The sequence below is a fragment of the Pimelobacter sp. 30-1 genome, from assembly GCF_018831735.1.
Taxonomy (GTDB): domain Bacteria; phylum Actinomycetota; class Actinomycetes; order Propionibacteriales; family Nocardioidaceae; genus Nocardioides.
The window spans coordinates 843,613-899,200 of the sequence record NZ_NHTS01000001.1 but is presented as its reverse complement, the minus strand read 5'-3'; the positions used below and the strand labels follow the sequence as shown (position 1 = coordinate 899,200).

The following is a 55,588-nucleotide window of genomic DNA, read 5'->3' as shown; positions in this document are numbered from 1 at the left end:
CCCCTGGCGATCTCGGCCGGCTGCGGCGTCGTCGTCGCGCTGCTCGGCGCGTGGGCGGCGTCCCGCCGGGCCGCCAAGGTGGCGCCGGCCCAGGCCCTGCGCGAGGCCACCGACACGGGCCGCCGGGTCGGCGTGGTCCGCGGCATCGTCGGCACGCTCTGCCTCGTGGGCGCCGCCGCCATGCTCGTCGGGATCCGCGCGGGCGACCCGCTGCTGGCGCTGATGCTGTCGATCTTCGTGCCCGAGCTGGTCGTGGTCGGGCTGGTCTGCTGGGGCCCGGTGCTGCTCCCGCTGCTGGTGCGCGTGCTGACGCTGCCCTTCCGGGAGCACCCGGTGCTCGGGCTGGCCCGCGAGAACGTCGGCAACCAGGCCCGTCGTACGACCTCGCTGGCGGCGCCGGTGCTGGCGATCTCCGCGATCGCGGGCTCCCTGATCCTCAGCCTCAGCTTCGCCGCCGACTGGGACCAGGGCATCACCCGCCAGCAGCTCGCCGCCCCCGTCGTCGTCACCGACACCCAGCGCGCCCCCCGCGCACCCGAGGCGGGTGTCGTCGACGGCCGCAACGCCGTCGCCCTCGCGACCGGGGGCGAGGCGGCGAGCGACTGGACCGCCGAGGGCATCGACCCCGGGACCGCCGTCGCCACCCGCGGCCTGCGCACCCACGAGGGCGACCTCGACCGGCTGACCGGCCGGACGATGGCGATCAGCCGCTCCGCGGTCTTCGACGCCGGCTTCGGGCTCGGCTCGCAGGTGCGGGTGCGCTTCCCCGACGGCGCGCGGATGCGGCTGCGCGTGGTCGCGATCGTCGAGGACGCGGCGACCCTGCACGAGGACGTCCTGCTCCCCCGCCGGCTCGCCCGCGCCCACGGCGCGAAGCCGACCGGCACCTGGTTCGTGCTGCCCGCGCCGGGCGTCGACGCCGCCGGGCTGCGCACGGCGCTCCGGGACCGGGGCACCGGCGACGTGCTCACCGCCGAGCAGTGGATCGCCCGCGTGGACCGGGCCCAGCGCGACCAGAACCAGGTCGGCCTCATCGCGATCCTCGGTCCCACCGGGCTCTACGCCGGCATCGCGATCGCCAACACCCTGCTCATGGGCACCCTGCAGCGCCGCCGGGAGTTCTCGGTGACCCGGCTCGTCGGCGCGACCGCGGCCCAGGTACGCCGGATGGTGCTCGCCGAGTCCGCGATGGTCGCCGGCGCCGCGCTCCTGCTCGGCTCGGCGGTCACGGTGACCGTCGCCGCACTGCTCCGGGCGCCGATGACGGCCGGGCTGGACGACGTACCGCTGACGGTGCCGTGGGGCAGCCTGCTCGCCATCGCCGTCGCCTGCGCGGTGGTGACGGTCGTGGCCGCGGTGCTGCCCGTATCGTGGCTGCGTGGCCACCCCTCCGCTGTTGCTGATCACCAACGGTGACGCCGGGACGGCGGACCAGGAGGCGGTCGAGGCCGCGCTCGCCGTGCTCCGCGCACCGGCCGGCGCCGACGTCGAGGTGCGGGCCACGTCCAGCCCCGACGAGCTCGCCGACGTGCTGGCCGAGGCGGGCGAGCGCCGGGTCGTCGTGGCCGGCGGCGACGGCAGCATCCACGCCGTCGTCCAGGCGCTCCACACCCGCGGCGACCTCACCGGCCGCACGCTCGGGCTGATCCCGCTCGGCACCGGCAACGACTTCGCCCGCACCCTCGGCCTCCCCCTCGACCCGGCCGAGGCGGCCGCGGTCGTCGTCGCCGGGACCACCCGGCCGACCGACCTCGTCGTCGACGAGGACGAGGCCGTCACCGTCAACAGCGTCCACCTCGGCGCCGGCGCCGAGGCCGGCAAGCGCGGCGCCCGCTGGAAGGAGCGGCTCGGCAAGGTCGGCTACCCGATCGGCGCCGTGCAGACCGCACTCAACCCGCCGAGCCTGCGCCTGCGGGTCGAGGTCGACGACACCGTCGTGGTGGACGTCGACCGCCCGGTGCTCATGGTCGCGGTCGGCAACGGCGCCTCGGTCGGCGGCGGCACCGAGCTCACCCCGGAAGCGGACCCCCACGACGGCCTGGTCGACGTCCTCGTCGCGACCCCCGTCTCCCCCTTGGCCCGGCTCGGCTACGTGCTGCGGCTGCCGTTCGGCCGCCACGCGGAGCACTCCGACGCGGCGATCGTCCGCGGCCGGACCGTCCGGGTCAGCGGCGCGGCCTTCGACTGCAACAGCGACGGCGAGATCGACGGGCCGGTACGGTCCCGGACCTGGCGGGTGCTGCCGGCGGCGTACTCGATGGTGGTGCCGGGCAGGTAGAACCCTAGGCTTGGGCCCGTGGCACGAGGACAGCGCAACCAGCAGGGCGACCAGCAGCAGGCCCCCAGCGACTGGGTGACCCGGACCGCCGACCTGGCGCTCCGGCACGCCGAGTCCGTCAACGGCGGGACGCTGCCCGAGCTCGTCACGTGCGCGTCCGGCATCAGCCCCTCGGGCCCGATCCACCTCGGCAACCTGCGTGAGTTCCTCACCGTGCACTTCGTCGCCGAGGAGATCCGCCGCCGCGGCATCAACGTCCGGCACCTGCACAGCTGGGACGACTACGACCGGTTCCGCAAGGTCCCCGCCGGCGTCGACCCGTCGTGGAGCGAGCACATCGGCCGCCCGCTGTCCGCCGTCCCCGACCCGACCGGCGAGTTCGCGAGCTGGGGCGAGCGCTACAAGGCGCCGCTGCGGGCCGCGCTCGTCGAGATGGGCTGCGAGATGGTCGAGGTGGACCAGACCGAGATGTACACCTCGGGCGCCTACCGCGACCAGGTGCTCACCGCCATCCGCAAGCGCGGCGAGATCGAGTCGGTCATGGCGCAGTTCCGTACCAAGAAGACCGACGACGCGCCCGCCGACGACGAGGGCTCCACCGAGGGCGACCTCGCCCGGTTCCCCTACAAGCCCTACTGCCGCGGCTGCGGTCGCGACACCGTCACCCTCACGTCGTACGACGACGAGACGACCGACCTGGCCTACACCTGCGACGTGTGCGGCGACTCCTACGTCACCAACGTGGCGACCCAGAACGAGGGCAAGCTCGTCTGGAAGGTCGACTGGCCGATGCGCTGGACCTACGAGGGCGTGCACTTCGAGCCCGGCGGCGTCGACCACGCGAGCCCCGGGTCGTCCTACACCGTCGGCAAGGCGATCGTCGCCCCCGTCTTCGGCGGCTCCGCGCCGTCGTTCGTCGGCTACTCGTTCGTCGGCGTGGCCGGCATGCCCAAGATGTCCTCGTCCAAGGGCGGGGTGCCCACCGCGGCCGAGGCGCTGCGCATCCTCGAGGCGCCGATCCTGCGCTGGCTCTACGTGCGCCGCCAGCCCAAGCAGGCCTTCAACGTCGACTTCGGCCAGGAGGTGCTGCGCCTGTACGACGAGTGGGACGCGCTGACCAAGAAGGCCGCGATCCCCGAGAAGCGCGACGCCGCGGTGCTCGCCTGGGAGCGGGCGTCCGCGACCTCGACCGCGGGCACGCTGCCGACGCCGGCGGTCGTCGTACCGTTCCGGATGCTGTCGTCGGTCGCCGACGTCACCGCCGGGTCCCGCGAGATCACCGCCGCCACCGTCGGCGCGACCGAGGCCGACCTGGCCCCGCGGCTCGAGAAGGCCGCCACCTGGATCACCGACTACGTCGACCCCGAGGACCGTACGACGGTCCGCGAGGCCCCCGACACCGCCCGCCTCGCCGCGCTCGACGAGGCCGAGGCGCGCTGGCTGGGCCTGCTGCTCGACGGCCTCCCGGAGTCCTTCGACACCGAGGCGCTGACCACGCTGATCTACGGCGTCCCCAAGGTCGCCCGCGGGCTCGCCGCCGAGGACGCGCCGACCGACGAGGTCAAGGCCGACCAGAAGGCGTTCTTCAAGTTGCTCTACGAGCTCCTCGTCGCCGCCGAGCGCGGCCCGCGGCTGCCCACGCTGTTCGCGGCGCTGGGGGTCGACGACGTGCGCAGGCTGCTGACGCCCCCGGCATAGAGCCGGCACCCCGGGGTAGGGGCAGCCCATGATCGACGACTTCCTCGTCCCGGTCACCGCGGCCGGCCTGATCGACGTGATCGAGCAGATGTCCGGCCTGCCGTGGCCCGAGAACGGCGGCACCTGGATCCCCTGGGAGATCGACGGGTGCGAGGGCGAGACCGGCGATATCGCGCACGTCCTCGGGATCGGCGCGACCGCCGACCCCGCGCGGCTGCGCGAGCTGACCGCGCCGCTGGTCCGGCTGGCCGACCAGCACTGGATCGTCCGCTACCGCTTCGACGCGAGGCTCTACACCGACCGGGAGGCGAGCGACCCCCGGATCGCCCCGGCCGCCGCCCTCCGGTCGATGGGGGTCGACACCGCCCCCTGGTGGAAGCACGGCGACGACGCGGTGCTGCTGGTCGACAACGGCGCCGCGGCCGTCGTCCTCGTGCTGCCGGCGCAGTGGCTCGAGGGGCCGAGCCCGGCGGAGCAGGAGGTGATCGACTCCCCGCTCGTCGCCGACCTCCTCTCCCGCGAGGAGCGCCGGGTGCTGAGCGCGGTGTGGGAGGTCCTGCGGACCCGTGACCCCGACGTGCTCCGGCCGCTGGCGGCGGCACGCGTCCGCATCGACAGCGCCACCGAGGACCTCGGGCTCGGCGGCGCGCTGGTGAGCAACGACAGCCACCTCGCCCACGCCCTCGACCGGATCCGGCTCTTCGAGGAGGGGCGCTGCCTGTGCGCGGCCTATCCCGGGCACTCCTTCTACCAACCGGCCAAGGAAGAGGCCGCCGGGCACGTCCGCATCGAGGAGGTCGTCCCGGTCCTCGTCAACGGACGGCCCGACCGGCCGCGGCACCTCTGCGCGTGCACCGGCTGCGGGCAGCGGTGGGACGTCGAGGAGGGCGAGTACCACTACCCGTGGTGGAAGTGGACCGCGCTGGAGGCCTAGCCGCTAGCTGCCGAGCAGCTCGTCGTACGCCGTCGGGCTGGAGTCGCGCAGGAACGACGAGCAGCGCTCCCACTCGTCGGTCTCGCCGATCGCGCGCGCGGCGATGGCCAGCAGGCCGAGGGCGCGCAGGAAGCCGCGGTTGGGCTCGTGCTCCCACGGGACCAGGCCGTGGCCCTTCCAGCCGTTGCGGCGCAGCGTGTCGAGCGAGCGGTGGTAGCCGACGCGCGCGTAGGCGTAGACCGTCACGTCGTCGGCACCGCCGTCGCGGGCCTGCTCGGCGAGGGTCGCCCAGGCCAGCGGCGAGGCCGGCAGCCGCCGTACGACGGCCGCGGGGGTCTCGCCGGCCGCGAGCAGCTCGGCAGCGGGGTCGACGGGGAGGTGGGTGGGCGGAGGGCCGGCCATCAGGTCGGCACCGGGGGTGAGGCTCATGTGTTCATTCTGGCCCGCACCCGAAGCGGTGTCGGCGGGCGGGTGTTCACTGGACTCGTGACTCGGAGCGCTCCCACCACGCCTGCCTCGACCCCGACAGGTCAGGTCGCCAACCCCTGGCCCGCGCTGTGGGCGCTCGTCATCGGCTTCTTCATGATCCTGGTCGACCTGACCATCGTCACCGTCGCGACGCCGACGATCATCGAAGAGCTCGACGCCTCGGTCAACGACGTCGTCTGGGTCTCCAGCGCCTACATGCTGGCGTACGCCGTCCCGGTGCTCATCACCGGACGCCTCGGCGACCGGTTCGGCGCGAAGTACCTCTACCTGGGCGGCCTCACGGTCTTCACGCTCGCCTCCCTGTGGTGCGGCCTGACCACGACCGTCGAGGGACTCATCGTGGCGCGCGTCGTCCAGGGCCTCGGCGCCTCGATGATGACGCCCCAGACGATGGCGATCATCACCCGGATCTTCCCTGCCGCCGAGCGCGGCCGGGCGATGGCGGTGTGGGGCGCGACGGCCGGCGTCGCGCTCGTCGTCGGGCCGATCCTCGGCGGGGTGCTGACCGACGGGCTCGGCTGGGAGTGGATCTTCTTCGTCAACATCCCCGTCGGCGTCCTCGCCTTCGCCCTCGCGCTGCGCTACGTCCCCGCGCTGCCCACCCACCAGCACCACTTCGACTGGATCGGCGTCGTGCTCTCGGGCGGGGCGATGTTCCTGCTCTGCTTCGGCATCCAGGAGGGCCACCAGAAGGACTGGGCGGGCTGGATCATCGCGATGATCGCCGGCGGCGTCGTGCTGCTCGTGCTGTTCCTCGTCTGGCAGCGGCTCAACCGCACCGAGCCCCTGGTCCCCCTCAGCCTGTTCGCCGACCGCAACTTCGCCGTCTCCAACGTCGCGATCACCTGCATGGGCGCGATCGCCGCGTCGTTCGGCTTCCCGCTGATGCTCTACGCCCAGGCCGTGCGCGGCTACTCCCCCACCCAGGCCGCGCTGCTCATGCTGCCGATGGCCGTCATGTCGATCTTCCTGGCCCGCCTGGTCGGCTCGCTCTCCGACCGGCTGCACCCGCGCAAGGTCCTCGGCTTCGGCTTCGGCGTCAGCCTGGTCGGCTTCCTGCTCCTCATCTGGCGCCTGGCCCCGGGCGTCGCCGTCTGGGAGCTCGCGATCCCGATGGCCCTGATCGGCGTCGGCAACGCCTTCATCTGGGCGCCGACCGCGACCACCGCCAACCGCAACCTCCCGATACGCCTGGCCGGAGCCGGAGCCGGCATCTACAACGCCACCCGCCAGGTCGGCTCGGTGCTCGGCGCGGCCGCGATCGCCGTACTGATGGACGGGCGGCTGGCCCACTACCTCCCCGGCGCCGCCGCCCACGGCGACGCCGGCGCGGCCCAGATCGCCGACCCGCACGCCGCGGACCTGTTCAGCAAGGCCATGCAGCAGTCGATGTGGCTGCCCGCGGCGATGTACGCCGTCGGGCTGGTCGCCGTGATGTTCTACGAGCGGCCGCAGCACGCGGGCTTCGGCGAGCGGAGCGCGGCCGGGACCTGACAGGATCCAGCGCGTGCCGCCGCCTCCCCAGCACGACCAGCCTCCCCCGACGACCAGCCACCGATGGTCGGCCCGGATCGTGGGGGCCGTCGTCATCGTCGTGCTCACCTTCCTGATGACCGTCGTGCTCGCGGACGAAGCCGGGGTGACGCGGTGGCTGTGGCCGCTGCAGCTCTCCGCGACCATCGTCGGCGGCGGCCTCGCGTGGCTGAGCTCGCGCCGCGAGTCCTGGAACGTGGCATCCCGGCACGGCACGTGGGTCGCCACGGCAGGCGCCGGCGTGTTCGTCCTGCTGATCAAGGTGGCCCAGGCGCGGGGCGACTTCTACTTCGCGCTGGCGGGGTTCACCGGCGGTGTTGCGATGCTGGTGCTGTTCTTGCACCAGGCGAACGTCGAGGCGGGCGACGACGACCCCGAGGACTCCTAGGACAGCACGAACCCGAACAGCGGGCTGTCCGGCGGCACGATCTCGACCCGCAGCCGCGAGTCCGCCATCCGGGCGAGCAGCCAGTCGAGGTCGCCGCGCGACTGCATCTCGATGCCGACCAGCGCCGGACCGGTCTCGCGGTTGTTGCGCTTGGTGTACTCGAACAGCGTGATGTCGTCGTCGGGCCCGAGGACGTCGTCGAGGAAGCGGCGCAGCGCGCCGGGCTCCTGCGGGAACTCGATGAGGAAGTAGTGCTTGAGCCCCTCGTGGACGAGCGCGCGCTCGACGATGTCGGCATAGCGCGAGACGTCGTTGTTGCCGCCGGAGACCACGACGACGACGCGGCTGCCGGGGGCCAGGTCGGCGAGGCCGGGCAGGCCGCCGTCGACGCGCAGGGCGGCCGGGGCTAGGGCGCCGGCAGGCTCGGCGATGATGCCGTCGACCTGGTAGAGGTCGAGCATCTCGACGCAGATCAGGCCCTCGGGGACGGCGGCGACGGTCAGGTCGACGGACGCGCGGGCGGCCGCGACGGCCGCATAGGTCAGGTCGCCGACCCGGCGGACGGCGGCGCCGTCGACGAAGGGGTCGACGCCGTCGAGCTCGACGGGGCCGCCGGCGTCGAGGGCGGCCGCGAGGGAGGCGGCGCCGGAGGGCTCGGCGGCGACGACGCGGACGCCGGGGAGCCGCTCGGCGAGGACGGTGAGGCAGCCGGCGACGAGGCCGGCCCCGCCGACCGGGAGGACGAGGGCGTCGGGCTGCCAGCCGAGCTCGGCCGACTGGGCGAGGATCTCGGCGGCGACGGTGCCCTGGCCGGCGACGATGCCCGGGTGGTCGAACGCCGGTACGACGCTCGCCCCCGAGGCCGCGGCGAAGTCGGCCGCGGCGACGGCCGCGTCGTCGTACGCCTCGCCGGCGATGACGACCTCGACCTGGTCGCCGCCGAGCGCGGCGACGCGGTCGCGCTTCTGCCGGGGCGTGGTGCGGGGCAGGAAGATCGTGGCGTGGACGCCGGCCCGGGCGCAGGCGAAGGCGACGCCCTGGGCGTGGTTGCCGGCGCTGGCGCAGGTCACCCCGCGCGAGCGCTCGTCCGCGGAGAGCCCGGCGAGGACCGTGTAGGCGCCGCGGGCCTTGTAGGACCGCACCGGGGTGAGGTCCTCACGCTTGAGCCAGATGTCGAGCCCGGTCAGCGCGGAGAGCCGGTCGGCTCTCCGCAGCGGGGTCGGCGGGATCACCGAGCCCAGCAGCGCCGCCGCCCGGTCGACGTCCGCGGCGGTGGGAAGCGACGCGGACACCGTCAGCCGACGGTCTTGCCGGCCGAGCGCAGGTTCTCGCTGGCCTCGACGATGCGGGCGGCCATGCCGGCCTCGGCGGCCTTGCCCCAGGCGCGCGGGTCGTAGGCCTTCTTGTCGCCGACCTCGCCGTCGATCTTGAGCACGCCGTCGTAGTTGCGGAACATGTGGTCCGCGGCGGGCCGGGTGAAGGCGTACTGGGTGTCGGTGTCGACGTTCATCTTCACGACGCCGAAGTCGACGGCCGCCGCGATCTCCTCGGCCGACGAGCCGGAGCCGCCGTGGAAGACCAGGTCGAACGGCTTGGAGCCGGCCGGCAGGCCGAGCTCGGCGACGACGGCCGCCTGGGCGTCGCGCAGGATCTCGGGACGGAGCTTGACGTTGCCCGGCTTGTAGACGCCGTGCACGTTGCCGAAGGTCAGCGCGGTCAGGTAGCGGCCCTTGTCCCCGATGCCGAGTGCGCGCACGGTGGCCAGCGCGTCCTCGGGGGTGGTGTAGAGCTTCTCGTCGATGGCGCCGACGATGCCGTCCTCCTCGCCGCCGACCACGCCGACCTCGATCTCGAGGATGATCTTGGCCGCGGCCGCCTTGGCGAGCAGCTCCTCGGCGATCTGGAGGTTCTCGTCGAGCGGCACGGCCGAGCCGTCCCACATGTGCGACTGGAACAGCGGCGCCTCACCCCGGGCGACGCGCTCGGCGGAGATCGCCAGCAGCGGCCGGACGAAGCCGTCGAGCTTGTCCTTGGGGCAGTGGTCGGTGTGCAGCGCGATGTTGACGGGGTAGCTCTTGGCGACCTCGGCGGCATAGGCGGCGAAGGCGACCGAGCCGGTCACCATGTCCTTGACGGACGGACCGGAGAGGTACTCCGCACCGCCGGTCGACACCTGGACGATGCCGTCGGAGCCGGCGTCGGCGAAGCCCTTGAGCGCCGCGTTGAGGGTCTGCGAGGACGTCACGTTGATGGCCGGGAAGGCGAACGAACCCGCCTTGGCGGCGTCGAGCATCTCGGCGTACTTCTCAGGGGTGGCGATGGGCATGCTGGCTGGCTCCTGCGCGGGGTCCGGTTACGACCACATCAACCTACCGTGACAACCGATCGCTGTCGGCCTGCGTATCCCTGGTTGAGTGAGTCGAGGTCGTCCGGACGGAGGCCGCCGTCGCGAGCGTCGCGAGGCGCGCGCAGCAGGCGGCCTCCGTCCGGACGACCGATACATCCCCCTGGAGGAACCATGCAGGACATCAAGGACGTGCTGGACGCCGAGCTGCACACACCGCCGGCGCCCACCTTCGACGTCGCCACCACCCTCGGCGCCGGCCGTCGCGCCGTACGACGCCGCCGGCTCGCCGCGGGCGGTGCGGCCCTGGCGCTGGCGCTGGTCGTGGGCGGCGCGGGCGTGGCGGTGACCTCGCAGTTCACCGGTGGGCAGGGCACCGACCCGGTCCAGGTCGCGGCGGGGGTCTCCGACGAGGGGCTCGCGTCGACGGACCGGTTGGTCGACGAGTCGCCGGCGGGCTACGACCCCCAGGACGACGACGTGATCCTGGTCCGCAGCGGGTGGGAGGTCGTCGAGCGGGTCGAGGACCCGGTGACCGGGATGAGCCCCGCCGCCGGCGGCGGGACGATCGCCGACTCGACGGGGTTGGCGCTGCGCAAGGGCGCGACGACCACGTGGGTCGTGCTGTGGCGCTCCGCCGAGAAGGGCGAGAAGCCGACCTCGCAGGGCGGCGGCGGGGCGGCCGAGACGGAGGCGAAGTCCGGCTACGACACCCTCACCGGCTGGCTCGACCACCAGAAGACCCTGGCGTTCACCGGGACCGCCCGGTGAGGCGCGCCGAGCGCGAGGCGGCGTACGTCGAGTTCGCCACCACCCGCCGCGACCAGCTGCGCCGGATCGCCTACAGCATGTGCGGCGACTGGCACCGCGCCGACGACCTGGTGCAGACCGCCCTCGTCCGCCTGTACGTCGCCTGGCCGCGCGTCGCGCGCAGCGGCACCGAGGAGGCCTACGTCCGCAAGATCCTGCTCAACGCGGCGATCGACGAGTCCCGCCGCGCCGTACGCCGGGAGCGGCCGACCGACGAGCTGCCCGAGGTCGCGGCGCCGGCCGGGGTGAGCGTCGAGGACCGCTCGTCGCTGGTCGCCGCGCTCCAGGAGCTGCCGGTGCAGCAGCGGGCGACGGTCCTGCTGCGACACTGGCTGGGGCTGTCGGTGGCCGAGACGGCGGCCGAGCTCGGCATCTCCGAGGGCACGGTCAAGAGCCACACCTCGCGGGGGCTGACCGCGCTGCGCGGCTACCTGGAGGAGCCCTCCGAGTTCGAGAGCGCCTGACACCTCCGGTCGCGGTGCCGGCCCTCGCCCGGCTCCTGGCGTCAGCCCGGACGTACGTCCGGGTTCTTCGGTCTGGCAACTGACTCGAGTAGACAGGTCTTGTGCCGAGGTTCATCGTGCTGAGGCAGGAGGCCTCGGCGGAGCGGACCGCAAGGGCCGCAATCGCTCGCTGAGGAGCAAGCTCATGAGGCTCATTCGCATCAAGTGGGGAAGGGTCGCGGCAACCATGGCGGCGACGTTGATTGCTCTCGTCGCGCTGTTGGTGGCCACCATCTCGCCGACGTGGGCGTGGGTGACCACCGCGCCTGCGGGTGCGCCGGTCAACTTCGTCGGCACAGGGATCACCTTCACCGACATCCCGACCGCCCAGACCATCAGTTGTACGACGTTCACCCGGGCTGGTGCCGTCAGTGTGCCGGCGGGCACCAACGCCGCCTACGGGGCGAGTGTGGCGAACCTGACCACCGCAAGCATCTCGGGATGTACCAACCCGATCATCGGCTCCTGCACCATCACGGCCACGACGACCTGGGGATTCGCTTTGACGGCCGCCCCGACCGGGGGCGTGTGGCCGGCACGGTTCACCAACGTCAAGCTCGTCGTGTCGTGCACAGGATGTGTCTTCACCATGGAAGGCGTCATCAACGGCAAGTTCGACCGCAACAGCGCCTCGCCGACCTATCAGCGCTTCACGCCGGTGACCGGGCCGTCGGGGCTGGTGGTCTCCGGAAGCCCGGCGCCGAGCGGCCCGAACTGTGTCATCTTCGATGTCCTTCCGGGAGACGACGTCGAGGTCGGTGGCTACTGGACCAACACCGGGACGCCGATCTGACCCGACCCCGGCGGCGCAGCGCCTAGCCCCGCCAGGCCGCGTCGCTGCTCAGGTCCGCGTGCTGGCGCACCCAGGCGTGCATCGCGATGGCGGCCGCGGCGGAGGCGTTGATCGAGCGGGTGGAGCCGAACTGGGCGATCGAGAAGGTCCCGTCGCACGTCGCGCGGGCGGCCTCCGAGAGCCCCGGCCCCTCCTGCCCGAAGAGGAAGCAGACCCGCGCGGGGAGGTCCATCGTCTCGAGGTGGGCCGACCCGGGCAGGTTGTCGATGCCGAGCAGCGGGACGCCCTGCTCGGCCAGGTAGGCGTGGAGCTCGGCGACGGTCGGGTGGTGCCGGACGTGCTGGTAGCGGTCGGTGACCATGGCTCCGCGCCGGTTCCAGCGGCGGTTGCCCACGATGTGCACCTCCGCGGCGAGGAAGGCGTTGGCCGAGCGGACGATGGTCCCGATGTTGAAGTCGTGCTGCCAGTTCTCGATGGCCACGTGGAAGCCGTGCCGACGCCGGTCGAGGTCGGCGACGATCGCCTCGACGCTCCAGTACCGGTACCGGTCGACCACGTTGCGCCGGTCGCCCTCGCGCAGCAGCTGCTCGTCGTACACCTCGCTGCCGGGGCCCTCGGGCCAGGCGCCGGGCCACGGTCCGAGGCCCACCTCGGGGGGTCCGTGGGGCATCGGGTCGTACGGCGCGCGCTCCTCCCGATCCACGAACCGCACCCTATCCGTCACACCGTTGGGCCGCGGCCGGTAGCGTGGCGTCGTGAACTCGCTGGTGGCGACCCCTCTCGTGGTGCCGATGCTGCTGGGCATCAAGTGGCTCGATCCTTCGTGGCTGCAGTCCGAATACGGCACCACCTTCATCTGGATCGCGATCGCCATCGTGTTCGTGGAGTGCGGGCTGTTCTTCCCGTTCCTCCCCGGTGACACCCTGCTGTTCGCGCTCGGGCTGTTCATCGCCGGCAGCAACAAGACCGGCTACAGCGTCGTGGGCATCTCCAACGAGCCGGTCGAGCTGATCATCGCGATGGCGCTGCTCGTCGTGGCCGCCTTCGCCGGCAATGTCGCGGGCTACGAGATCGGGCGCAAGCTCGGTCCGCCGCTCTACGAGCGCGAGGGCCGGATCCTCAAGAAGAAGTACTTCGACAACACCTCGGCCTTCTTCGACAAGCACGGCAACAAGGCACTGGTGATCGGCCGGTTCGTGCCCTTCGTGCGGACCTACATCACCGTCGTCGCCGGCGTCACCCTGATGGACCGCCGCCGCTTCTTCACCTGGAGCGCGATCGGCGCCGTCCTGTGGGTCGTCTCGATCACCCTGCTCGGCTACTTCCTCGGCGCCGCGATCCCGGCGCTGGGCGAGAACATCGACTACGTCACGCTCGCCATCCTCGCCTTCTCCGCGATCCCGCTGGCGTGGGAGTGGTGGCGTCACAAGCGGCCCGCCGCCAAGCAGCGCAAGACGCTCGCCGACGGCGTCGAGAACACCCCCGAGAATTCCGTCGCCGAGGAGCGATGAGTTCATCCTGAGGTGACAGTCTTTCCCGGCATCGAGTCCACCACGACCCACCGGGAGCAACCATGACGATCAACCTCAACCCCTACATCAACTGGCGCGGCCAGGCCCGCGAGGCGATGGAGTTCTACCGCTCCGTCCTCGGCGGCGAGCTCCAGGTGATGACCTTCGCCGACATGGGCGGTACCGCGATGGGCGTCGCCGAGGCGGAGGTCGACTGGGTCATGCACGCGGCCCTGTCCGTCTCCGACTCGGTGCTCCTCATGGGCGCCGACCACCCCCAGCACGTCCCCGGTGAGCCCCAGCAGCAGCAGGTCAGCATCAGCGGACCGGCCGAGGACGAGGCCACCCTCCGCGCCTGGTGGGACGGCCTGTCCGAGGGCGCGACGATCCACCAGCCGCTCGAGAAGGCGCCCTGGGGCGACAGCTTCGGGATGCTCGAGGACCGCTACGGCGTCCAGTGGCTGGTCAACATCGCGGGCGCCCCGCAGGGCTGACCCGCCCGGCAGGACGACCCGGCCCGCCGGGCCCGTCCAGGCCTCAGGCCTGGGCGGCCGCCCGGGCCGCGTCCAGCTCGGCCTTGGTCAGCACCGCGCGGACCTCGAGCGCGACGTCGGCCAGCGGGTTCGCCTCGCCCGGGCTGCGGTCGATCGCGCAGACCACGGTCTCGACGATCGCGCCGCCCTCGCGCAGCGCGCTCGTGGCGTCGCGCACCGCGCCGCCGGTCGTGATGACGTCCTCGATGAGCACGACCCGCTTGCCGTCGTACGACGGGCCCTCGGCGAGCTTGGCGGTGCCGTACTCCTTGGCCTTCTTGCGCACGAACACCACCGGCAGCCCGACCAGCTGGCTCACCGCCGTCGCGATCGGGATCCCGCCCATCTCGAGCCCGCCGAGCAGGTCGGCGTCCCCGGGCAGCAGCTGCGCCACCTCGCGCGCGACGCGCGCCAGCAGGAGCGGGTCGGCCTCGAAGAGGTACTTGTCGAAGTACTCGTTGCTGACCTGGCCCGAGCGGAGCGTGAACTCGCCCGTCAGGCGGCAGGTGGCGTCGATGTCGGCGGCGAGGGAGGTGTCGGTGGTCGTCACGCTCCTGAGGATAGGAGAGGACGCTGCCGCCCGCTGATCCCGGATAGGGTCGCGACGTGCCTCCGCCCGTCGAGCCCACCCCTGCCCGCGTCGCCGCCCGGGTCGCCGGCACCGGCCAGACGATCTTCGCCGAGATGTCCGCGCTGGCCGTGCGCACCGGCGCGGTCAACCTCGGTCAGGGCTTCCCCGACACCGACGGTCCGCCCGAGCTCCTCGACGCGGCGGCCACGGCGCTGCACAGCGGCGCCAACCAGTACGCGCCGGGCATCGGCGTCCCCGCGCTGCGTCAGGCGATCGCCCGGCACCAGGAGCGGCGCTACGGGCTCGTGCTCGACCCCGACACCCAGGTCGCGGTGACGACCGGCTGTACCGAGGCGATCGCCGGGGCGCTGCTGGGTCTGGTCGACCCGGGCGACGAGGTCGTGGTGCTGGAGCCGTACTACGACTCCTACACGGCGATGATCGACTACGCCGGCGGCGTACGACGCCCGGTGACCCTGCGCGCCCCCGACTTCCGGCTCGACCCCGACGAGCTCGCCGCCGCGGTCACCGACCGCACCAGGCTGATCCTGCTCAACACCCCGCACAACCCGACGGGCCGGGTGCTCGACGCGACCGAGCTGGCCGCCGTGGCGCGGGTCGCCGGGGAGCACGACCTCGTCGTGGTGACCGACGAGGTCTACGAGCACCTGACCTTCGACGGGCGCCGGCACGTGCCGCTCGCGACGCTGCCGGGGATGGCCGAGCGGACGCTGACCCTCTCCAGCGCCGGCAAGTCCTGGTCGGTCACCGGCTGGAAGGTGGGCTGGGCGACCGGTCCGGCCGACCTGGTGGCGGCGGTGGTCGGCGCGAAGCAGTGGCTGACCTACACCTCGGGCGCGCCGCTGCAGCCGGCGGTCGCGGCGGCGCTCGACGCGGGCGACGCCTTCCCGACCGCGCTGGCCGGCGACCTGGAGGCCCAGCGCGACCAGCTGGTCGCCGGGCTGCGCGCGGCCGGGCTGACCACCTACGTGCCCGAGGGGACCTACTTCGCGACCACCGACGTGAGCGCGCTCGGCTGGGCCAGCGGTGGCGACTTCTGCCGTGCGCTGCCCGAGCGGGCGGGCGTCGTGGCGATCCCCTCCGAGGTCTTCTACGACGACCCGGACGCGCCCGGCAGCGGGCGGCACCTCGTGCGGTGGGCGTTCTGCAAGCGGCCCGAGGTCATCGCCGAGGCCGTACGACGCCTGGCCGGCGCCGACCTGCGCGCCTGAGCACCCCGCGGCTCAGGGCAGGAACCAGCGCCCGACCTCGGGCCGGGTGAGCAGCCAGGTCGCGGCGCCGAGCATCCCGACGAGGACCACCAGCGGCCACAGCGCGAGCGCGAAGAACAGCGCCACCGCGGCGGCGCTCGCACCCGAGACGGCCAGGACGATGCGCGCCCAGTTGTGACCCACGTAGGCCAGGCCGGCGAGCACGGTCGCGCCGACCGCCCACAGCGCACCGCCCACGAAGAGCAGGTAGAGCGTGGCGACCAGCTCGGACTCGGTCAGCTGGTAGGCCTCGAGCATCTTGGGCTGCTGCTGCGTCATCTGCCGGAACATCTCCTCGCCCAGGCGCTGGGCGAAGGTCGCGCCGAAGCCGAGGCCCACGATCGCCAGCGCCGAGCTGGCCCAGGTGAGCACGCAGGCCAGGCGCAGGGCCGGCGGGCGGGGGCCGCGCTCGGCGGCGGTACGGCGACGCTGGCCCGGGAGGCGCGGCGGGATCGGCGCGGGTCCGGTGAGCGGGCGCGGTGCCGGCGCGGACGTGGAGTCCGGGCCCGCACCGGGTGCCGGCACCGACGCCGGCGCCGAGGGGGCCGGCGGCCGGAGCGTGCCGAGCCGCGCCGCGCGGCGCTCCTCGTAGCGCTTGACCCAGGGGCGTCCGGCGTACCAGTCGCGGGTCGGCTGGAGCCAGAGCAGCGCGACGCCGACGAGCACCATCGGCGTCAGGAAGGCGTCGGAGACCAGGCCGCCGATGAACACGAACGGGGCCAGGCCGGTGAGCACGACGCGCGCGCTGGCCGAGCGCTTGTAGACCTGGAAGCCGAGGATGGCCGAGGCCGTCGCGGCGGCCGCACCGATGATGCAGAGCACGCGCACGGCCATCGAGAAGTCGTCCGCGCTCCAGCCCATCCCGGTGAAGAGCGGGTCCTGCACGACCTTCTCGAAGCTCTCCTGGACCGTGAGGGTGCGCAGGGTCGCGATCCGCTGCCAGGCAGCGAGCACGAGGATGACCGAGCCACCGATGATCAGCGCTCCCGCGAGGGTCGCCTGTCCTGGCCGGGGCTCCTCCTTGGTCATGGGCCCATTCCACCAGACGGCTCCAGGGCCGCCCGCGGCAGCACCCGGCCCTCAGCCCCCGCCCGGCGCGAACCGGTAGCCCATGCCCGGCTCGGTGACGAAGAGCGTCGGGTGCGCGGGGTCGCGCTCGAGCTTGCGGCGGATGCTGGCGAGGTGGACGCGCAGGTAGTTCGTCTGCCGGTCGTACGCCGGCCCCCACACCGCGTGGAGCAGCTCGGTCTGCCGGACCAGCTTGCCGCGGCGCTTGGCCAGCACCTCGACGATCGCCCACTCGGTCGGCGTCAGGTGCACCACGGTGCCGTCGCGGGTGGCCCGCGAGTCGCCGAGGTCGAGGACGAGCCCGTCGACGTCGAGCCGCAGCGCGGGCTCCTCGACGCCCACCCGGCGGGTGGTGGCGCGGATCCGGGCGAGGAGCTCCTCGATCACGAACGGCTTGGTGACGAAGTCGTCGGCGCCGAGGTCGAGCGCCTCGACCTTGTCGTCCGAGCCGGTCCGCGCCGAGACCACGATCACCGGGACCTGGGTGAAGGTGCGCAGCCGGCGCAGCACGGCCACCCCGTCGAGGTCGGGCAGGCCGAGGTCGAGCAGGATCACGTCGGGCATCCGCTCGTCGACGGCCTGGAGCGCCGAGCGCCCGTCGCCGGCGGTCTCGACGTCGTAGTCGCGGGCGCGCAGGTTGATCGCGAGGGTACGGCGGATCGCCGGGTCGTCGTCGACCACGAGGACGATCGTCATGCGGGGGTCTCCTCGGGGCGCGGGACGTCGGGCAGCGGGGCGGCGGGGAGCTCCAGCACGAACGTCAGCCCGCCGCCGGGGGTCTCCTCGGTGGCGATGGTGCCACCCATCGCCTCGGTCAGCCCGGCCGCCACGGCGAGCCCGAGCCCGACGCCCTCCTGGTCGGGTACGTCGCCGAGCCGCTGAAAGGGCACGAACAGCCGGGCGTGCTCGGCGACCGCGACCCCCGGTCCGGTGTCGGCGATGCGGAGCGTGACCTGGTCGCCGTCGGTGACCGCGTCGATCCGGATGCGGGCGCTGGCGGGGGTGTACTTGAGCGCGTTCTCGCAGATGTTGGCGAGCACCCGGTCGAGCAGGCCGGGGTCGGCGAGCACCTCGGTCTCGGGGTCGACGGCGACCTCGATCCGCTCGCTGCCGGCCAGCGGCGCGACCGCCTGGTCGACGGCCCGGGTCAGCCCGGTCTCGGTGAGCGCGACCCGGACCGAGCCGGTGTGGATCCGGCTCATGTCGAGCAGGTTGGTGACGAGCGCGGTGAGCCGGTCGGTGGCCTCCTCGATCGTCTCCAGCAGGTCGGCCTCGTCCTGGGCCGACCACTGGACGTCGGTGCTGCGCAGGCTCGACACGGCGGCCTTGACCGCGGCCAGCGGCGAGCGCAGGTCGTGGGAGACGGCGGCGAGCAGGGCGGTCCGGGTCCGGTCGGCCTCGGCCAGCCGCAGCCGCTCGACCTCGGCCCGGGTGGCCCGGCGCCGCTCGGCCATGACGCCGGCATAGGCGGCGTAGGCGTTGAGCAGGCCGCGCTCGGAGGCGGGCAGCCGCGAGCCGGCGAGGACCAGGACGGTCTGCTCGTCGATGTCGGCGCTCATGTCGGCGGCCTCGACGCTCGCGGGCGGCGTACCGCAGGAGCCGACGACCTCCTCGCCCCCGCCGGTACGACGGATCACCGCGGCACCGCGGGCGCTGAAGAGCTCGGAGGCCGACGAGAGCAGTCCGGCCAGGTCGTCGCTGGCGTTGAGCAGGCTGTGCGAGAGCACGGTGAGCGCGTCGGCCTCGGCGCGCGCCTTGGCCGCCTGGGCGGTACGGCGGGCCGCGATGTCGACGACCGTGGACACCGAGATGCCCACCACGACGAAGAGCAGGATCGCGATCGCGTTCTCGGGCTCGTCGATGGTCAGCGTGTAGAGCGGCGGCGTGAAGAGCAGGTTGAGCAGCACCCCGCTGAGCAGCGCGGCGAGCACGGCCGGGAGCAGGCCGCCGATCAGCGCGGTCACCACGACGACGACCATGAGCGTCATCGCCTCGGTGGGCAGGCCGTGCAGGTCGTTGCTCGCCCAGAGCAGCAGGCTGAAGCCGATCGGGCCGAGGACCGCGAAGACGAGTCCCCCGATGCGGCGACCGCGGCCGAGGGTGGCGGGCGGGCGCAGCGGGTTCGGACCGCCGCGGCGGGCGTGCTCGTGGGTGACGATGTGGACGTCGATGTCGCCGGAGGCCGCGACCACCCGCTCCCCCACGCCCGGGCGCAGCAGTGCGGAGACCCGGCCGCGGCGGCTGGCCCCGATGAGCACCTGGCTGGCGTTCTCGGCGCGGGCGAAGTCGAGGATGCCCTCGGCCGGGTCGTCGCCGACGACGGTGTGGAAGGTGCCGCCCAGGCCCTCGGCCTTGGCCCGGAGCTGGGTGAGCCGGTCGGGGGCGATGCCGCTGAGCCCGTCGCGCCGGGTGACGTAGAGCGCCTGCCACTCGCCGCCGGCGCTGCGGCTGGCGATCCGGGCCGCGCGGCGCATCAGGGTGAGCGACTCGGGCCCGCCGGAGACGGGGACGATCACCCGCTCGCGGGTGGCCCAGGTGGAGTCGATCTCGTGCTGGGCGCGGTAGCGCTCCAGTCCCTCGTCGACCCGGTCGGCCAGCCAGAGCAGGGCGAGCTCGCGCAGCGCGGTGAGGTTGCCCTCGCGGAAGTAGCGCGAGAGCGCGGCGTCGATCTTGTCGGCGGCGTAGATGTTGCCGTGCGCCATCCGCCGGCGCAGCGCCTGCGGGCTCATGTCGACCAGCTCGATCTGGTCGGCGGAGCGGACGACGTGGTCCGGCACGGTCTCGCGCTGGCGCACCCCGGTGATCGCCTCGGTCACGTCGTTGAGCGACTCCAGGTGCTGGATGTTGACGGTGGTGACCACCTCGATGCCGGCCTCGAGCAGCGCCTCGACGTCCTGCCAGCGCTTCTCGTGGGTGCTGCCGGGGACGTTGGTGTGGGCGAGCTCGTCGACCAGGACCACCGCGGGCCGCCGGTCGAGGACGGCCTGGAGGTCCATCTCCTCCAGCACCGCGCCCTTGTAGTCGAGGCGGCGCCGCGGGACCTGCTCGAGGTCCCGCAGCGCCACCTCGGTCTTGGGGCGGCCGTGCGTCTCGACGTACCCGATGACGACGTCGGTCCCGCGCTCCGCGCGCCGGAAGCCCTCGTCGAGCATCGCGTAGGTCTTGCCCACCCCCGGCGCGGCGCCGAGGTAGACGCGCAGCTTGCCTCGGTCCATGGGCTCAGTCTGCCCGCTGCACCGCGAGGTTGAGCTCGAGGACGTTGACCCCGGGCTCGCCCAGGAAGCCGAGGGACCGCCCGGTCGTGTGCTCCGCCACGAGCCGGCGGACCACGGCCTCGCTGAGCCCGTTGGCCGCCGCGACGCGCTCGACCTGGAGCGCGGCGTACGCCTGGGAGATGTGCGGGTCCAGGCCGGAGCCCGAGGCGGTCAGCGCGTCCGGCGGTACGGCGGCCGGGTCGACGCCCTCGGTCTGCGCGACCTGCGCCCGGCGCTCGGCGATCAGGGCGAGCAGGTCCGGGTTGCTGGGCCCGAGGTTGCTGGGTGCCGAGGCCAGCGAGTCGTAGTCGTTGGCCGAGGGACGGCTGTGGAACCACTGCGCGCCCTCGAACTGCTGCCCGAGCAGCCGGGAGCCGACCACCTGGCCGTTGCTCTCGATCGGCTGGCCGTCGGCGCGGTCGCCGAACGCCTGGCCCGCGGCCCACACGGCGAGCGGGTAGCCGACGCCGAGCAGGACGGTCATCACGAGGAGGAGCCGGAGTCCCGCGAGGGACTGGCGGGTGAGGTCAGTGAGCATGGTGATCAGCCGATTCCGGGGATGGTCGAGACGAGCAGGTCGATGAGCTTGATGCCGGCGAACGGGACGACGATGCCGCCCAGCCCGAAGACGAGGATGTTGCGCCGCAGCACCGCCGTCGCCGACGCGGCCCGGAAGCGCACGCCCCGCAGCGCGAGCGGGATCAGGCCCACGATGACGAGGGCGTTGAAGATGACGGCCGACAGGATCGCGGACTGCGGCGTGGCCAGGCCCATCACGTTGAGCCGGTCGAGCGAGGGGTACGCCGCGACGAACATCGCCGGGATGATCGCGAAGTACTTCGCGACGTCATTGGCGATCGAGAAGGTCGTCAGCGCCCCGCGCGTGATGAGCAGCTGCTTGCCGATCTCGACGATGTCGATGAGCTTCGTCGGGTCGGAGTCGAGGTCGACCATGTTGCCGGCCTCCTTGGCGGCCGCGGTGCCGCTGTTCATCGCGACGCCGACGTCGGCCGCGGCGAGCGCCGGGGCGTCGTTGGTGCCGTCGCCGGTCATCGCGACGAGCCGGCCGCCCTCCTGCTCCTTGCGGATGTACGCCATCTTGTCCTCGGGCGTCGCCTCGGCGAGGAAGTCGTCGACTCCCGCCTCGTCGGCGATCGCCCGCGCGGTGAGGGCGTTGTCGCCGGTGATCATCACCGTGCGGATGCCCATCGAGCGCAGCTCGTCGAAGCGCTCGCGCATGCCCTGCTTGACGACGTCCTTGAGGTGGACGACTCCCAGCACGCGCCCTTCGGTGGCGCCCGCGTCGATGCAGCCGATCACGAGCGGCGTACCGCCGGAGCGGGCGATCTCGTCGACCACGTCGGTGACCTCGGGCGACGGGTTCGCCCCGAGCCAGGCGGCGACGGCGGAGCCGGCGCCCTTGCGGACCTGGGTGCCGTCGGCGAGGTCGACGCCCGACATGCGGGTCTGCGCGGTGAACTCGACGAAGGCCGCCCCGGCCGGAAGGTCGCGGTCGTCGGCACCCTGCGTGAGGGCGAGCTCGACGATCGAGCGACCTTCCGGCGTCTGGTCGGCGAGGCTCGACAGCCGCGCGACGTCGCGCAGCCGCTCCTCGCTCACCCCGGGAGCAGGGACGAACCGGGCCGCCTGGCGGTTGCCGTAGGTGATCGTGCCGGTCTTGTCGAGGAGCAGCGTGCTGACGTCGCCCGCGGCCTCGACGGCGCGGCCGGACATGGCGAGCACGTTGACCCGCACCAGGCGGTCCATGCCGGCGATGCCGATCGCCGAGAGCAGCGCGCCGATCGTGGTCGGGATCAGGCAGACCAGCAGGGCGACCAGGACGACGAGGTCCTGCGGGGCGCCGGCGTAGTCGGCCATCGGCGGCAGCGTGGCCACCGCGGTGAGGAAGACCAGCGTCAGGCTGACCAGCAGGATCGACAGCGCGATCTCGTTGGGGGTCTTCTTGCGCGAGGTGCCCTCGACGAGCGCGATCATCCGGTCCAGGAAGGTCTCGCCCGCGGCGGCGGTGATCTTGACGACGATCCGGTCCGAGAGGACCCGGGTGCCGCCGGTCACCGCGCTGCGGTCGCCGCCGGCCTCGCGGATCACCGGCGCGGACTCGCCGGTGATCGCGGACTCGTCGACCGACGCGATGCCCTCGACGACGTCGCCGTCGCCGGGGATCACCTCGCCCGCCTCGACGACGACGAGGTCGCCGACCTTGAGCCGGGTGCCCGCGACCGGGGTCTCCGTGCCGTCGTCCCCGAGGAGCCGCGCGACCGTGTCGGTCCGGGTGGCCCGCAGCGAGGCGGCCTGCGCCTTGCCGCGGCCCTCGGCGACCGCCTCGGCGAGGTTTCCGAAGACGACGGTCAGCCAGAGCCAGATCGCGACCGAGATCGTGAACAGGCTGGGGTCGGCGACCGCGGCGACGGTCGTCGCGACCGAGCCGAGCCAGACCAGGAACATCACCGGGGAGCGCCACAGGTGGCGCGGATCCAGCTTGCGGAGCGCCTCCGGGAGCTGCGCGAGCGCCTGGGCTCCGAGCAGGCGCAGGGAGGTGCGGGGGACGGCGTGGGTGGTCATGCGAGGGCCTCTGCGATCGGTCCGAGAGCGAGCGCCGGGAAGTACGTGAGGCCGGTCATGATGAGGATGACGCCGACCAGCATCCCGACGAAGAGGGGCTTGTGGGTGGGCAGGGTGCCGGCGGTCTCGGGGACCTTGCCCTGCTGGGCGAGCGAGCCGGCCAGCAGCAGGACGAGGACGATCGGGATCAGCCGGCCGAGCAGCATCGCGAGGCCGATGGTGACCTGGAAGAAGGTCGAGGTGACCGTGATCCCGCCGAACGCGCTGCCGTTGTTGTTGGCGCCGGACGTGTAGGCGTAGAGCACCTCGCTGAAGCCGTGCCCGCCCGGATTGCCCATCGCGTCGGGGGTCGCGCCGAGCGCCATCGCGACACCGGTGCCGATGAGCACGAGGGCCGGGGTGGTCAGCGTGTAGAGCGCGACGAAGGTCATCTGGCGCGCGCCGATCTTCTTGCCCAGCAGCTCGGGCGTGCGCCCGACCATGAGGCCGGCCACGAAGACCGTGAGGATCGCCATCACGAGGATGCCGTAGATGCCCGATCCCACGCCGCCGGGCGTGATCTCGCCGAGCATCATGTTGACCAGGACGCCGCCTCCGCCGGCCGGGGTGAACGAGTCGTGCGCGGAGTTGACCGCGCCGGTCGACGTACCGGTGGTGGCCATGCCGAACAGCGCCGAGGCCCACTCGCCGAACCGGGTCTCCTTGCCCTCCATCGCGGCACCCGCGGCCTGGGCGGTGACCGAGTGCCCGCCGACCTCGGCCGCGGTGACCACGGTCAGCGAGACCGCCATCAGGAAGAGCATCGCGCCGAGCACGGCCAGGCCCTGGCGGCGCTTGCCGAGCAGGGTGCCGAGCGTGCGGGTCAGCGCGATCGGGATGACGAGGATCAGGAAGATCTCGAGCAGGTTCGTGAAGCCGCTGGGGTTCTCGAACGGGTGCGCCGAGTTGGCGTTGAAGAAGCCGCCGCCGTTGGTGCCGAGCTCCTTGATCGCCTCCTGGCTGGCGACCGGTCCCCCGGTGAGCACCTGGTCGGCGCCCGAGAGCGTGTGCATCGTCGAGTCCGAGAACGACTGGATGACACCGCCCGCGATGAGCAGCAGGGCGCCCACGAAGGCGATCGGCAGCAGGATCCGCAGGGTGCCCCGGGTCAGGTCGACCCAGAAGTTGCCCAGCGTGCCGTCCTTGACCCGCACGAAGCCGCGGACCAGCGCGATCGCGACCGCCATGCCGACCGCCGCGGACAGGAAGTTCTGCACCGCCAGTCCGGCCATCTGGGCCGTGAAGCCGAGGGTGGACTCACCGGCGTACGACTGCCAGTTGGTGTTGGCCACGAAGGACGCCGCGGTGTTGAAGGACATCCAGAACGGCATCCCGGGCAGGTCCCGGTTCATCGGCAGGTGGGACTGCCCGATCAGGATGGCCATGAGCACCACGACGCCGACGAGCGAGAAGCCCACGACGCTGAGCGCGTAGGCCTTCGGGCTCTGCTCGACGTCGGGGCGCACCCCGCTGAGGCGGTAGACCAGGCGCTCCACGCGCAGGTGACGGGACGAGGTGTAGACGCGCGCCATGTAGTCGCCGAGGGGGACGTACACGGCCGCGAGGAGGAGGGCCAGGACTGCGACGCTCAGCAGCCCGGCAAGCGTGTCGGACATGTCTAGAAGCGCTCCGGGAGGACCAGGGCCACGAGGAGGTAGATCGCCACGGCGATCACCCCCGCGATCAGCAGGCCGCTTTCAATACTCATGAGGCCGAGCCTGGCCCGGCTCCCGCCCGGAACCCCGCGTCTTGATGCGTTCTTAGCGCCCGTTGACGCGGTCTTGCCGCCGCTGTGGCCCGGCGCACCACCCGGAGCCGCCGAGGGCTCCCCGGACCGTGGTCCGGGGAGCCCTCGGGTGCTGCCGGCCGGGCGTGCTCAGGCGGTGAGCACGAGCCCGTCGTCGCCGCGGTCGACCGTGACCGAGCCGCCGTCGGCGACCTCGCCGCCGATGAGCATCCGCGCGAGCGGGTCGCCGATCGCGGTCTGCACCAGGCGGCGCAGCGGCCGGGCGCCGTAGGCCGGGTCGTAGCCGGCGTCGGCGAGCCAGGCCCGCGCCTCCGGCGTCACCGCAAGGGTGATCCGCCGGCCGGCGAGCCGGGCCTCCAGCGAGCGCAGCTGGAGCTCGACGATGTGCGCGAGGTCGTCGCGGGTCAGCGCGTCGAACGTGACGATCTCGTCGAGCCGGTTGAGGAACTCGGGCTTGAACGCCTGGCGCACGACGCCCAGGACCGCCTCCTTCTGCGCCGCGGGGTCCATCGTCAGGTCGACGAGGTACTGCGAGCCCAGGTTGGAGGTGAGGATCAGGAGCGTGTTGCGGAAGTCGACCGTGCGGCCCTGGCCGTCGGTCAGCCGGCCGTCGTCGAGCACCTGCAGCAGGATGTCGAAGACCTCGGGGTGGGCCTTCTCGACCTCGTCGAGCAGGACGACCGAGTAGGGACGCCGGCGCACCGCCTCGGTGAGCTGACCGCCCTCGTCGTAGCCGACGTAGCCCGGAGGGGCACCGACGAGACGCGCGACGGAGTGCTTCTCGGCGTACTCGCTCATGTCGATGCGGACGATCGCCCGGTCGTCGTCGAACAGGAAGTCGGCCAGCGACTTGGCGAGCTCGGTCTTGCCGACACCGGTGGGACCGAGGAACAGGAACGAGCCGGTCGGGCGGTCGGGGTCGGAGATCCCGGCCCGCGCCCGTCGTACGGCGTCGCTGACGGCGCGCACCGCGTCGGCCTGACCGATCAGGCGGGCGCCGATGGCCTGCTCCATGTCGAGCAGCTTGGCGGTCTCGCCCTGGAGCAGGCGGCCCGTGGGGATGCCGGTCCAGGCCTCGACGACCTCGGCGACCTGGGCCGCGCCGACCTCCTCGCCGACGAGCTTCTCGGCCACCGGCTCGGCGTCCTCGACCGCCTCGACGGCCTTGATCTGCTGCTCCAGGGCAGGGATCTGGCCGTAGAGGACCTCGCTGGCGCCGGCCAGGTTGCCCTCGCGGGTCAGCTTGTCGGCCTCGACGCGCAGCTGGTCGAGCTGGCGGCGCAGCGCGCCCTCGCCCTCGAGCTCGGACTTCTCCCGCTCCCAGCGGGCCTCGAGCCCGCGCAGCTCCTCCTCCTTGTCGGCGAGGTCCTGGCGCAGGACGTCGAGCCGCTCGCGCGAGGCGTCGTCGGACTCCTTGGCGAGCGCGAACTCCTCCATCTTGAGCCGGTCGACCTGGCGGCGGAGCTGGTCGATCTCCTCGGGACTGCTCTCGATCTCCATGCGCAGCCGGGACGCGGCCTCGTCGACGAGGTCGATCGCCTTGTCGGGAAGCTGGCGGCCGGTGATGTAGCGGTCGGAGAGGGTCGCGGCGGCCACGAGCGCGGCGTCGGTGATCCGGACGCCGTGGTGGGCCTCGTACTTCTCCAGGATGCCGCGCAGGATCTGGATGGTGTCCTCGACCGAGGGCTCCCCCACGAACACCTGCTGGAAGCGGCGCTCCAGGGCGGGGTCCTTCTCGATCGATTCGCGGTACTCGTCGAGCGTGGTGGCACCGATCATGTGCAGCTCACCGCGCGCGAGCATCGGCTTGAGCATGTTGCCGGCGTCCATCTGGCTGTCGCCGCCGGCGCCCGCGCCGACGACCGTGTGCAGCTCGTCGATGAACGTGATGACCTTGCCCTCGGCCTGCTTGATCTCGTCGAGGACGGCCTTGAGCCGCTCCTCGAACTCGCCGCGGTACTTGGCGCCCGCGACCATGCCCATCAGGTCGAGGCTCAGCACCCGCTTGCCCTTGAGGCTGTCGGGGACGTCGCCCGCGACCACGCGCTGGGCGAGGCCTTCGACGACGGCGGTCTTGCCGACGCCGGGCTCGCCGATGAGCACGGGGTTGTTCTTGGTCCGCCGGCTCAGCACCTGGATCACCCGGCGGATCTCCTGGTCCCGGCCGATGACCGGGTCGAGCTTGCCGTCCTCGGCCGCGGAGGTGAGGTCGACGGAGTACTTCTCCAGCGCCTCGTAGGTGTCCTCGGCGTCCTGGCTGGTCACCCGCCGGTCGCCGCGCACGGCCGCGAGGGAGGCGCGCAGCCCCTCCTCGGTCAGCCCGGCGTCGGTCAGCACGGTGCGCGCGCTCGACTCGACCGTCGCCAGCGCGATGAGCAGGTGCTCCGAGGCGACGTAGTCGTCCTTCATCGACCGCGCCAGGTCGAGCGCCGAGGCCAGCACGCGGGTGAGCGCGGCCGAGCCCGAGGGCTGCTGGACGGTCGCGCCGCTGGCCCGCGGCAGGGCGTCGCGCGCCGCGGACGCCGCGTGGACGAGCTGAGGTACGTCGACGCCCGCCTTCGCGACCAGGCTGGCCGCGGTCCCGTCGTTCTGCAGCAGCAGCGCGACGAGCAGGTGGATGGGCTCGACGGTCGTGTTGCCCGCCGTGGTCGCGGCAAGCTGGGCGGCCTCGATCGCCTCGCGGCTACGGGTGGTGAACTTGTCGGCCCCGAACTGGCTCATGTGCAGAGTCTCTCCTGTGTCGTTGGGATGATCGACTTGACCACCTCAACGTCAGCAAAGTTGAGTCCATTCCACTCAACTCTGAGAAATCTGCGAGCCCGTCATCCGTGCCGCACGACCACGTCCACGAACCGGTTCCGCGGCGCACCACCCTTCCGCGTGTCGGTGTTGCCGACGCCGACCACCCGCACCCGGGTGCGGACGTGGACGCCGCGCTTGACCAGGTACGCACAGGCCGCCTCGGCCCGGCGTACCGACAGGTCGTGGGCGATCCGGTTGCCGACCCGGTTGCCGGTCCGGGCGGTGTGGCCGACGCAGGTCAGCATCGACACCTGCTCGGCCTGCCGGGCGATCCCGTCGAGGAACCTCTTGCCCGCCGCGGTCAGCCGCGCCCCGTCCGGGCGGAACATCGCGCTCGCCCCGCGCCGGGTCTGCTTCGGCGCGAACAGCAGCGACGCGCGCTGCGCCTGCCGGGTCAGCCCGTTGTCGAGGACGCCCGTCGCGAGGAGCGTGACCGCGACCCCGCCGAGGGCCGGACGGGTCAGGCGCCGGCCCTCCGCGGTGAGCCGGACCTGCACCACCGCGTCCGCCGAGCCGGTCGCGGCCGGGGCCGCACCCCGCGCCAGGACCACGGTCCGCCCGCCGCTGCGGGCGGTCACGGTCGCCGAGCAGCTGCGCAGCGTGCCTTCCGTCGCGTGGCAGCGCACGGTGAACCGGTCGGCCGTCACGATCACCGGGTGGGCGTCCACCGTCAGGTCGCCCTCCGGCGCCCAGTGCGCGTAGAGCGTGAGCGGCGCGGTCACCAGCGTCTCGAAGGCGTACGGCGTGCTGCCGTCCGCGCTCGTGTACCACCCGGTGAAGCTGTAGCCGGACCGCGTCGGGTCGGCCGGCCGGGCGACCGGCTGACCGTGCTCGACGCTCTGCCCCGCCACCGCGCTGCCGCCCTGGGCGTCGAAGGTGACCGCGACCGGTCCGCGCACCGTCAGCGTCGCCGGGTCGGAGATGACGAGGTCGCCCGTGCTGTTGCTGAACCGGACGCGGTAGCGGCGCCCGTCCAGCCCGGCCGCCACGGCCGGCAGGGTGAGCGTCGTCGGCTGACCGGACTCGGTGGCGACCTCGCCGCCCTGGGTGGACCAGTGGTCGCCGCCGTCGGTGCTGACCTCCCAGCGCGCGACGGGGTCCGGGACGCCGGTGGCGGTCGCGGTGAAGGTGGCGTCCTGGCCCGCGTTGACGGTCACGTCGTCGGGCTGGTCGGTGATGACGGTGCCGACATCGGTCAGCGTCCAGTGGGCGGTGAGGGTGAGGTCGGCACGCAGCAGCGTGCCGAAGTCGTACGCCGTGCCGCCCGCGTACCAGCCCTCGAAGGTGTGCCCGGCCCGCGTCGGTGCGGCCGGCTCGTCGACCGCCGCGCCGTAGCCGACCTCCGCCGGGTCGATCGCGGAGCCACCGGCGCTGTCGAACGTCACCGTGACCGGACCGCCCTGCTCGAACGCGCCGACGTCGCAGGTCGGGCCCTGCAGGCGGTCCGCACCCGTCTGGTCGCGCAGCGTGCCGGTGTCGGCCGGGCAGCCGTCGGTGCCGGCCGGGATGCGGTTGATCGCCGGGCTCTCGGGGCCGGGCCGGAAGGTGCGGGTCGGCCCCCCGTGGTCACCGAGCTCGCCGAGGTCGAGGCCGGTCACGTTGCTCTGGCTGGTGCCGAAGAAGTTGCAGGGGCCGTCGACCTCGCTCGACAGGTTGTAGCCGCCGGTGGCGACGATGAAGCCCGAGCCGCAGACCGCGATGCCGGGACGCGAGTACAACGAGCCGGCCGTGAAGATGAAGCCGCCGCTCGCGACCAGCAGGTACTCGCTGGCATCGACCAGGGTGCTGCCCTGGACGTAGACGATGCTGCCGGCCTCCGCGACCACGGCGCGGGTGACGTCGGTGATGGTGCTGTCGCGCACGTGCACCGTGCCGCCGCAGCCTCGTACGCCGTACCAGGCCTTGGCGTTGGTCACCAGCACCCGCTCGAGCGTGGTCGTGCCGGAGCAGACCTGCACCGCGGCGATCGTCAGGTCGCGCAGGGTGACCGTCGGGGTGCCGCTCCAGACGTAGGCGCCGTAGCCGATCTCGGTCCCCTCGGGCGACCCGACGACGGTGATGTCGCGACCCGCGCCGGCGAGGCTGGCCCCCTCGGGGAACTCCCCCGGGCCCATGTGCACGGTGACCGTGGCGGCCCCCTGCGCCTCGGCGTAGTCGATCGTCGCGCACGCGCTCGCCCAGGTCGCGCAGTCGCCGGTGTCGGTGCCGTCGACCGTGACGTAGACGTCGGCCGGCTTCGGGGCCGGGATGTTGATGGTGACGGTGGCCGGCGCCGAGCAGGCGTGGCCGGACGCCTTCTCGCAGACCCGGAACGTGAAGCTGTCGGTGCCGGTCGCGCCGCCGCCCGCCCGGTAGATGGCGGTGCCGTTCGCGTTGAGGACGAGCGAGCCGCGGGTCGGGCCGCCGACGAGGACGAACGCCAGCGCGTCGCCCTCGGCGTCGCTGCCCGTGACGGTGAACGTGAGCGGCGCCGAGCCGTCCGTGGTCACCGTGCGGTCGTCGGCGACCGGGGCCGTGTTGCCCCGCTCGACGGAGCCGGCGTCGCAGCCGGTGCCGTAGCGCCGCGGGCTGCCGGTCTGGTCGGTGGCCGGGCCGGTGCACAGCGCGTGGCCGGCCGGGATCAGGTCGATCGCGGGGCTCGCCGGCTCCGGCCGGTAGGTCGGCGTCGGGCCGCCGTGGTCGCCCAGCGCGCCGAGCCGCAGGTCGGCGAGGTCGACGGTCCGGCTGCCGGTGCCGAGCGCGCCGCAGCTGGTGCCGACGATGAGGTTGTAGCCCTCGTCGGTGAACGCCGCGCCGTGGCTGCACGCCGAGCCCGTCGCCGCCGGAGCGACGATCGATCCCGCGACGGAGACGCTGGTACCGCTGCTGCTCGCGTTGAAGCCGTAGTAGTAGCCGCCGACGAGCGTGCTGTTGCGGACCGTCACGGTCCCCTGGGTGATGCCGACGCTCCAGGCCCGCCCCGAGAGGGTGCTGCTGCGGACCGTCAGGGCGCCGCTCTCCACGGTCACGGCCCACTGGCTGGCCCCGTCGTCCAGCGGTCCGGCCACCGTCACCCGGTCGAGGGTCGTCGCTCCGGCGGCGACCAGGACCCGGCCCGGCAGGTCCATGTCGCGCACCGTGATCGTGCCGTCGGTCCGCACCAGGCTGGTGATCGTCGTGGGCGCTCCGGCCGCCGTGCTCCCGGCGAAGGTGACGTCGCGGGCCGGGTCGGTGAAGGAGCCGCCGGCGAAGCTGCCGGGGCCGACGTGGACGGTGGCGGTCGGCGCCGCCTGGCCGTAGGCGTAGAGCAGCGTGGCGCAGGCGGTGGCCGCGGTGCGGCAGTTGCCGGTGTCGCTGCCGCCGTCGGCGGGCGTGGCGACGTACACGTCGTCAGGCAGGCGCTGCTGCTCGACGGAGCCGCTGTCGCAGGACCCACCCTGGAGCCGGTCGGCCCCGGCCTGGTCCGTGCTCGCGCCCGCGGCGCCGGGGCAGCCGGACACCCCCGGCGGGATGCGGTCGATCACGTCGCTGGTGGCGGCCGGCCGGTACGTCGGGGTGAGGGCGGTGCCCGGGTGGTAGCCGAGCTCGCCGAGCGCGAGGTTGCCGGAGGCGTTGCCCGTGCTGCAGGAGCCGTTGGTGTCGATATTGCGACCGCCGTCGGTCACGTTGAAGCAGGTGTGCAGGGACGCGGGGGCCGAGGCCCGGCGGGAGACGACGGATCCGCTCAGGGTGATCGAGCCGCCGGTGGTGCGGAACACGTTGTAGGACCACGAGTCGGCGATCGTGCTGTTGCGGACCACGGCGGTGCCGCCGTCGCCCTGGATGTTCACCCCGTGCCCGGACAGCGTGCTGTTGTCGATGGTCACGCTGCCGCCGCGGACCCAGACCCCCCGGTTGTCGACCTGGCCGCTCGCGTCGGCGACGACGGTCGACCGCTCGATCGTCGTCGTCCCGGAGACGGACTCGAGCCCCGGTACGCCGACGAGCGTCACGTCGCGCAGCGCCAGCGTCGGCGAGCCGGCGGCCGTCGCGACGGTGCCGATCCGGGCGCCCTGCTCCGCGCCGACGATGGTGATGTCCCGGGCGCCGCTGACCGTGAGCCCCGCGAAGGTCCCGGCGCCGACGTGGATCGTGCCGGCGTCGGCCAGCCGGCCGTAGGCGTAGGTCAGGGTCGCGCACGCCGTGGCGGCGCTGGCGCAGTCGCCCGTGTCGGTGCCACCGGCGGTGACGTACCCGTGCGTGGGCGGGGCCGCGGCGCTCGCCGGGGCGACGTACGAGACGGCGGCGCCGACGAGGAGGCCGAGCACGAGGGAGCAGGACAGGCGTGGACGACGGGAGCCGAGCATCGAGGGAGCCTCTCGAGGGGGCGTACGGGGAGCGGCCTCATTGTCGGGCCGCGTCCTCCGGCTCCGGGCCGGAAAAGTCCCGAACTCGCGGATGTCGCCCGCCGGTTCACCCGGTGGGCGGTGCGTCACGGTCGGCCCGGGCTGTCCTCCTGGTCCCCGGAGAAGGCCACGACCCCACACCGTGCTGGCCACAGGGCCGACCGCGCCTGTCCACGGTGGCACGACGGGCGACCTCCGCGGCGATTGTTTCGGTCCCGACCGGTGCTGAAACGCGGCAGGAGCGACGTCGCCGGGGCACCATGTCCTGGTGGCTCGGCACACCGATGAGATCGACGACCCCTCCCCGCTGGCGGGCGCCCGGATCGACGTGTCCGCGCGGATCGGCTGGCTGCTGCGGACGACGCGCGCCGCGGCCGGCGTACCGCTGCGGGAGCTGGCCCGGCGGGCCGGCGAGGAGAGCGCGCTGTCCCCGGCGACGTTGTCGCGGGTCGAGACGGCGGGACGGCGCAGCGGGCGGGTGATCGCGGCCTACGAGCGGTCCCTCGGGCTGCCCTACGGTCACCTGCGGGCACCGGTCGACGTCCTGGCGCGCACGTTCTCGTACGCCCCGGCCGACACCGAGCCCTATCTCCCCGAGCCGACGCTCGCCGGCTTCAGCACCGCCTGCGACGCCGTCGCGGTCGACGAGGTCGCCGGCCACGACTGGCTGCGGTTCGCGGAGTACCACACGCTGACGCCCTTCGGCCTGCCCACCGCGACGGTCCGCCCGCTGGTCGCGCGGCTGGTCGGCGAGGTCGGGCGCTCGGCGGGCGCGGCCTACCAGCTGCGCTACGAGGCGCTGAGCAAGCTCCGCTGCAGCCCGTACGGCGACGTGGTCGCCGAGGAGATCCGCCAGGCGCTCGAGGTCCCCGGCATCCAGCGCTCCGGCGACCTGCTCAGCGCGGTCACCGAGCGGCCCACCCCCGAGCTCGTCACCTGGTGCGGCGAGCTGCTCGGGCACGAGTCCTGGCTGGTCGCCCGCTCCGGCTGCCTCGGCATCCAGAACATGCGCAGCGTCGGCGGCCTGCGCCGCTCCGACTGGCTGCCGCTGGTGCCGGTGTTCGCCGCCGCCTGCGACGCGGCGGCCGGCGACCCGCTGCGCCAGCCGATCCTCAGCGGCACGCTCGCGTGCTGCCCACCCGAGTTCCGCGCGGCCGTCCGGGCGCTGCTCACCCGGGAGCTGGTCGAGCCGCGCCGGGCCGCCGCCTGGAACCGCAGCCGGCGCAACCGCCACTTCGCCCACGCCTCCGCGCTCGCCGGCCAGATCACCGGGTCGAGCCAGGGCGAGACGATGCTGGCGCGGCTGCTCTTCGAGGTGCTCTACGACTTCCGCGCCACCCACGTGACGACGTCCTGCTTCCTGCTCGCCGCCTCACCGTTCGCCGACGCGGTCCGCGAGCGGCTGTGCGTCACGGCGCTCGACGGGCCGGACGAGACGACCCGGCACGGGGCGGCGTACGCGTTCTCGACCCTGATGATCCCCTTCGAGACCGCCGATCCGGTGCCGTGGCTGGCCTCCCCCGACCCGGTCGTGCGCGGCGCCGGGCTGAGCATCTGCGGCTGGGCCGGCGTCCCACTGCCCGGCGACCTGCTCCGCAGCCTGGTCACCGCGGACGACGAGGTGGCCCGCGACGCGCTGTTCGCCGCGGGCATGTCCGAGCAGCCCGAGCTCGGCGCGCTCGCCGCGGCCCGGCGGCTGCCGGCACCGGTCCGCGCCGGCGCCCGCTGGTGGGCGGCGACGGGCGGCCGGATCGTCCGCTAGGGCTAGGGGCCGTTGTCGATCTCGGGCGGCGCCTCGTGCTCGGGCAGGTCGCCGCTCGCGGTCTCCTCGTCGACCAGGGCGAGCCGGCAGAACTCGTCGCCGAAGGGCGTGAGGTGGATGCTGCGCCGGACCACCTTGGCGAACTTCACCGAGTGCATCGCGCCCAGCACGTCGGGCTGCGCCTCGAGCACCTGGTACTCCAGGTGGTCGCGCACCGGCTCGCGCGAGAGCCAGATCAGCCCGAGCCGGAACAGGTTGTTGATGTACGACGGCACCTGGTCCAGGTAGCGCAGCCCGGCCCGCGGCCCCAGCATGTTGAGCCCCGGCGCGATCAGCTGGCTGTTGACCATCCCGATCGGACCGCCCGTGCGGACGTCGACCGACGGCTGCGGCCCGTCGCGCAGCAGCATCACCAGGATCCGCGCCTCGTCGGGCGCGAGCTCGTCGAGGATCCGGTCGAAGGCGGGGTGCCGGTCGTCCTGGCTCCACACGTCGCGCGAGCGCGCGAGCAGCTCGTTGCCGCGGTCGCGCAGGGTCTGGGGGCGCGAGCCGACGACCTGGCCGTCGACCACGGGCGCGGGCGCGAACTCGCGGCGCTCGGGCGCGGCGGTGCCACCGCCCAGCGACTCACCGGCCCGCAGCAGCGCGGTCGCCACGGGGACCCCTCCGGAGACCTGCCGGGCGACCTCGCTCAGCGCGCCCACGTACGAGCCGACGTCGCGGATCAGCGAGGCGGCCTCGTCGCGGCTGGTGACCGCCTTGCCGACGCGCAGCCAGTTGCGGGTCGTCGTACGCACGCCCCAGCCGGCGGTGTGCAGCGCGGCCGACCCGGCGACGCGCGCCAGTCCGGGCAACGACTCGGCGACCGCGGGCCCGGTGAGCGCAGGCAGCCGCGGCAGTCCGTCGTTGTCGAGGTCGTCGGTCATGGCCGCCCTTTCGGTGGTCACAGTGGTCACGGCGGGAAGCCGGGGATCCAGCCCCAGTTGAAGATGCCGAGGTGGAGGAACCCGCCCGCCGCGCCCATGATGGCGCCGTGGGCGTAGAGCATCCACTCGTCCTCCTTGATCGCCGAGCGCATCATCTCGACGAAGTCCTTGGGCGGCAGCTCCTTGGTACGCCGCGCGATCAGCACCCGGATCTTCTCCGACTGCTGGCGGCTGAACTCGGCGTCCCGGAACGGCGTGATGGTGCGCCCCACGGCCTCCTGGGCGAAGGAGTCCTTGATGCTGTCGTAGCGGCGCCCGCCCATCGCGACGTTGACCGCGCCGCGCAGCGGTCCGGCGGCCTTGTCGATCGCGGGGCGCATCGCGGTGGCGATCATCTGGCGGGTGCGGTCACCGCGCGGGCCGTCCATGAGGAAGTCGCCGATGCGCTCCAGCGTGATCACGTCGTCGGCGATGATCCGCGCATAGACCTCGGCGCACTCGTCCTGGCGGCGCAGGAAGAGGCCCTGCACCTTGATGCCCAGGATCCGCTTCTCCTCCGGCGGGTCGAAGATCAGCCACATGCCGAGCAGGTTGGTGGTCCAGCCGACGAAGACGCCCAGCAGCGGCAGCAGCCACCAGATGTGCCAGGTCTGGTCGACGATCGCGACCGGTACGCCGAGCAGGAAGCCGAAGATGAAGCCGAAGGCGACCATCAGGTTGAGCTCGCGCTGACCGACGTCCTTGAAGACCTTGACGACCAGCTCGGGGTTCTTGCGGAAGTGGTCGATGACCATGATCTTCGGGTCGAGCAGCTGGTCGATGTGGACGCCGATCTCGTCGGTGATCGTCTTGACCACGCCCGGCAGCTGCGCCTGCACCCGGTCGATGACCGCCTGCCGCACCGGCCGTGGCAGGTCGCGCCACAGCCGCGGGTGCTCGCGCATCATCACCTCGTCGACCAGCTCGGGCAGGTCGGGGCGGAAGACGGCGACGATGTGCTCGGCGATCTGGTCGGGCTCGAGCTGGGAGTAGAACTCCGCCGGCGTACCGAGCTTGGCGATGACCTTGTCGACCGCGATGCTGCCCATCTTGGCGGCGCGCGCCGGGACGATGCCCTGCCAGCCGACACCGCCCTCCATCAGGCCGGGGATCTCCTGGAGCTTGCGCGGCAGCACGGCGGCCACCTCGCGCAGCCCGGGCACCCGGTAGCCGTGGAAGGTGATCGGCTTGAACAGCATCCACAGGCCCGACCAGTTGATCAGCCAGCCGATGATGCCGGTGAAGAAGGGGATCGAGATGAAGGCGAACCAGTCGACGTGGTCGACCCAGTCCTCCAGCCACCTCAGCACCGCGTCCACGCGCACCCCCTGATCCCGCGAGCCCCGCCGCACCCCATGGCACGCGACGGTCCCGACGGGTGGAGGTTAACGCGTGTTGTGGCGGACGGCACAGGGATCTCAGGTCACGGTGTCGCAGCAACCTCGACCAGCCGGGCGTCGTTCGGGACCGGCCCCAGCTCGCCCAGCGGCTGCAGCCGGTAGACGATCCGGGCTCGCACCTGCCCCGCGGTCACGAACCCGAACGTGCGCGAGTCGTCCGAACCACCCCAGTTGTCGCCGATCACCCAGTAGCCGCCGTCGGGCACCGTCGCCCACGCCGGACGGACGTCCGGTCTCAGCGAGGTGCCGTCGTCGGCGCAGCAGGGCGCGACCTTGTCGCCCGTCCGGCCGGGCCAGGTCGGGTTCGCCACCACGTACGTCGTCCGCGCGCCCGCCGGGCGGACCTCGACCACCGGCGGCCCGGCCTTCTCCAGCCGCACCCGGACCTGGTCGCCCGGGAGCCCGATCACCCGCTTCACGACCGGGATCTCGCGATCACCGAGGGTGCTCTCGATGATGTCGAAGCGAGCGATCTCGCCGGTGCCGAACGGGTCGACGAGCAGCCGGTCCCCGGTCGAGAGCGTGGGCTCCATGCTGCTGCCGGAGACCTTGACCGAGAACGCCAGCGCCGCGATCACGGCGAGCATCACGACGAAGAAGACGACCAGTGCGCCGACGCCCAGGACGCGGCGTACCCAGGGGCGACGGGACTCCGCACGGTGGCTCACGACGCGCAACGGTAGGTCATCGCGACGGCCCTCGGCAGGGGGCTCGGGCACCTGAGAAGAAAACGCGACAGGGTGTCGCGCTTTCCGTGCGATGTGTGTCACACTCCGTCACGCGTAGGCCAAGGGCATGGGGATGCGGCCTCGCTCCACCGCCGGTTCGGGAGGGATCGGCGGATGCCCTTTGGGAGGAAAGTTGAACAAGGTAGAAGGAATGGGCCGTACCCGTCTGGGTCGGTTCGCAGCCGTGACGGTTCCGGCCACCCTGCTCACCGCAGGGCTCGGCGTCGCCATGCTGCAGGGAATGGTCGGCGCCGTGCTGTCGTCGGCCGACGGGTTCACGCTCACCAGCGATCGGATCACCAGCGACGGCCTCAAGGCGCGCACCGGCGCGGCCAACGTCGCCGGGGGCAACCAGGCCACGATCTACGCCGAGACCGGGGCGAACACCAACGCCAGCGGCATCAAGGTGATCACGCCGAACGTGACCATCCCGCTGATCAACCTGCCGGCGCACCTCGAGGTGAGCTCGACCGACACCACGATCGGGCTCGGAGCGGTGGGGCTCAACGCCAAGACGCTCGACACGCCCGACGGCGCCACGCTCGGCACCACCACCATCGGTGTCGCGCAGTCCCAGGCCGGGTTCACCAACACGGCCACCGACAGCGGGTACGTCGCCGACGGGTTCGCCCTGACGAGCTCCTCGGCCGACCTGCCGAACGTCCACGCCACCGCGTACGCGATCACGCTCGAGAGCCTCGCCCTCGACAACCTGTCGCTCAAGGTCGCGCTCGGCAACTGACGCCGGCCCGTCTCAGCACCCCACCTCGTGGGGCGTGCGGCCGCGCGCCCCACGAGGCACCCGCCTTCTCGTAGGGACCTCGCATGACTGACATCGTCACCACCCCGGCGGCCGAGGCCGCCCCCGTCACCACCGTCCGGGCCAGCCGGCCCGTCGCGCTCTGGCGGGGCTTCGCCCGCTTCCGCCGGACCCGGCCGTTCTGGGGCGCGGTGATCCTCGCCCTGGGCGCCTACTTCATCGCCCGCCCGCTGCTGGGCGGGACCTTCGAGTTCTACACGACCGTCGGGGTCCGCAGCATCACGCCGCTGCTGATCGCCGGCGGCATGGCCGCGGCCGCGGGGATCGCGGTCGTCGTCCCGGCCCAGCGGCACTTCCCGGCGATCGTCGCGCTGATGCTCGCCGTCGCCTCACTGCCCTTGGCCAACCTGGGGGGTTGGCTGATCGGCATGGTGCTCGGCATCCTCGGCGCCGGACTCGTGTTCTCGTGGACGCCGTACTCCGAGAAGCAGCTCGAGCGCTTCGCCGCCAAGGACGCCGCCCGCGCCGAGCGGCGCGCGCAGAAGCGGACCCGACGATGACCGACGCCCGGATGGGCACCCGCCGGCGGGCGCTGGTGCCGCTCGCCGGCGGGCTCGCCGCGCTGGTCGCGATGTTCCAGCTGGTGAGCAGCAACGTGCTGGCGGTGAACTTCACGACGGCGAACCAGGAGTTCGAGCTCTACTCGAACTACCTCCAGGGCGCCCAGGCCGCGGGCTTCCTCGCCACCAACGACACCGCGACCGGCCAGGACGGCGGGGTCGCCGAGCTCGGCATCCGCTCGGCCAAGCTGGCCGGGCTCTGCGCGATCGCGCACGAGAGCATCCCGGTCGTGGGCGAGGTGACGCTGATGATCCTGGCCGGCGTCCCGGTGCGGAGCTCGTTCGCCAACGGCACCAACACCACCACCGACGGCGCCGGCAACACGCTCACCTTCGACGCCAACGGACTGCTCACCGGCGGCAACCACATCACCGCGAGCAACCTGTTCGTGAACTCCCGCTCGCTCAGCGGCTTCGGCAACCTGATCAGCGGCATGAACCTCGGCCAGAGCGCCGACACCGTCGACGCCACCGCGGGGATCCAGTGGCCGGCCGGCCAGAGCAGGCCGAGCGCCGGCAACTTCGGGCTCTCCGTCGATCGCCTCAACGTGGGCGGGCTCGGCGGCGACACCTACGGCATCAACCTGCAGGGGGCGATCACGTTGCCGAACCTCAAGATCAAGGTGCTGCCCGGGCGCAAGACCCAGGCCGACTGCCCGACCCAGGCGGCGGGCTGATGGCCGCCGCGGCGCAGGCGCTGCGCGTGCTCGGCGCGGGACGACGGGGCTTCCGCACGTTCCGCCGTACCCGGCCGTTCTGGGGCGGCCTGTGGTGCGTGCTCGCCGGCGCCTGGCTGGTCCGGTCGATGTACTTCTCGTTCGTGCTCGCGGTCAGCGGCGGGTGGAGCTACTCGGCCGGCTACATCCTCGGCGGTGCGCTCGTGCTGTTCGGCCTCGTCGCCTGGTTCGCGCCGCACTACCGCGGGCTGGTGGGCATCCTGGCCGTCCTGCTCGCGCTCGGCGCCTTCGTCTCGGTCAACCTCGGCGGCTACCTGGTCGGCTCGGTGCTCGGCATCCTCGGCGGCTCGATGATCTGGGCCTGGGGCGAGAAGCGGCCGCGCCGGGTCCGCGGCGGGCGCCGCCGGGCGACCACCACGACCACCCCGACGGCCTCGACGACCCCGGTGTCCGCGTGACCCTGTCGGTACGCCGCCAGCGGCTGCTGGTCGTCCTCGCGGCGCTGGCCGTGGTGACGGCCGCGGTCCTGGTCCCGCGGGTCGGCGACGACGCGCGCGGCCAGGCCCAGAGCGGCGCCTACCAGCCGTTCGCCTGCGACCAGCCGGGCAGCGCGAACCCCCAGCAGCGGCGCCAGGAGGTCCAGCTCGACAACGGCTCGGGCGACTTCAACGCCGCCGGGCGGACCTATCCCTGCCTCGCGGGCGTCCGCTGGCACCTGCAGTCGGGCAATGTCGCCACGTCCAACCCGGACGCCGCGATCGGCCAGATCCGCACGGCGTACGGCCGCAAGCTCCCCGGCACCGTCTACTACGCCGCGGCCGGCTCGCGCACCGACCTCTACCAGGTGGCGTTCAGCGGGCTGCAGTTCTGCACGTCCAAGACCAACCCGGTCTCCACCTGCCCGGCGGCGGGCACCACCGACATCCAGCTGTACGCCGACAGCGGCGACGCGCCCGCCCCCAAGTCCGCCACGCCCTACCGGCTGACGATCAAGCCCGACCAGGCGATCACCATCGGCGGCACCGGCGTCTGGACCGAGGTGCTCGCCACGGCCTCCAGCTCGTTCACCGTGCCGGTCGCCCAGCTGCCGACCGCGACCCACCTGGCGTGCGGGATCGTCGGCGGCACCGCGCGCGGTGGCTTCCTCGGCATCGGCGGCACCTGCGAGCTCAGCGCCGAGGACTTCGCGGGCGGCCTCGCCCAGTGGCTCGGCGGCGGCTCGAACTACACGCTGCTCGGGGTCAACCTCGACTTCTTCTACCTCGTCACCCACCGGCAGAACCCGACCGATCCCTACACCCAGGTCCCGGTCGACGGCTCCGGCAACCCGCTCAACTCCGTCCAGCTGCCCCACACCACGATCTCGGTCGGCTGATGGACACCACGCCCCGCCACGGGACCCGCTGGCGCCGTACGGCGGGCGCGCTCGCGGTCTCGTTCGCCGCCCTGGCCGGCCTGGGCACCGCGACCTGGCACGAGGCGTTCGGGTTCGACGCGCGGATCATCGTCCAGGACGGCAACGCCACCTTCTCGTCCTCGCGGATCACCGCCGACGACGCCGCCTTCGGCATGGCCCCCGTCCGGCTCGGCAACGGCACCTGGAAGAACCTGCTGCGCGCCGGCTTCGCCCGCGCCTCGCTCGACGGCCTGTGCGTGTCCAAGACCGAGTCGCTCGGTCCGATCAAGGTCACCCTCAAGCTGACCGCCGGCGACGGCACCAGCGCCGCCGAGATCACCGCGGCCGACGCCGCGCTCGACGTGACCAGCCTGCGCGGGGCCGGGATCAACCTCCAGGGCAGCACCCAGATCGGGCAGGCCACGACCGACCTGACCACGGCGCCGGGCGCGCCGCCGTACACGGCGAACCCGTTCGGGGTCCCCGCGACGTACGACGGCGGGTTCTACCGCCCCGACGGCACCGGGCCGCAGGCCTACTCGGGCACCGGCAACGGCGGGCACGTCAACGGCCAGGGCTTCACCGGCATCGACGCGACGCGGGGTGCCCTGACCCAGGTCTACGGCCAGCTCTGGCAGGCCCAGGTCACCGGCGACATCACGCTGCCGAACCTGGTGATCAAGGTGCTGCCGTTCAAGGACGACATCGGCTTCAACGCCAACGGCACGACCAACGCGACCCCCGACGGGATCGACGACCGGTCGTGCTGGACCGAGGCCCGGCTCGGGACCTACCCGCGCTAGGGCAGCGGCTCAGGAGTGCCGGCGCCAGACCACGACGGACTGGCCGACCGGCGCCTCGGGCAGCGCGGGGAGGTTGCTGCGCGGCACCGGCCGGGCGGCCAGCGCCTGGCGCAGCGCCTCGTGCGCGGCGTCGAGATCGGCGACCAGCTCGGCGTTGCGCGCTCGCAGGGCCACGACGGCGTTCTCGAGGTCGAGGATCCGGCGCACCCCCTCGATGCCGATGCCGGACGCCGTGAGGTCGGCGATCTCGCGCAGCCGCTCGATGTCGCGGTAGGAGTAGCGCCGTCCGCCGCCGCCCGTGCGGCCGGGCGTGATCAGCCCGACGCGCTCGTAGGTGCGCAGGGTCTGCGGGTGCAGACCGCTGAGCTGCGCGGCCACGCTGATGACGTAGACGGCATCCTCCGCACCGGGAGGGCCCTGGGGCGGACGGACGGCGCTCATCAGCGCGCCTCGTCGTAGAGACCCGCGCGCAGCGGGGTGTCGGCGGTCGCGGCGGCATAGGCCTCGAGCGCCTCCTTGGCCTCCGCGCCGAGGTTGCTCGGGACCTGGACCTCGACCGTGGCGAGCAGGTCGCCACGGGACTCGCCCTTGACCGCGCCCTTGCCGCGGATCCGGAAGGTGCGCCCGTTGGGGGTGCCGGCCGGGACCTTGAGGGTCACCGGCGCGCCACCCAGGGTGGGCACCTTGATCTCGGCACCGAGCGCGAGCTCGGCGAACGAGACCGGGACGTCGATCGTGAGGTTCTCGCCCTTGCGGCCGAACACCCGGTGCCCGGTCACCTTGACGGTGACGTAGAGGTCGCCGGCCGGACCGCCGTTCTCGCCCGGGGCGCCCTTGCCGCGCAGCCGGATCCGCTGGCCGTCCTTGACCCCGCCGGGGATCTTGGCCTGGATCGTGCGTGCCGACTGACCGCGTCCGGTGCCGTGGCACGTGGGGCACGGGTCGTCGTACACGAGCTGGCGGCCACCGCAGGTCGGGCAGGACTCGTTCATCGAGAACGCCCCGCCGACCGAGGCCGTGACGAAGCCGCTGCCCTCGCACGTCGGGCAGACGTGCGGCTGGGTGCCGGGCTTGCCGCCGGTGCCGTGGCAGGTCGCGCAGGCACCGTCGGAGCTGATCCGCAGCGACACCGTGACGCCCTCGAGCGCCTCGGTGAAGCCGATCGTCGCCGTCGTCTCGAGGTCTCCCCCGCGCGCCGGGCGCTGGGCCCGGCGGCTCTGGGTGAAGCCTCCGCCGAACAGGTCGCCGAAGAGGTCGCCGAAGCCACCTCCGCCGCCGGCCCGCTCGCGGAGCAGGTCCTCGACGTTGACGTTGCCGCCACCGCCGAAGCCCGCACCGCCGCCGAAACCGCCGCCGGCCGGGAAGCCGCCCCGGCGGAACATGTCGCGCGCCTGGTCGTACTTGGTGCGCTTCTCGGCGTCGCCGATCACGTCGTACGCCTCGGCGACCGCCTTGAACTTGTCGTGCTTGGCGGTGTCGTCGGGGTGCGAGTCGGGGTGGTTGGCGCGCGCGAGCTTGCGGTAGGCCTTCTTGATCTCGTCCTGCGACGCGGTCTTGGCGACCCCGAGCTCCTTGTAGAAGTCCTTGGTCGCCCAGTCGGACCGGATCCCGTCGTCACTCATCGCGCACCTCCCTCCTCGTCGTTGTCGTGTCGTTCATCAAGCGGGGTCGACCACGAGCACCTGTGCCGCGCGGACCACCCGGTCGCCCATCTTGTAGCCGGCCTTGGCGATCACCTTGCAGGTGGTCACCTCGACCTCGGCGTCGGTGCCGATGTGCGAGAGCGCCTCGTGCACCGTCGGGTCGAAAGCGTCGCCGACCTCGCCGAACTTGACCAGTCCCAGTCCGGCGACCACGCGCTCGAGCTGCTCGGCCGTGGCCTTGAAGCCACCCTCGAGCGGCTCGTGCTCACGGGCCCGGTCGATCGTGTCGAGGACGTCGATGATCGGCGTGAGCGCGGCGTACGTCGCGTTCTCGCGGAGCAGCTCGCGGTCCCGGTCGACCCGGCGCTTGTAGTTGAGGAACTCCGCCTGCAGGCGCTGCAGGTCGAGCGTGCGCTCCTCGAGCTCCATCTTGGTGACGGTCAGCTCGTCGGCCTCGGCCTCGGGCACCTCGGACGCCTCGGACGCCTCGGGGCTCGCGGCCGCCTCGGGCTCCTCGCCCTCGGGCGAGGGAGCCGCAGTCTCCTGCAGCTCCCCCTCCTCCGGGGTGAGGTTCTCCTCGGTCACTTGGTGTCGCCCTCGGTGTCCTCGTCGACGATCTCGGCCTCGACGACGTCGTCGTCGGCCTCGCCGGTGGCACCGGTGGTGCCGCCCGCGGCAGCCGAGTCGGCCTCGGCGGCGGCGTACATCGCGGCGCCCATCTTCTGGCTGGACTCACCCAGCTTGGCGATGGCGGCGGTCAGGTCCTCGGAGTCCGCCTCGGCGTTCTCGAGGATGCCCTTGAGCGCCTCGACGTCGGTGGTCACCTCGGCCTTGACGTCGTCCGGGATCTTGTCGCCGTTGTCGGCCAGGAACTTCTCGGTCGTGTAGACGAGCTGCTCGCCCTGGTTGCGGACCTCGACGGCCTCGCGACGCTTGGCGTCCTCCTCGGCGTACTGCTCGGCCTCCTTGACCATGCGGTCGATGTCGTCCTTGGACAGCGCGCTGCCGCCGGAGATCGTCATCGACTGCTCGCGGCCGGACGCCTGGTCCTTGGCGGAGACGTGGACGATGCCGTTGGCATCGATGTCGAAGGTGACCTCGATCTTCGGCACGCCGCGCGGAGCCGGCGGGAGGCCGGTCAGCTCGAAGTTGCCGAGGCCCTGGTTCTGCGACCAGATGGCCCGCTCGCCCTGGGCGACCTTGATCTCGACCGACGGCTGGTTGTCGTCGGCGGTCGTGAAGATCTCGGAACGCTTGGTCGGGATCGTGGTGTTGCGCTCGATCAGGGTGGTGAAGACACCGCCCTTGGTCTCGATGCCGAGGCTGAGCGGGGTGACGTCGAGGAGCAGCACGTCCTTGACCTCACCGGCCAGGACGCCGGCCTGGAGGGCGGCGCCGACGGCGACGACCTCGTCGGGGTTGACGCCCTTGTTGGGCTCCTTGCCGCCGAGCATCTCCTTGACCAGGTCGGTCACGGCCGGCATGCGGGTCGAGCCGCCGACGAGGACCACGTGGTCGATCGCGGAGAGCGCGAGGCCGCCGTCCTTGAGGACGTTCTGGAAAGGCGCCTTGGTGCGCTCGAGCAGGCTCGCGGTCAGCCGCTGGAACTCGGAGCGGGTGAGCCGCTCCTCGAAGTGCAGCGGGCCGTTCTCGCCGTGGGTGATGTAGGGCAGGTGGATCGTGGTGTCGCTGGACGAGGACAGCTCGATCTTGGCCTTCTCGGCGGCCTCCTGGAGGCGCTGGGCGGCGATCTTGTCCGCGGCCAGGTCGACGCCGTTGGCGTCCTTGAACTTCTTGACCATCCACTCGACGATCGCGTTGTCCCAGTCGTCGCCACCGAGGTGGTTGTCGCCGCTGGTCGCCTTGACCTCGACGACGCCCTCACCGATCTCGAGCAGGGACACGTCGAACGTGCCGCCACCGAGGTCGTAGACGAGGATCGTCTGGTCGTCGCCCTTGTCGAGGCCGTAGGCCAGCGCCGCGGCGGTGGGCTCGTTGACGATCCGGTCGACCTTGAGGCCCGCGATCTCGCCGGCCTCCTTGGTCGCCTGGCGCTGGGCGTCGGAGAAGTACGCCGGGACGGTGATGACCGCGTTGGTGACGGTCTCGCCCAGGTAGGCCTCCGCGTCGCGCTTCAGCTTCTGCAGGATGAACGCCGAGATCTGCTGGGGCGTGAAGTCCTTGTCGACGGGGTCGCCGATGTGCTGGGTCCAGTCGGTGCCCATGTGGCGCTTGACCGACCGGATGGTGCGGTCGACGTTGGTGACCGCCTGGCGCTTCGCGACCTCGCCGACGAGCACCTCACCGCTCTTGGCGAAGGCGACGACGGACGGCGTGGTCCGGGCTCCCTCCGCGTTGGCGATGACCGTGGGCTCGCCGCCCTCGAGGACCGCGACGACGCTGTTCGTCGTACCGAGGTCGATGCCGACAGCTCGTGCCATGTGTGTCTCTCCTCCGTGATTCGGGGTGGTGGTTCAAGTTAGTTGAGCCGGATGCACTCAAGTCTGACATAGGGTCCAACGGGTCGGACCCCAGGGTTGTTCCCGGTCGCCTGAGAAAGTGGGGCCATGAGCATTCCTCGCCTCGCACTGAACGACGGAACGTCCATCCCCCAGCTCGGCTTCGGCGTCTTCCAGGTGCCGCCCGCCGACACCGAGGCGGTGGTGACCCAGGCGCTCGAGGCCGGCTACCGCCACCTCGACACCGCGCAGATGTACGGCAACGAGGAGGGCGTCGGTGCCGCCCTGGCCGCCGCCGGTCTCCCCCGCGACGAGGTCTACGTGACCACCAAGCTCAACAACAGCTTCCACCGGCCCGACGACGTGCGCCGCAGCTTCGACGCCTCGCTCGAGCGGCTCGGCCTCGACCACGTCGACCTCTTCCTCATCCACTGGCCGCTCCCGACCCGGTACGACGGCGACTACGTCGCCACGTGGCAGGCGATGACCGAGCTCACCGCCGACGGCCGCGCCCGGTCCGTGGGCGTCTCGAACTTCCAGCCCGACCACCTCGACCGGATCGTCGCGGCCACCGGCGTGGTCCCCGCGGTCAACCAGATCGAGGTCCACCCCTTCACCACCAACGAGGAGGCCCGCGCCGCGAGCCTGCGCCACGGCGCGCTCGTCGAGGCCTGGTCGCCGATCGCCCGCGGCCGGGTGCTCGAGGACCCCACGATCGTGCGGATCGCCGAGGAGGTCGGCCGGACGCCGTCCCAGGTGACGCTGCGCTGGCACGTCGAGCGGGGCGACATCGTCTTCCCCAAGAGCGTGCGCCCCGTGCGGATGGCCGAGAACCTGGCGATCTTCGACTTCGCGCTCAGCCCCGACCAGGTCGCCGCGATCGCCGCGCTCGACGAGGGGGACGCCGGGCGCACCGGGCCGCACCCGGACACCTTCGACTGGATCCCCGGCGCGGACTGAGCCCGCGCGGGTCCGGGTCGGCGGCGGTCAGCCGCCGTCAGCCGACCTGGATCCGGATCTCGTTGCTGACGGTGCCGCTGTCGCTGTCGACGACGCGGAACCGGTTCAGCCCGCCGACGCCGGTGAAGACATAGCTGGAGAAGGTGCCGTTGGTGACGCCGACGCTGGCCGGGAACTCGGCCCAGCCGCCGTTCTCCCAGCGCTGGACGCGCAGGATCGCGCCCTCACCGCCGGGGTAGACGCCGCTGAAGTAGATCCGCTCGCCCGAGGCGACGCTCGTCTGGAGCGGCTGGAGCGAGATCTCGCCGGCCTTGGGCGACTCGCTCTCGGTCGACTCGGTGGTCGGGTCGTCGCTCGGCTCGTCGGTGCTGTCGGTCGAGGACGTGTCGGTCTCGTCGGGGTCCTGGGTGTGGAGCGTGATCAGCGGGCCGCTGGGCTCGTCGGTCTTGGCCGGCGTGGGCAGGTACATCGACTGGCGCACCGTGGTGTCGGCGGCCGCGTCACCGTCGTCGCCGCCGAAGCCGAGCACCTTGGAGCCGACCATCGCGACCAGCCCCAGGATCAGGCCGACCCCGACCGCGACGGCGACCAGCGCCACCAGTCCGTTGAGGACGGGACGGTCGGCGCGGGGCTCCTGCTGGTCGCTCACCCTGCCCATTGTCCAGGGCGCCCGAAGAAATCAGAAACCGCGCGTCCAGACCACCTGCTCGTGCAGCCGGCGCGAGCGCCAGCCCGCCTCCGTCCGCACGAACGTGTGCCGGTAGAGCCCGCCCACCTCGACGACGCGCTCGCCGCCCTGGCCGTCGGAGATCCGCATCGGGTTGTGGAAGTACGCCGTCACCGCGGCCTCGTCGCGGCCCTCGGCGAAGTCGAAGGCGACCTGCCCGACCGTGTGCAGCCGGTGCTTCGAGAAGCCCGGCAGCGCCTCGGCCAGCCACGCCTTGACCACCGGGAAGGTGTCGACCACGCCCCCGCTCTCGGTGTAGTCGATGTGCGCGTCGGGCGTGAAGACGGTGTCGAGCCGGTCGAAGTCCCCCTCGTCCACGGCGAGCGTGTAGCGCGTGATCGCGTCGGTGATCTCGGCGCGGTCGATCAGCTCCTGCAGGTCCATCGGGTCTCCTCAGCGGGGCTCGAGGACGACGACCGGGATCTCCCGGTCGGTCCAGGCCTGGTAGTTGTCGAAGTCGGCGTACAGGTCGACGAGGCGGGGCCACAGCGCGGCCCGCTCCTCGGGTCCGGCGACCCGGGCGCGCACCGCCCGGGAGCGCTCGCGGGGCACGGCCACGGTGGTCGCGGGGTTCGCGACGAGGTTGTGGAACCACTGCGGGTTCTTGGGCAGCCCGCCCTGCGAGGCGACGATGACCAGGTCGGCGCCGTCGGCGAGGTAGAGCAGCGGCGTGGTGAACCGGGCGCCGCTCTTGCGGCCGACGTGGTCGAGGAGCAGCACCGGGACCGGCTTCTTCCAGCCCGCGCCGATGCGCCACTTCGCGCCGATCCGGCCGTTGGTGAGGCGGTAGACCTTCACGTTGGCCTTGGCGGCGTACTTGATGATCGTGGCGACGATCGGTTTGTCGAGGCCGTCGGGCTTCGGCTTGGTGGCTGCCATGGGACTCACTCTGGCAGAAATCTAGAACGCGTTCTAGTGTGGCGGTCATGCGCTTCTCCTTCGCCGAGGGCATGACCCACGCCGACTACTACGCCCCGCTCGCCCAGGCCTGCGAGGCGACGGGCTACACCTCGATGACCATCGCGGACAGCCTGATCTACCCGCAGGAGTCCGACTCGAAGTACCCCTACACCGACACCGGGGACCGCGAGTTCCTGCTCGGCAAGCAGTTCATCGAGACGTTCATCCTGTGCAGCCACCTCTTCGCGGTGACGAGCAGCCTGCGGCTGACGCCGTTCGTGCTCAAGCTGCCGATCCGGCCGCCGGTGCTCGTCGCCAAGCAGGCCTCGTCGCTCGCCTTCCTGTCCGGCAACCGGCTCGGCCTCGGCGTCGGCCTCTCCCCCTGGCCCGAGGACTTCGCCGCCCTCGGCGTGCCGTGGGAGAAGCGCGGCAAGCGGATGGACGAGTGCATGGACATCCTGCGCGGCCTGACCCAGCCGGGCGAGGAGCCGACCTTCTTCGGCTACCAGGGCGAGTTCTACGACATCGAGCCGCTCCAGCAGTGCCCCGCCCCGACCGAGAAGATCCCGCTGCTCGTCGGCGGGCACTCGGACGCGGCCCTGCGGCGCGCCGTACGCAAGGGGGACGGGTGGATGCACGCCGGCGGTGACGGCGAGGAGCTCGACCGCCTGCTCACCCGCCTCGCCGAGATCCGCGCCGAGGAGGGGGACACCCGCGACGACTTCGAGGTCCACGTGATCTCGTACGACGCCTACACGCTCGACGGCATCAAGCGCCTGGAGGACAAGGGCGTCACCGACTGCATCGTCGGCTTCCGGGTCCCCTACATCAAGGGCCCCGACACCGAGCCGCTCGAGACCAAGATCAAGCACCTCGAGCAGTACGCCGAGAACATCATCGCCAAGGCGAACGGCTGATCGGCATGAGCGAGTCCCTCGGGCTGACCAAGCCCCTCCAGGACGCGATCGCCGAGGCCGAGGAGCTGATCGCGAACGCGCCGTTCATCACGACCGAGGCCGACCGGCTGGAGGGCTACGACTACCTCTCCGGCCGGATCCGGATGGCCCTCCAGACCGCCTTCGACTACGACCTGGAGCAGCCGCTCTTCATCAACCCGACGCACCAGTTCTCGCGCCAGGGCCTCGACAACCCCGACGCGGTCTACTTCCACGCCTACCTGCGCGAGGGCGTGGAGTACGTCGTCCGCGGCCGCCGCGGCACCTCCGCGGACCTCTCGTTCCAGGTGATGGGCGGGACCTACAACGCCTCGTCGGCCGCCACCTCGCTGATGGCCTTCGACGACCGCGAGCTGGAGATCGCCGACGACGGGACCTTCTCGTTCACCTACGTCGCCGAGCCCGGCGCCAAGACGCTCATCGTCCGCGAGGTCTTCAACGACTGGGACACCGAGGCGCGCGGCACGCTCACCATCGAGCGCACCGACACCCTCGGCCAGGCCCGCCGTCCACTCTCGGCGGAGACCCTGCAGAAGAAGTACGAGGTCGCCGCCCGCTCGCTGATCGGCTCGATCCAGACCTGGTTCGCGTTCCCGCACTTCTTCCAGTTCAAGGAGCCGGTCAACACCCTCACCACCCCCGCCTCCACCCCCGGCGGGCTCTCCTCGCAGTTCTCCTCGATCGGCCACTACGAGCTCGCCGACGACGAGGCGATGATCGTGACCGTCCCCCGCTGCGACGACTGCGCCTACCAGGCCGTCCAGATCGGCTCGAACTGGTACGCCTCCACCGACTACGAGACCCACCAGACGTCGCTGACCAAGGCCCAGGCCGTCGCGGACGACGACGGGCTCCTCCGCTTCGTCATCTCCGAGCGGCCCCCGGGCCTCGTCGACGGCGCCCCGGCGCCGACCGCGAACTGGCTCGAGACCACCGGCCACCGCACCGGCCCGATCATGCTGCGCTGGCAGCAGCTCTCGCGAGACCTCACCGCCGCGGACGGGCCCACGGTCGAGATCGTCCCGGTCGCCGAGGTCGCCACCCGGCTCGCCGGGTCGGCGGGAGGTGCGGGGCTGTCGGCCGCGGCCTACGCGGAGCGGATCGCGGCGCGGCAGCGGGCGGTGGCGCGGCGGATGATCAGCTGAGCCCGAGCCCCGCGGCCGCCCTGCTCGTCCCGGCCGTCCCGCCCGCCCCACGAACGACCGCCGCCCGTGCACACCCCGTGCCGGGCGGCGTCGTCGTCCCCAGGCCAGGTCGTCGCGGTTCGTCGATCGCCCGCGCCCAGTGAGCCTTGGTCCATGACCCACCCCGCTGACACACTCGATCCATGGCCCACCGCACCGAACCCGACGTCGCGGTCGCCCTGCTCTCCGGCCACCTCGCCCCGTGGCTCGCCGCCGACCTCGCCCGGTTCCGGGCCGAGGACGGCTGGGCGGTCGAGATCCTCGACGGCACGCTCGTCGTCGCCACCGACCCCGCGACCGGCCTGCCGTGGACACCCGCCGACCTCGCCCGGTTCCCCGAGGGCAACCTGTTCGAGGTCGTCGAGGGGCGGTTGTTCGTGAACGCGCAGCCCAACCTGGAGCACCAGCTCGTCGCCGACCACCTGCGCGCGATCCTCAACGAGCAGGTCGGCGCCGACCTGGTCGTGGCCCGCGAGATCGGGGTCAGCGTGGCTGCCTCGCTCCTGGGGCCCGACATCAGCGTGGTCCGGCGCGCCGAGGTCGACCTCAAGGCCGCCGAGCAGCCGGCCTCCGCCGCCGTCCTCGTCGTCGAGGTCGCCTCCCCCAGCACCCGCCGGACAGACCGCACCCTCAAGGCCGCCGCCTACGCCGAGGCCGGCATCCCCGGCTACTGGCGCGTCGAGCTCGACCCGGTCCGGGTGATCGCCTTCGGGCTGCACGCGGGCGCCTACGCCGAGCTCGGCACCTGGGGCGCCGGCCAGACGGTCGAGGTCGACCAGCCGGTCGTCGTACGGTTCGACCCGGCGGCGCTGCTGCCCTGACGAGGGAACCCCTCGGCACCCGGGAGCCGTCGTACGACCATGCGCCCGCTCGCCGTACCGACCCTCCTGCTCGCGGCCGTCCTGACCGGCTGCGGGACGGAGGCGACGACGGGCGCGACCACGTCCCCGACCGCGACGACGACCGCCGGTCCGACCCGCGGCCCGACGGGCATCAAGGCGCCCCCGCCCTTCCGGATCCGGTACGACGACCGCGAGCTCGCGCTGCACCCGGACACCTACTGCGTCACCGGTGGGTGCGTCGACGGCGTCCTCGCGGACCCGCCCGAGGTCGGGTCGCCGGCGGAGCTGCTGATCCACGTGCCGGTGGCGCGGTTCCGGCTCCAGCCGGCGGGCCTGACCGAGGTCACCCCCGCGGGGCGCGCCGGGCGCTCCGGGCGCTCCGGGCGGTTCGAGGGGTGCCGGGGACGCGTGCTCACCGCGCCGGTCGAGGACCTGGGCGGCGGGTGGTACCGGCTGCGGCCGTTCGGGCCCGCCGGGACCTACGACGTCAGCCTGTTCGCGTCCGGCCGGGGGGACATGGCGGGCACGCTGCGCTGGACGATGCCGCACGCGGGTCCGATGCCGACCCCGGCCGCCCGGCTCGCGCTGATCGCGGACCACGACGGGCAGCCCGACAGCTACGGCCTGGAGCTGTCGGTCACCGGCCTCGCCGCGAGCCCGCGGCAGGCGACGGCCGAGATCGAGGTGCGGGCCGGCAACGGCCGCGGGACGACGATCACGGGGCGGCGCTCGCGCGGGTCGTGCGTCGGCGACCTCGGGTTCGACGGACCGGACGCGCCGGCGCGGGCGGCGTCCCGGCTGGGCGGCTTCCCGTTCACGATGCGGGTCACGCTCACGCTGGACGGGGTGCGGCACGTCGCGACCGCGGTCTACCCAGACGACGAGATCGACGACAACGAGCCGTACGTCGCCCTGGAATTCACGCCTGCGCTGCCCGGACTGTGACCTCGATCGCACCGACCCCCTTCCGCAAAACTGAAACACGTTCTACCCTGTCGGCCATGGTGGATCTGCTGACCGACAAGGTCGTCGTACTGTCCGGAGTCGGCCCGGGGCTCGGTCGCTCCCTGGGCGAGGAGGCCGCGAAGATGGGGGCCGACCTCGTCCTGGCGAGCCGTACCCCCGAGCGCCTGGAGAAGATGGCCGAGGTGGTCCGGTCCTACGGGCGCCGTGCGCTCGTCGTCCCGACCGACATCACCGACGAGGACCAGCGCAAGGCGCTGGTGGAGGCCTCCCTCGACGAGTTCGGCAAGGTCGACTGCCTCATCAACAACGCGTTCGGCATCCCGCCGATGGACCCGATCAGCACGCTCGACCTCGAGGGCCTGCGCAACGCCAACGAGACCAACGTCTTCGCGCCGCTGCGCCTCTCGGCGCTTTTCTCCGACGCGCTCGCCGCGACCGAGGACAAGGTCGGCGGCTCGGTGATCATGGTCAACTCCTGCGTCATCTACAGCAGCCAGCCCGAGTACTCCGGCTACAAGCTCTCCAAGGGCACCCTGGAGCACCTCGCGCAGTCGCTCGCCACCGAGCTCGGCCCGCGCGGCATCCGGGTCAACAGCGTGGCGCCGTCCTACATCTACGAGGACGTCAACAAGGCCTACTTCGACTGGATCGCGCAGGAGTCGGGCCGCACCCACGAGGACGTGTACGCCGAGAAGGCCGCGCCGACCGACCTCAAGCGGCTCGCCACCCCCGACGAGGTCGCCCGGGCGACGCTGTTCCTCGCCTCCGACCTGGCCTCCGCGGTGACCGGGCAGATGCTCAACGTCGACTGCGGCGAGTTCCACGCATGAGCGAGCCCCGCCAGCGCGCGGACGTCGGCACCTTCGAGGACATCTGCGAGGCGGCGACCCGCACCACCGGCCTGACCGACTTCGGCTTCGCCGACGCCCCGGGGCACGAGGAGGCGTTCCGGATCCTGGTCGAGGACCTCGGCTCGGCCGAGGCCGGGCTGACCGGGGTCGGCAACTACTTCATGCGCTCGCAGGTCAAGAGCGCGCTGGTGGCCCGGCTGCTCACCCAGGCCCGGTTCACCGAGTTCCCGCAGCACGCCGACGTCGCGATCGAGCGGCCGATCTTCGTGCTCGGCCTCCCCCGGACCGGTACGACGGCGCTCAGCCGGCTGCTCTGCGCCGACCCGGCGAACCAGGGCCTGGAGATGTGGCTGACCGAGTTCCCCCAGCCGCGCCCGCCGCGGGAGACCTGGGAGGACGACCCCATCTTCAACGCCATGCAGGCGGCGTTCCGCGAGCACCACATCACCAACCCCGAGTTCATGGGCATCCACTACTCCGACGCCACCGAGCCGGAGGAGTGCTGGCGGGTGCTGCGCCAGACCGGCAAGTCGCTCGGCTTCGAGTCGCTGGCCCACGTGCCGGCGTACTCGCGCTGGCTGGCGACCCAGCCGTGGACCGACGCCTACGAGCGGCACCGCCGGAACCTGCAGCTGATCGGCCTGAACGACCAGGACAAGCGCTGGGTGCTCAAGAACCCGTCGCACCTGATCGCGCTCGACGCACTGCTGGAGGTCTACCCCGACGCCCTGGTCGTGATGACCCAGCGCGACCCGGTCACCTCGGTCGCGTCGGCCTGCTCCCTGTCCGCCGAGGCGACCGACGGGCACTCGACGACCTTCGTCGGCGAGACCCTCGGGCGCGACCAGCTCGGCCACCTCACCCGGCAGTGGGACGCGTTCTGGCAGGCGCGGGAGAAGGCGGACGAGAGCCAGTTCTTCGACGTCGACTACCGCGGCTTCGTGCAGGACCCGGTCGGCACCGTCGGCGCGATCTACGACGCCTTCGGGCTGACCTGGAGCGCCGAGGCGCAGAACGCCGTCCGCAAGCTCGACGACGAGTCGCGCAGCGGTCCGCGCCGCCCGGCCCACCAGTACGACCTCGCGGACTACGGCATCACCGAGGACGAGGTCCGCGCGTCGTTCGTGCGCTGACCGGGCCGACCGGGCGGGCTCAGCCCTGGCACAGGCAGAAGGGATGACCGGCCGGGTCGAGGAAGACCCGGAAGGTCGTCCCGGGCTGGTGCTCGTGCTTGGTCGCTCCGAGCGCGAGCACCGCCGCCTCGGCCTCGTCGAGGTCGTCGACGTCGACATCGAGGTGGACCTGCTGGGGCACCTCCTGGCCCGGCCACTGCGGCGGCCGGTAGGTCTCGGGATCGACGGCCTGGAAGTGGATGTGGTGCTCGCCCGAGGAGATCGAGATCCACACCCCCGGCTCGTGGACGCGCGACGGCCACCCGAGCAGGGCGCCGTAGAACTCCGCGAGCACGCGCGGGTCGGGACAGTCGAGGACGAATTGCGGACTGCGTGCGATGGCCATGGATCGACGCTAGACCGGACCTCCGACAGAGCCCGCTGACGCGATCGCGGCGCGGGTCGCGGCGACGAAGTCGCGCGGGTCGTCGAGCCAGATCCCGAGCAGGACCGCGTCGACGACGCCCTTCGGCGTCGGGACCGGCAGGGGCTCGGCGAGCACGAGCACCACGTTGACCCGGTTGTTGACCGGGACGTGGAGCTCGGTGCCGGCGTCGGTCTCGCGGGGGCGCAGGGTGCGGACCATGCCCTCGATGTCGCGGTCGTCGTAGCGCACCTCGGCGATCGCGGTCCACGGCACCGCGATCCGGGCGAGCGTGCCGAAGCGCACCGTCAGACCGGTCCGGGTGACCAGGTGCGGGTAGACCTTGAGGCTGGCCAGGAGCCCGATCATCCAGACCAGGCCCCAGACGCCGACGACGAGCAGCGCGATCCGCACGCCCTCCCACGGCACCAGCACGTGGGCGATCGGGAGCTCGCACGCCGAGCCGAAGATCCACAGCCACATCACCGGCGTCACCATCCGGCTGTAGCCCCAGCCCCTCGCCCCCTCCGGTACGTCGACCCGCCGGGCGAGCCAGCGGCCGAGCGCGACGTAGAGCCGGACCTCGAGCCGGACGAAGCGGCCGATGGTGCGCAGGGCGTTCACGGCGTGCCCCAGTCCTGCTCGACGCGGGCCCGGAGCCGGTCGTTGACGAGGGTCAGCGTGCGGCGCAGGTCGCGGAGCTGGCGCTCGGAGAGCGCCCCGAAGAGGACCTCGTGCATCTCGGCGTAGCCGTCGACCATCGAGGTCAGCAGCGTGGTCCCGGTGTCGGTGAGGGTGACCAGGACGGCGCGCCGGTCGGTCGGGTGCGGGGCGCGGGCGACGTACCCGGTGGCGACGAGGCCGTCGACCAGTCCGGTGACGTTGCGCGGGGTGACCGCGAGCGCGTCGGCCAGCTCGCGCTGGGTGACCGGTCCCCCGCGCAGCACCCACAGCAGGCGCGCCCGGGCCTCGGTGAGCCCGTCGCGCTCGAACGAGAGCTGCATGTCGCGGTGGAGCAGCACGACCAGCTCGAGGACCTGGTCGACGGCGGTGGGCTGACCCTGCTCGCGGCTCATATCATGAAGGTACTACACAATGCAGGCAATTCACAGAAGGCGGGGAGCCCGAGCGCTGGCGACAGCCGTTCTCCGCGGCCGTCCACAGGCCCGGAAGCGCCGGGTTTGGGCCTCCGGCGCCGCGCGCACACCGGTGCCATGACCGTCACCGTGACCCTCGCCGTCCCCCACCGCTGGTCCACGCGCTCCGACCCGGCCACCGGGCTGGTCCTGCACGCGCGGGCGCCCATGACGCCGCCGAGCGGGTTCGCGCCCGAGATCGTGGTCCGCACGACACCCGTCGCGGGCGACCTCGCGCGCTGGCGCGCCGAATCCCTCGCGGCCCTGGCCGGCCAGCTCGACGGCCTGGACGTCGAGGACACCGACCGGCTCGACCTCGACGGCCGCGCGGTGGTCTACCACCGCATCGGGCACCGGCTGCGGCACCGGCTCGGGACGCTGGAGGTCGTCGCCGAGCAGTGGTCCTGGCTGGTCGACGGGGTCGGGGTGACGCTGACCGGGTCGGTGGCGCGCGCCGACTACGCCGACTACGCGGACGTCTTCGAGGAGGTCGCGGCGACGTTGGTGCCGGGCGTCAGCGCGCCACCCGGGCCCGGACCCGGATCCGGGCGCCCCGGCGCGGGACGCTCGTGATGTTGCGGACCTTGGGCACGTCGGAGCCGACCGCGCTGACGTCGTACTGGCGGAAGACCTCGCGGAGCACCTCGACGCCCTCCATGAGCGAGAAGCCGGCGCCGATGCAGCGGCGCACACCGCCGCCGAACGGGATCCAGACGTTGAGCGGCGGGGTCTGCGCGGCCGGGCCGAGGAAGCGCTCGGGGCGGAACACCTCGGGGTCGGGGAAGCTCTCGTCGCGCTGGTGGC

General features: G+C 72.6%; 55 protein-coding genes (2 of these 55 running past the window's edge). 27 read left to right on the top strand and 28 right to left on the bottom strand.

The features are described from left to right. The 4 genes in view from CCO04_RS04250 to CCO04_RS04235 are tightly spaced (at most 28 nt apart) and all read left to right on the top strand, a layout consistent with a single transcriptional unit that may run on beyond the window. On the top strand, positions 1–1,416 hold the 3' portion of the coding sequence (locus tag CCO04_RS04250; protein ID WP_215812824.1) for an FtsX-like permease family protein. 453 nt of this gene lie to the left of the window's left edge; the window shows 1,416 of its 1,869 coding nt (coding positions 454–1,869); its start codon lies off the left edge, out of view; its stop codon occupies positions 1,414–1,416. Further along, positions 1,379–2,278 (top strand): YegS/Rv2252/BmrU family lipid kinase, encoded by a 900-nt coding sequence (locus CCO04_RS04245; protein WP_308281123.1) that lies wholly within the window; start codon positions 1,379–1,381, stop codon positions 2,276–2,278. The genes CCO04_RS04250 and CCO04_RS04245 overlap by 38 nt, the downstream gene beginning before the upstream one ends. A gap of 18 nt (positions 2,279–2,296) precedes the next feature. Then, positions 2,297–3,976, top strand: coding sequence for a lysine--tRNA ligase (lysS, locus tag CCO04_RS04240; RefSeq protein WP_215812823.1), 1,680 nt, complete (start codon positions 2,297–2,299; stop codon positions 3,974–3,976). Between the two features lie 28 nt (positions 3,977–4,004). Then, the gene (locus CCO04_RS04235) at positions 4,005–4,910 is read left to right on the top strand and encodes a hypothetical protein (protein ID WP_215812822.1); all 906 of its coding nucleotides are present in this window, start codon (positions 4,005–4,007) and stop codon (positions 4,908–4,910) included. Between the two features lie 3 nt (positions 4,911–4,913). On the opposite strand, the gene CCO04_RS04230 is transcribed toward CCO04_RS04235, so the two are convergent. Next, positions 4,914–5,339 (bottom strand): DUF3151 domain-containing protein, encoded by a 426-nt coding sequence (locus CCO04_RS04230; protein WP_215812821.1) that lies wholly within the window; start codon positions 5,337–5,339, stop codon positions 4,914–4,916. Positions 5,340–5,396: 57 nt separating this feature from the next. Here CCO04_RS04230 and CCO04_RS04225 point away from each other — a divergent pair, with 57 nt between their 5' ends. Both CCO04_RS04225 and CCO04_RS04220 read left to right on the top strand, forming a co-directional pair. Continuing rightward, positions 5,397–6,893 carry a DHA2 family efflux MFS transporter permease subunit gene (locus tag CCO04_RS04225; RefSeq protein ID WP_308281122.1) on the top strand — a complete coding sequence of 499 codons (1,497 nt, stop codon included), beginning with the start codon at positions 5,397–5,399 and terminating at the stop codon, positions 6,891–6,893. A gap of 13 nt (positions 6,894–6,906) precedes the next feature. Then, positions 6,907–7,320, top strand: coding sequence for a hypothetical protein (locus CCO04_RS04220; protein ID WP_215812819.1), 414 nt, complete (start codon positions 6,907–6,909; stop codon positions 7,318–7,320). Here CCO04_RS04220 and ilvA read toward each other — a convergent pair. Together ilvA and fbaA are read right to left on the bottom strand one after the other, a co-directional pair. After that, positions 7,317–8,612 (bottom strand): threonine ammonia-lyase IlvA, encoded by a 1,296-nt coding sequence (gene ilvA / locus CCO04_RS04215; protein ID WP_308281121.1) that lies wholly within the window; start codon positions 8,610–8,612, stop codon positions 7,317–7,319. The two genes, CCO04_RS04220 and ilvA, sit on opposite strands and share 4 nt — an antisense overlap. Before the next feature lie 2 nt (positions 8,613–8,614). Then, positions 8,615–9,646: a class II fructose-bisphosphate aldolase gene (gene fbaA, locus CCO04_RS04210; RefSeq protein ID WP_215812818.1), complete on the bottom strand. Its 1,032-nt coding sequence runs from the start codon at positions 9,644–9,646 to the stop codon at positions 8,615–8,617. A gap of 192 nt (positions 9,647–9,838) precedes the next feature. On the opposite strand from fbaA, the gene CCO04_RS04205 reads away from it, so the two are divergent. The 3 genes from CCO04_RS04205 (at position 9,839) to CCO04_RS04195 (ending at position 11,770) form a co-directional block, all read left to right on the top strand. Then, a complete protein-coding gene (locus CCO04_RS04205) occupies positions 9,839–10,435 on the top strand; it encodes a hypothetical protein (RefSeq protein ID WP_215812817.1) in 597 nt (198 codons plus the stop codon). After that, entirely contained in the window at positions 10,432–10,938 is a 507-nt protein-coding gene (locus CCO04_RS04200) for a SigE family RNA polymerase sigma factor (RefSeq protein WP_215812816.1), read from the top strand. The genes CCO04_RS04205 and CCO04_RS04200 overlap by 4 nt, the downstream gene beginning before the upstream one ends. Before the next feature lie 184 nt (positions 10,939–11,122). Beyond that, entirely contained in the window at positions 11,123–11,770 is a 648-nt protein-coding gene (locus CCO04_RS04195) for a hypothetical protein (protein ID WP_215812815.1), read from the top strand. A gap of 22 nt (positions 11,771–11,792) precedes the next feature. Here CCO04_RS04195 and CCO04_RS04190 read toward each other — a convergent pair whose 3' ends face one another. After that, positions 11,793–12,440: an RNA methyltransferase gene (locus tag CCO04_RS04190; RefSeq protein ID WP_215812914.1), complete on the bottom strand. Its 648-nt coding sequence runs from the start codon at positions 12,438–12,440 to the stop codon at positions 11,793–11,795. Positions 12,441–12,525: 85 nt separating this feature from the next. On the opposite strand from CCO04_RS04190, the gene CCO04_RS04185 reads away from it, so the two are divergent. Further along, the gene (locus CCO04_RS04185; protein WP_257752511.1) at positions 12,526–13,281 is read left to right on the top strand and encodes a DedA family protein; all 756 of its coding nucleotides are present in this window, start codon (positions 12,526–12,528) and stop codon (positions 13,279–13,281) included. Positions 13,282–13,343: 62 nt separating this feature from the next. Beyond that, entirely contained in the window at positions 13,344–13,775 is a 432-nt protein-coding gene (locus tag CCO04_RS04180) for a VOC family protein (protein WP_215812814.1), read from the top strand. Between the two features lie 43 nt (positions 13,776–13,818). Here the strand turns inward: CCO04_RS04180 and pyrE are convergent, their stop codons facing one another. Then, complete coding sequence (pyrE, locus tag CCO04_RS04175; RefSeq protein ID WP_215812813.1) at positions 13,819–14,364, bottom strand: orotate phosphoribosyltransferase; 546 nt, start codon at positions 14,362–14,364, stop codon at positions 13,819–13,821. Positions 14,365–14,420: 56 nt separating this feature from the next. Here pyrE and CCO04_RS04170 point away from each other — a divergent pair, with 56 nt between their 5' ends. Beyond that, complete coding sequence (locus CCO04_RS04170; protein WP_308281120.1) at positions 14,421–15,617, top strand: pyridoxal phosphate-dependent aminotransferase; 1,197 nt, start codon at positions 14,421–14,423, stop codon at positions 15,615–15,617. A 12-nt stretch (positions 15,618–15,629) separates the two neighbouring features. On the opposite strand, the gene CCO04_RS04165 is transcribed toward CCO04_RS04170, so the two are convergent. The 9 genes from CCO04_RS04165 to CCO04_RS04125 all read right to left on the bottom strand — a co-directional run bounded on the left by CCO04_RS04165 (position 15,630) and on the right by CCO04_RS04125 (position 31,474). Then, positions 15,630–16,685 carry a hypothetical protein gene (locus CCO04_RS04165; RefSeq protein WP_215812812.1) on the bottom strand — a complete coding sequence of 352 codons (1,056 nt, stop codon included), beginning with the start codon at positions 16,683–16,685 and terminating at the stop codon, positions 15,630–15,632. A gap of 51 nt (positions 16,686–16,736) precedes the next feature. After that, positions 16,737–17,420 (bottom strand): response regulator transcription factor, encoded by a 684-nt coding sequence (locus tag CCO04_RS04160; protein WP_215812811.1) that lies wholly within the window; start codon positions 17,418–17,420, stop codon positions 16,737–16,739. After that, positions 17,417–19,939 (bottom strand): ATP-binding protein, encoded by a 2,523-nt coding sequence (locus CCO04_RS04155; RefSeq protein ID WP_215812810.1) that lies wholly within the window; start codon positions 19,937–19,939, stop codon positions 17,417–17,419. The genes CCO04_RS04160 and CCO04_RS04155 overlap by 4 nt, the downstream gene beginning before the upstream one ends. A gap of 4 nt (positions 19,940–19,943) precedes the next feature. After that, positions 19,944–20,516 (bottom strand): potassium-transporting ATPase subunit KdpC, encoded by a 573-nt coding sequence (kdpC, locus tag CCO04_RS04150; RefSeq protein ID WP_215812809.1) that lies wholly within the window; start codon positions 20,514–20,516, stop codon positions 19,944–19,946. Between the two features lie 5 nt (positions 20,517–20,521). Further along, positions 20,522–22,561 carry a potassium-transporting ATPase subunit KdpB gene (kdpB, locus tag CCO04_RS04145; protein ID WP_215812808.1) on the bottom strand — a complete coding sequence of 680 codons (2,040 nt, stop codon included), beginning with the start codon at positions 22,559–22,561 and terminating at the stop codon, positions 20,522–20,524. Beyond that, complete coding sequence (kdpA, locus tag CCO04_RS04140; RefSeq protein WP_215812807.1) at positions 22,558–24,216, bottom strand: potassium-transporting ATPase subunit KdpA; 1,659 nt, start codon at positions 24,214–24,216, stop codon at positions 22,558–22,560. Before kdpA ends, kdpB begins: the two co-directional genes overlap by 4 nt. Before the next feature lie 2 nt (positions 24,217–24,218). Next, positions 24,219–24,308, bottom strand: coding sequence for a potassium-transporting ATPase subunit F (locus CCO04_RS04135; protein WP_215812806.1), 90 nt, complete (start codon positions 24,306–24,308; stop codon positions 24,219–24,221). Positions 24,309–24,476: 168 nt separating this feature from the next. Beyond that, a complete protein-coding gene (gene clpB, locus CCO04_RS04130) occupies positions 24,477–27,068 on the bottom strand; it encodes an ATP-dependent chaperone ClpB (RefSeq protein ID WP_215812805.1) in 2,592 nt (863 codons plus the stop codon). Between the two features lie 101 nt (positions 27,069–27,169). Beyond that, on the bottom strand, positions 27,170–31,474 hold the full coding sequence (locus CCO04_RS04125) for an InlB B-repeat-containing protein (RefSeq protein ID WP_215812804.1): 4,305 nt from the start codon (positions 31,472–31,474) through the stop codon (positions 27,170–27,172). Between the two features lie 307 nt (positions 31,475–31,781). Here CCO04_RS04125 and CCO04_RS04120 point away from each other — a divergent pair, with 307 nt between their 5' ends. Next, positions 31,782–33,275, top strand: a complete 1,494-nt coding sequence (locus CCO04_RS04120) for a helix-turn-helix domain-containing protein (RefSeq protein WP_215812803.1) — start codon at positions 31,782–31,784, stop codon at positions 33,273–33,275. A gap of 2 nt (positions 33,276–33,277) precedes the next feature. On the opposite strand, the gene CCO04_RS04115 is transcribed toward CCO04_RS04120, so the two are convergent. The 3 genes from CCO04_RS04115 to lepB all read right to left on the bottom strand — a co-directional run bounded on the left by CCO04_RS04115 (position 33,278) and on the right by lepB (position 36,308). Further along, the gene (locus tag CCO04_RS04115) at positions 33,278–34,201 is read right to left on the bottom strand and encodes an Abi-alpha family protein (RefSeq protein WP_215812802.1); all 924 of its coding nucleotides are present in this window, start codon (positions 34,199–34,201) and stop codon (positions 33,278–33,280) included. A gap of 26 nt (positions 34,202–34,227) precedes the next feature. Further along, entirely contained in the window at positions 34,228–35,559 is a 1,332-nt protein-coding gene (locus CCO04_RS04110; protein WP_308281119.1) for a hypothetical protein, read from the bottom strand. Between the two features lie 104 nt (positions 35,560–35,663). Then, positions 35,664–36,308, bottom strand: coding sequence for a signal peptidase I (gene lepB / locus CCO04_RS04105; RefSeq protein WP_215812800.1), 645 nt, complete (start codon positions 36,306–36,308; stop codon positions 35,664–35,666). Between the two features lie 244 nt (positions 36,309–36,552). Between lepB and CCO04_RS04100 the strand changes: the two genes are divergently transcribed. The 6 genes from CCO04_RS04100 (at position 36,553) to CCO04_RS04075 (ending at position 40,624) form a co-directional block, all read left to right on the top strand. Beyond that, positions 36,553–37,110 (top strand): DUF6230 family protein, encoded by a 558-nt coding sequence (locus CCO04_RS04100; RefSeq protein WP_215812799.1) that lies wholly within the window; start codon positions 36,553–36,555, stop codon positions 37,108–37,110. 83 nt (positions 37,111–37,193) lie between these two features. Then, a complete protein-coding gene (locus CCO04_RS04095) occupies positions 37,194–37,688 on the top strand; it encodes a DUF6114 domain-containing protein (RefSeq protein WP_215812798.1) in 495 nt (164 codons plus the stop codon). Then, the gene (locus tag CCO04_RS04090; RefSeq protein WP_215812797.1) at positions 37,685–38,425 is read left to right on the top strand and encodes a DUF6230 family protein; all 741 of its coding nucleotides are present in this window, start codon (positions 37,685–37,687) and stop codon (positions 38,423–38,425) included. The genes CCO04_RS04095 and CCO04_RS04090 overlap by 4 nt, the downstream gene beginning before the upstream one ends. Continuing rightward, positions 38,425–38,883 (top strand): DUF6114 domain-containing protein, encoded by a 459-nt coding sequence (locus CCO04_RS04085; protein WP_215812796.1) that lies wholly within the window; start codon positions 38,425–38,427, stop codon positions 38,881–38,883. The genes CCO04_RS04090 and CCO04_RS04085 overlap by 1 nt, the downstream gene beginning before the upstream one ends. Next, entirely contained in the window at positions 38,880–39,800 is a 921-nt protein-coding gene (locus CCO04_RS04080; protein ID WP_215812795.1) for a hypothetical protein, read from the top strand. Before CCO04_RS04085 ends, CCO04_RS04080 begins: the two co-directional genes overlap by 4 nt. Continuing rightward, positions 39,800–40,624 carry a DUF6230 family protein gene (locus tag CCO04_RS04075; protein WP_215812794.1) on the top strand — a complete coding sequence of 275 codons (825 nt, stop codon included), beginning with the start codon at positions 39,800–39,802 and terminating at the stop codon, positions 40,622–40,624. Before CCO04_RS04080 ends, CCO04_RS04075 begins: the two co-directional genes overlap by 1 nt. Positions 40,625–40,633: 9 nt before the next feature. Here the strand turns inward: CCO04_RS04075 and CCO04_RS04070 are convergent, their stop codons facing one another. Genes CCO04_RS04070 through dnaK form a run of 4 tightly spaced genes read right to left on the bottom strand, consistent with a single transcriptional unit; the run spans position 40,634 to position 44,708 of the window. Then, positions 40,634–41,065 (bottom strand): heat shock protein transcriptional repressor HspR, encoded by a 432-nt coding sequence (locus CCO04_RS04070; protein ID WP_215812793.1) that lies wholly within the window; start codon positions 41,063–41,065, stop codon positions 40,634–40,636. Beyond that, positions 41,065–42,246, bottom strand: a complete 1,182-nt coding sequence (dnaJ, locus tag CCO04_RS04065) for a molecular chaperone DnaJ (RefSeq protein WP_215812792.1) — start codon at positions 42,244–42,246, stop codon at positions 41,065–41,067. Before dnaJ ends, CCO04_RS04070 begins: the two co-directional genes overlap by 1 nt. Positions 42,247–42,282: 36 nt before the next feature. Beyond that, positions 42,283–42,852, bottom strand: a complete 570-nt coding sequence (grpE, locus tag CCO04_RS04060) for a nucleotide exchange factor GrpE (RefSeq protein ID WP_257752524.1) — start codon at positions 42,850–42,852, stop codon at positions 42,283–42,285. After that, on the bottom strand, positions 42,849–44,708 hold the full coding sequence (gene dnaK / locus CCO04_RS04055; RefSeq protein ID WP_215812791.1) for a molecular chaperone DnaK: 1,860 nt from the start codon (positions 44,706–44,708) through the stop codon (positions 42,849–42,851). The genes grpE and dnaK overlap by 4 nt, the downstream gene beginning before the upstream one ends. 126 nt (positions 44,709–44,834) lie before the next feature. Here dnaK and CCO04_RS04050 point away from each other — a divergent pair, with 126 nt between their 5' ends. Next, entirely contained in the window at positions 44,835–45,686 is an 852-nt protein-coding gene (locus CCO04_RS04050) for an aldo/keto reductase (RefSeq protein ID WP_215812790.1), read from the top strand. 37 nt (positions 45,687–45,723) lie between these two features. Here the strand turns inward: CCO04_RS04050 and CCO04_RS04045 are convergent, their stop codons facing one another. From CCO04_RS04045 to CCO04_RS04035, 3 genes are read right to left on the bottom strand one after another with little or no spacing between them, the layout of a single operon-like run. Next, positions 45,724–46,335, bottom strand: coding sequence for a hypothetical protein (locus tag CCO04_RS04045; protein WP_215812789.1), 612 nt, complete (start codon positions 46,333–46,335; stop codon positions 45,724–45,726). A 30-nt stretch (positions 46,336–46,365) separates the two neighbouring features. Then, positions 46,366–46,797, bottom strand: a complete 432-nt coding sequence (locus CCO04_RS04040) for a nuclear transport factor 2 family protein (protein WP_215812788.1) — start codon at positions 46,795–46,797, stop codon at positions 46,366–46,368. 9 nt (positions 46,798–46,806) lie between these two features. After that, on the bottom strand, positions 46,807–47,292 hold the full coding sequence (locus CCO04_RS04035; protein ID WP_215812787.1) for a nitroreductase family deazaflavin-dependent oxidoreductase: 486 nt from the start codon (positions 47,290–47,292) through the stop codon (positions 46,807–46,809). A 47-nt stretch (positions 47,293–47,339) separates the two neighbouring features. On the opposite strand from CCO04_RS04035, the gene CCO04_RS04030 reads away from it, so the two are divergent. The 6 genes from CCO04_RS04030 to CCO04_RS04005 all read left to right on the top strand — a co-directional run bounded on the left by CCO04_RS04030 (position 47,340) and on the right by CCO04_RS04005 (position 53,245). Beyond that, the gene (locus tag CCO04_RS04030) at positions 47,340–48,230 is read left to right on the top strand and encodes a TIGR03619 family F420-dependent LLM class oxidoreductase (protein ID WP_215812786.1); all 891 of its coding nucleotides are present in this window, start codon (positions 47,340–47,342) and stop codon (positions 48,228–48,230) included. 5 nt (positions 48,231–48,235) lie between these two features. Continuing rightward, positions 48,236–49,414 carry a hypothetical protein gene (locus CCO04_RS04025; RefSeq protein WP_215812785.1) on the top strand — a complete coding sequence of 393 codons (1,179 nt, stop codon included), beginning with the start codon at positions 48,236–48,238 and terminating at the stop codon, positions 49,412–49,414. Positions 49,415–49,596: 182 nt separating this feature from the next. Continuing rightward, a complete protein-coding gene (locus CCO04_RS04020) occupies positions 49,597–50,274 on the top strand; it encodes a Uma2 family endonuclease (RefSeq protein WP_215812784.1) in 678 nt (225 codons plus the stop codon). 39 nt (positions 50,275–50,313) lie between these two features. Continuing rightward, positions 50,314–51,240 (top strand): hypothetical protein, encoded by a 927-nt coding sequence (locus tag CCO04_RS04015; RefSeq protein WP_215812783.1) that lies wholly within the window; start codon positions 50,314–50,316, stop codon positions 51,238–51,240. 56 nt (positions 51,241–51,296) lie between these two features. Then, positions 51,297–52,091: an SDR family oxidoreductase gene (locus CCO04_RS04010; protein WP_215812782.1), complete on the top strand. Its 795-nt coding sequence runs from the start codon at positions 51,297–51,299 to the stop codon at positions 52,089–52,091. After that, on the top strand, positions 52,088–53,245 hold the full coding sequence (locus CCO04_RS04005; protein WP_215812781.1) for a sulfotransferase: 1,158 nt from the start codon (positions 52,088–52,090) through the stop codon (positions 53,243–53,245). Before CCO04_RS04010 ends, CCO04_RS04005 begins: the two co-directional genes overlap by 4 nt. 19 nt (positions 53,246–53,264) lie before the next feature. On the opposite strand, the gene CCO04_RS04000 is transcribed toward CCO04_RS04005, so the two are convergent. Genes CCO04_RS04000 through CCO04_RS03990 form a run of 3 tightly spaced genes read right to left on the bottom strand, consistent with a single transcriptional unit; the run spans position 53,265 to position 54,724 of the window. After that, positions 53,265–53,630 (bottom strand): VOC family protein, encoded by a 366-nt coding sequence (locus CCO04_RS04000; RefSeq protein WP_215812780.1) that lies wholly within the window; start codon positions 53,628–53,630, stop codon positions 53,265–53,267. Between the two features lie 9 nt (positions 53,631–53,639). Next, positions 53,640–54,272 carry a hypothetical protein gene (locus tag CCO04_RS03995; protein WP_215812779.1) on the bottom strand — a complete coding sequence of 211 codons (633 nt, stop codon included), beginning with the start codon at positions 54,270–54,272 and terminating at the stop codon, positions 53,640–53,642. Further along, positions 54,269–54,724, bottom strand: coding sequence for a MarR family winged helix-turn-helix transcriptional regulator (locus CCO04_RS03990; RefSeq protein ID WP_215812778.1), 456 nt, complete (start codon positions 54,722–54,724; stop codon positions 54,269–54,271). The genes CCO04_RS03995 and CCO04_RS03990 overlap by 4 nt, the downstream gene beginning before the upstream one ends. Positions 54,725–54,862: 138 nt before the next feature. Between CCO04_RS03990 and CCO04_RS03985 the strand changes: the two genes are divergently transcribed. Beyond that, a complete protein-coding gene (locus CCO04_RS03985) occupies positions 54,863–55,357 on the top strand; it encodes a hypothetical protein (RefSeq protein ID WP_215812777.1) in 495 nt (164 codons plus the stop codon). Here the strand turns inward: CCO04_RS03985 and CCO04_RS03980 are convergent. Beyond that, on the bottom strand, positions 55,299–55,588 hold the 3' end of the coding sequence (locus CCO04_RS03980) for a cytochrome P450 (protein ID WP_308281118.1). Its footprint extends 1,135 nt past the window's final position; the window shows 290 of its 1,425 coding nt (coding positions 1,136–1,425); its start codon lies beyond the right edge, outside the window; the stop codon is at positions 55,299–55,301. The two genes, CCO04_RS03985 and CCO04_RS03980, sit on opposite strands and share 59 nt — an antisense overlap.

Excerpts from the sequence above, each read along its gene's own strand:
- dnaK (WP_215812791.1), bottom strand. The coding sequence starts at position 44,708 with ATGGCACGAGCTGTCGGCATCGACCTCGGTACGACGAACAGCGTCGTC.
- CCO04_RS04090 (WP_215812797.1), top strand. The coding sequence starts at position 37,685 with ATGACCGACGCCCGGATGGGCACCCGCCGGCGGGCGCTGGTGCCGCTC.
- CCO04_RS04035 (WP_215812787.1), bottom strand. The coding sequence starts at position 47,292 with ATGGCAGCCACCAAGCCGAAGCCCGACGGCCTCGACAAACCGATCGTC.
- CCO04_RS04075 (WP_215812794.1), top strand. The coding sequence starts at position 39,800 with ATGGACACCACGCCCCGCCACGGGACCCGCTGGCGCCGTACGGCGGGC.
- clpB (WP_215812805.1), bottom strand. The coding sequence starts at position 27,068 with ATGAGCCAGTTCGGGGCCGACAAGTTCACCACCCGTAGCCGCGAGGCG.
- CCO04_RS04135 (WP_215812806.1), bottom strand. The coding sequence starts at position 24,308 with ATGAGTATTGAAAGCGGCCTGCTGATCGCGGGGGTGATCGCCGTGGCG.
- kdpC (WP_215812809.1), bottom strand. The coding sequence starts at position 20,516 with ATGCTCACTGACCTCACCCGCCAGTCCCTCGCGGGACTCCGGCTCCTC.
- CCO04_RS04230 (WP_215812821.1), bottom strand. The coding sequence starts at position 5,339 with ATGAGCCTCACCCCCGGTGCCGACCTGATGGCCGGCCCTCCGCCCACC.
- CCO04_RS04030 (WP_215812786.1), top strand. The coding sequence starts at position 47,340 with ATGCGCTTCTCCTTCGCCGAGGGCATGACCCACGCCGACTACTACGCC.
- CCO04_RS04165 (WP_215812812.1), bottom strand. The coding sequence starts at position 16,685 with ATGACCAAGGAGGAGCCCCGGCCAGGACAGGCGACCCTCGCGGGAGCG.
- CCO04_RS04005 (WP_215812781.1), top strand. The coding sequence starts at position 52,088 with ATGAGCGAGCCCCGCCAGCGCGCGGACGTCGGCACCTTCGAGGACATC.
- CCO04_RS04000 (WP_215812780.1), bottom strand. The coding sequence starts at position 53,630 with ATGGCCATCGCACGCAGTCCGCAATTCGTCCTCGACTGTCCCGACCCG.
- CCO04_RS03985 (WP_215812777.1), top strand. The coding sequence starts at position 54,863 with ATGACCGTCACCGTGACCCTCGCCGTCCCCCACCGCTGGTCCACGCGC.
- CCO04_RS04190 (WP_215812914.1), bottom strand. The coding sequence starts at position 12,440 with ATGCCCCACGGACCCCCCGAGGTGGGCCTCGGACCGTGGCCCGGCGCC.
- CCO04_RS04195 (WP_215812815.1), top strand. The coding sequence starts at position 11,123 with ATGAGGCTCATTCGCATCAAGTGGGGAAGGGTCGCGGCAACCATGGCG.
- CCO04_RS04085 (WP_215812796.1), top strand. The coding sequence starts at position 38,425 with ATGGCCGCCGCGGCGCAGGCGCTGCGCGTGCTCGGCGCGGGACGACGG.
- CCO04_RS04040 (WP_215812788.1), bottom strand. The coding sequence starts at position 46,797 with ATGGACCTGCAGGAGCTGATCGACCGCGCCGAGATCACCGACGCGATC.
- CCO04_RS04160 (WP_215812811.1), bottom strand. The coding sequence starts at position 17,420 with ATGACGATCGTCCTCGTGGTCGACGACGACCCGGCGATCCGCCGTACC.
- CCO04_RS04020 (WP_215812784.1), top strand. The coding sequence starts at position 49,597 with ATGGCCCACCGCACCGAACCCGACGTCGCGGTCGCCCTGCTCTCCGGC.
- CCO04_RS04125 (WP_215812804.1), bottom strand. The coding sequence starts at position 31,474 with ATGCTCGGCTCCCGTCGTCCACGCCTGTCCTGCTCCCTCGTGCTCGGC.
- CCO04_RS04010 (WP_215812782.1), top strand. The coding sequence starts at position 51,297 with ATGGTGGATCTGCTGACCGACAAGGTCGTCGTACTGTCCGGAGTCGGC.
- fbaA (WP_215812818.1), bottom strand. The coding sequence starts at position 9,646 with ATGCCCATCGCCACCCCTGAGAAGTACGCCGAGATGCTCGACGCCGCC.
- CCO04_RS04050 (WP_215812790.1), top strand. The coding sequence starts at position 44,835 with ATGAGCATTCCTCGCCTCGCACTGAACGACGGAACGTCCATCCCCCAG.
- CCO04_RS04115 (WP_215812802.1), bottom strand. The coding sequence starts at position 34,201 with ATGACCGACGACCTCGACAACGACGGACTGCCGCGGCTGCCTGCGCTC.
- CCO04_RS04095 (WP_215812798.1), top strand. The coding sequence starts at position 37,194 with ATGACTGACATCGTCACCACCCCGGCGGCCGAGGCCGCCCCCGTCACC.
- CCO04_RS03990 (WP_215812778.1), bottom strand. The coding sequence starts at position 54,724 with ATGAGCCGCGAGCAGGGTCAGCCCACCGCCGTCGACCAGGTCCTCGAG.
- CCO04_RS04070 (WP_215812793.1), bottom strand. The coding sequence starts at position 41,065 with ATGAGCGCCGTCCGTCCGCCCCAGGGCCCTCCCGGTGCGGAGGATGCC.
- CCO04_RS04205 (WP_215812817.1), top strand. The coding sequence starts at position 9,839 with ATGCAGGACATCAAGGACGTGCTGGACGCCGAGCTGCACACACCGCCG.
- CCO04_RS04155 (WP_215812810.1), bottom strand. The coding sequence starts at position 19,939 with ATGGACCGAGGCAAGCTGCGCGTCTACCTCGGCGCCGCGCCGGGGGTG.
- CCO04_RS04015 (WP_215812783.1), top strand. The coding sequence starts at position 50,314 with ATGCGCCCGCTCGCCGTACCGACCCTCCTGCTCGCGGCCGTCCTGACC.
- dnaJ (WP_215812792.1), bottom strand. The coding sequence starts at position 42,246 with ATGAGTGACGACGGGATCCGGTCCGACTGGGCGACCAAGGACTTCTAC.
- kdpB (WP_215812808.1), bottom strand. The coding sequence starts at position 22,561 with ATGACCACCCACGCCGTCCCCCGCACCTCCCTGCGCCTGCTCGGAGCC.
- kdpA (WP_215812807.1), bottom strand. The coding sequence starts at position 24,216 with ATGTCCGACACGCTTGCCGGGCTGCTGAGCGTCGCAGTCCTGGCCCTC.
- CCO04_RS04025 (WP_215812785.1), top strand. The coding sequence starts at position 48,236 with ATGAGCGAGTCCCTCGGGCTGACCAAGCCCCTCCAGGACGCGATCGCC.
- CCO04_RS04235 (WP_215812822.1), top strand. The coding sequence starts at position 4,005 with ATGATCGACGACTTCCTCGTCCCGGTCACCGCGGCCGGCCTGATCGAC.
- CCO04_RS04180 (WP_215812814.1), top strand. The coding sequence starts at position 13,344 with ATGACGATCAACCTCAACCCCTACATCAACTGGCGCGGCCAGGCCCGC.